Source organism: Rhodoferax sp. GW822-FHT02A01 (assembly GCF_038784515.1).
Classification (GTDB): Bacteria; Pseudomonadota; Gammaproteobacteria; order Burkholderiales; family Burkholderiaceae_C; genus Allorhodoferax.
The window spans coordinates 2,390,266-2,447,936 of record NZ_CP152376.1 but is presented as its reverse complement, the minus strand read 5'-3'; the positions used below and the strand labels follow the sequence as shown (position 1 = coordinate 2,447,936).

The 57,671-nt window shown below is 62.0% G+C and carries 52 protein-coding genes (2 of these 52 only partly in view); 19 read left to right on the top strand and 33 right to left on the bottom strand.

What is annotated here, in order from left to right; all coding sequences use genetic code 11:
- The 3 genes from AAGF34_RS11475 to AAGF34_RS11465 form a co-directional block, all read left to right on the top strand.
- A protein-coding gene (locus AAGF34_RS11475; RefSeq protein WP_342620731.1) for a ribonucleoside-diphosphate reductase subunit alpha crosses the window boundary here: on the top strand, positions 1-2,111 show its 3' portion. It extends 820 nt beyond the left edge of the window; only the last 2,111 of its 2,931 coding nucleotides appear in the window; its start codon lies off the left edge, out of view; the stop codon is at positions 2,109-2,111.
- A gap of 119 nt (positions 2,112-2,230) precedes the next feature.
- A complete protein-coding gene (locus AAGF34_RS11470) occupies positions 2,231-3,430 on the top strand; it encodes a ribonucleotide-diphosphate reductase subunit beta (protein ID WP_342620730.1) in 1,200 nt (399 codons plus the stop codon).
- A gap of 170 nt (positions 3,431-3,600) precedes the next feature.
- Positions 3,601-4,029 carry a histone H1-like DNA-binding protein gene (locus AAGF34_RS11465; RefSeq protein ID WP_342620729.1) on the top strand — a complete coding sequence of 143 codons (429 nt, stop codon included), beginning with the start codon at positions 3,601-3,603 and terminating at the stop codon, positions 4,027-4,029.
- Between the two features lie 51 nt (positions 4,030-4,080).
- On the opposite strand, the gene AAGF34_RS11460 is transcribed toward AAGF34_RS11465, so the two are convergent.
- The 6 genes from AAGF34_RS11460 to AAGF34_RS11435 all read right to left on the bottom strand — a co-directional run bounded on the left by AAGF34_RS11460 (position 4,081) and on the right by AAGF34_RS11435 (position 9,224).
- Positions 4,081-5,154, bottom strand: coding sequence for a zinc-ribbon and DUF3426 domain-containing protein (locus AAGF34_RS11460; protein WP_342620728.1), 1,074 nt, complete (start codon positions 5,152-5,154; stop codon positions 4,081-4,083).
- A 32-nt stretch (positions 5,155-5,186) separates the two neighbouring features.
- The gene (gene prmA / locus AAGF34_RS11455) at positions 5,187-6,065 is read right to left on the bottom strand and encodes a 50S ribosomal protein L11 methyltransferase (RefSeq protein ID WP_342620727.1); all 879 of its coding nucleotides are present in this window, start codon (positions 6,063-6,065) and stop codon (positions 5,187-5,189) included.
- An 11-nt stretch (positions 6,066-6,076) separates the two neighbouring features.
- Positions 6,077-7,426, bottom strand: coding sequence for an acetyl-CoA carboxylase biotin carboxylase subunit (gene accC, locus AAGF34_RS11450; RefSeq protein ID WP_342620726.1), 1,350 nt, complete (start codon positions 7,424-7,426; stop codon positions 6,077-6,079).
- A gap of 11 nt (positions 7,427-7,437) precedes the next feature.
- A complete protein-coding gene (accB, locus tag AAGF34_RS11445; RefSeq protein WP_342620725.1) occupies positions 7,438-7,896 on the bottom strand; it encodes an acetyl-CoA carboxylase biotin carboxyl carrier protein in 459 nt (152 codons plus the stop codon).
- Between the two features lie 159 nt (positions 7,897-8,055).
- On the bottom strand, positions 8,056-8,562 hold the full coding sequence (locus AAGF34_RS11440) for a TlpA disulfide reductase family protein (RefSeq protein ID WP_342621083.1): 507 nt from the start codon (positions 8,560-8,562) through the stop codon (positions 8,056-8,058).
- A 68-nt stretch (positions 8,563-8,630) separates the two neighbouring features.
- Positions 8,631-9,224, bottom strand: a complete 594-nt coding sequence (locus AAGF34_RS11435) for a hypothetical protein (RefSeq protein ID WP_342620724.1) — start codon at positions 9,222-9,224, stop codon at positions 8,631-8,633.
- 24 nt (positions 9,225-9,248) lie between these two features.
- Between AAGF34_RS11435 and mpl the strand changes: the two genes are divergently transcribed.
- Complete coding sequence (gene mpl, locus AAGF34_RS11430) at positions 9,249-10,643, top strand: UDP-N-acetylmuramate:L-alanyl-gamma-D-glutamyl-meso-diaminopimelate ligase (protein WP_342620723.1); 1,395 nt, start codon at positions 9,249-9,251, stop codon at positions 10,641-10,643.
- A gap of 7 nt (positions 10,644-10,650) precedes the next feature.
- On the opposite strand, the gene AAGF34_RS11425 is transcribed toward mpl, so the two are convergent.
- The 6 genes from AAGF34_RS11425 to rodA all read right to left on the bottom strand — a co-directional run bounded on the left by AAGF34_RS11425 (position 10,651) and on the right by rodA (position 16,140).
- The gene (locus AAGF34_RS11425) at positions 10,651-10,959 is read right to left on the bottom strand and encodes a hypothetical protein (protein ID WP_342620722.1); all 309 of its coding nucleotides are present in this window, start codon (positions 10,957-10,959) and stop codon (positions 10,651-10,653) included.
- 96 nt (positions 10,960-11,055) lie between these two features.
- Entirely contained in the window at positions 11,056-12,153 is a 1,098-nt protein-coding gene (locus AAGF34_RS11420) for a 3-deoxy-7-phosphoheptulonate synthase (protein WP_342620721.1), read from the bottom strand.
- A gap of 200 nt (positions 12,154-12,353) precedes the next feature.
- Positions 12,354-12,677 (bottom strand): AzlD domain-containing protein, encoded by a 324-nt coding sequence (locus tag AAGF34_RS11415; RefSeq protein WP_342620720.1) that lies wholly within the window; start codon positions 12,675-12,677, stop codon positions 12,354-12,356.
- A complete protein-coding gene (locus tag AAGF34_RS11410) occupies positions 12,674-13,390 on the bottom strand; it encodes an AzlC family ABC transporter permease (protein WP_342620719.1) in 717 nt (238 codons plus the stop codon). The genes AAGF34_RS11415 and AAGF34_RS11410 overlap by 4 nt, the downstream gene beginning before the upstream one ends.
- Before the next feature lie 13 nt (positions 13,391-13,403).
- Positions 13,404-14,864 carry a metalloprotease TldD gene (gene tldD, locus AAGF34_RS11405; RefSeq protein ID WP_342620718.1) on the bottom strand — a complete coding sequence of 487 codons (1,461 nt, stop codon included), beginning with the start codon at positions 14,862-14,864 and terminating at the stop codon, positions 13,404-13,406.
- Between the two features lie 121 nt (positions 14,865-14,985).
- A complete protein-coding gene (gene rodA / locus AAGF34_RS11400; protein WP_342620717.1) occupies positions 14,986-16,140 on the bottom strand; it encodes a rod shape-determining protein RodA in 1,155 nt (384 codons plus the stop codon).
- Between the two features lie 42 nt (positions 16,141-16,182).
- On the opposite strand from rodA, the gene AAGF34_RS11395 reads away from it, so the two are divergent.
- From AAGF34_RS11395 to AAGF34_RS11325, 15 genes are all read left to right on the top strand, one after another.
- Positions 16,183-16,767 carry a YqiA/YcfP family alpha/beta fold hydrolase gene (locus tag AAGF34_RS11395; RefSeq protein WP_342620716.1) on the top strand — a complete coding sequence of 195 codons (585 nt, stop codon included), beginning with the start codon at positions 16,183-16,185 and terminating at the stop codon, positions 16,765-16,767.
- Positions 16,768-16,792: 25 nt separating this feature from the next.
- On the top strand, positions 16,793-18,841 hold the full coding sequence (locus tag AAGF34_RS11390) for a ribonuclease catalytic domain-containing protein (RefSeq protein WP_342620715.1): 2,049 nt from the start codon (positions 16,793-16,795) through the stop codon (positions 18,839-18,841).
- Positions 18,841-19,701: a TonB family protein gene (locus AAGF34_RS11385; protein WP_342620714.1), complete on the top strand. Its 861-nt coding sequence runs from the start codon at positions 18,841-18,843 to the stop codon at positions 19,699-19,701. The genes AAGF34_RS11390 and AAGF34_RS11385 overlap by 1 nt, the downstream gene beginning before the upstream one ends.
- Positions 19,698-20,414, top strand: a complete 717-nt coding sequence (gene mtgA, locus AAGF34_RS11380; protein ID WP_342620713.1) for a monofunctional biosynthetic peptidoglycan transglycosylase — start codon at positions 19,698-19,700, stop codon at positions 20,412-20,414. The genes AAGF34_RS11385 and mtgA overlap by 4 nt, the downstream gene beginning before the upstream one ends.
- Positions 20,415-20,461: 47 nt before the next feature.
- Positions 20,462-21,073, top strand: coding sequence for a lysophospholipid acyltransferase family protein (locus tag AAGF34_RS11375; protein WP_342620712.1), 612 nt, complete (start codon positions 20,462-20,464; stop codon positions 21,071-21,073).
- 10 nt (positions 21,074-21,083) lie between these two features.
- On the top strand, positions 21,084-22,073 hold the full coding sequence (locus AAGF34_RS11370; protein WP_342620711.1) for a phosphatidate cytidylyltransferase: 990 nt from the start codon (positions 21,084-21,086) through the stop codon (positions 22,071-22,073).
- Between the two features lie 6 nt (positions 22,074-22,079).
- Positions 22,080-22,652 (top strand): crossover junction endodeoxyribonuclease RuvC, encoded by a 573-nt coding sequence (ruvC, locus tag AAGF34_RS11365; RefSeq protein WP_342620710.1) that lies wholly within the window; start codon positions 22,080-22,082, stop codon positions 22,650-22,652.
- A 115-nt stretch (positions 22,653-22,767) separates the two neighbouring features.
- A complete protein-coding gene (gene glgB, locus AAGF34_RS11360; RefSeq protein WP_342620709.1) occupies positions 22,768-24,960 on the top strand; it encodes a 1,4-alpha-glucan branching protein GlgB in 2,193 nt (730 codons plus the stop codon).
- A 14-nt stretch (positions 24,961-24,974) separates the two neighbouring features.
- A complete protein-coding gene (gene glgX, locus AAGF34_RS11355) occupies positions 24,975-27,071 on the top strand; it encodes a glycogen debranching protein GlgX (RefSeq protein WP_342620708.1) in 2,097 nt (698 codons plus the stop codon).
- A 13-nt stretch (positions 27,072-27,084) separates the two neighbouring features.
- Entirely contained in the window at positions 27,085-28,716 is a 1,632-nt protein-coding gene (locus AAGF34_RS11350) for an alpha-D-glucose phosphate-specific phosphoglucomutase (RefSeq protein ID WP_342620707.1), read from the top strand.
- A 91-nt stretch (positions 28,717-28,807) separates the two neighbouring features.
- Positions 28,808-30,061: a glucose-1-phosphate adenylyltransferase gene (gene glgC, locus AAGF34_RS11345; protein ID WP_342621082.1), complete on the top strand. Its 1,254-nt coding sequence runs from the start codon at positions 28,808-28,810 to the stop codon at positions 30,059-30,061.
- Between the two features lie 23 nt (positions 30,062-30,084).
- Positions 30,085-31,557 carry a glycogen synthase GlgA gene (gene glgA, locus AAGF34_RS11340; protein WP_342620706.1) on the top strand — a complete coding sequence of 491 codons (1,473 nt, stop codon included), beginning with the start codon at positions 30,085-30,087 and terminating at the stop codon, positions 31,555-31,557.
- 5 nt (positions 31,558-31,562) lie between these two features.
- The gene (locus AAGF34_RS11335; protein ID WP_342620705.1) at positions 31,563-34,031 is read left to right on the top strand and encodes a glycogen/starch/alpha-glucan phosphorylase; all 2,469 of its coding nucleotides are present in this window, start codon (positions 31,563-31,565) and stop codon (positions 34,029-34,031) included.
- Between the two features lie 35 nt (positions 34,032-34,066).
- Positions 34,067-35,530 (top strand): glucose-6-phosphate dehydrogenase, encoded by a 1,464-nt coding sequence (zwf, locus tag AAGF34_RS11330; protein WP_342620704.1) that lies wholly within the window; start codon positions 34,067-34,069, stop codon positions 35,528-35,530.
- 55 nt (positions 35,531-35,585) lie between these two features.
- A complete protein-coding gene (locus AAGF34_RS11325) occupies positions 35,586-37,016 on the top strand; it encodes an aldehyde dehydrogenase family protein (RefSeq protein ID WP_342620703.1) in 1,431 nt (476 codons plus the stop codon).
- A 28-nt stretch (positions 37,017-37,044) separates the two neighbouring features.
- Here AAGF34_RS11325 and AAGF34_RS11320 read toward each other — a convergent pair whose 3' ends face one another.
- From AAGF34_RS11320 to hslU, 21 genes are all read right to left on the bottom strand, one after another.
- Complete coding sequence (locus tag AAGF34_RS11320) at positions 37,045-37,470, bottom strand: nuclear transport factor 2 family protein (protein ID WP_342620702.1); 426 nt, start codon at positions 37,468-37,470, stop codon at positions 37,045-37,047.
- Between the two features lie 24 nt (positions 37,471-37,494).
- Complete coding sequence (locus AAGF34_RS11315; protein WP_342620701.1) at positions 37,495-37,920, bottom strand: DUF1801 domain-containing protein; 426 nt, start codon at positions 37,918-37,920, stop codon at positions 37,495-37,497.
- 21 nt (positions 37,921-37,941) lie between these two features.
- On the bottom strand, positions 37,942-38,499 hold the full coding sequence (locus tag AAGF34_RS11310; RefSeq protein ID WP_342620700.1) for an NADPH-dependent FMN reductase: 558 nt from the start codon (positions 38,497-38,499) through the stop codon (positions 37,942-37,944).
- Between the two features lie 24 nt (positions 38,500-38,523).
- A complete protein-coding gene (locus AAGF34_RS11305) occupies positions 38,524-38,700 on the bottom strand; it encodes a hypothetical protein (protein WP_342620699.1) in 177 nt (58 codons plus the stop codon).
- 17 nt (positions 38,701-38,717) lie between these two features.
- Positions 38,718-39,641, bottom strand: a complete 924-nt coding sequence (gene lpxC, locus AAGF34_RS11300; RefSeq protein WP_342620698.1) for a UDP-3-O-acyl-N-acetylglucosamine deacetylase — start codon at positions 39,639-39,641, stop codon at positions 38,718-38,720.
- 146 nt (positions 39,642-39,787) lie between these two features.
- Positions 39,788-41,032, bottom strand: a complete 1,245-nt coding sequence (ftsZ, locus tag AAGF34_RS11295) for a cell division protein FtsZ (protein ID WP_342620697.1) — start codon at positions 41,030-41,032, stop codon at positions 39,788-39,790.
- A 151-nt stretch (positions 41,033-41,183) separates the two neighbouring features.
- Positions 41,184-42,413 (bottom strand): cell division protein FtsA, encoded by a 1,230-nt coding sequence (ftsA, locus tag AAGF34_RS11290; protein ID WP_342620696.1) that lies wholly within the window; start codon positions 42,411-42,413, stop codon positions 41,184-41,186.
- Between the two features lie 24 nt (positions 42,414-42,437).
- Positions 42,438-43,217 carry a cell division protein FtsQ/DivIB gene (locus tag AAGF34_RS11285; RefSeq protein ID WP_342620695.1) on the bottom strand — a complete coding sequence of 260 codons (780 nt, stop codon included), beginning with the start codon at positions 43,215-43,217 and terminating at the stop codon, positions 42,438-42,440.
- Positions 43,214-44,167 (bottom strand): D-alanine--D-alanine ligase, encoded by a 954-nt coding sequence (locus AAGF34_RS11280; RefSeq protein WP_342620694.1) that lies wholly within the window; start codon positions 44,165-44,167, stop codon positions 43,214-43,216. Before AAGF34_RS11280 ends, AAGF34_RS11285 begins: the two co-directional genes overlap by 4 nt.
- Positions 44,164-45,579 (bottom strand): UDP-N-acetylmuramate--L-alanine ligase, encoded by a 1,416-nt coding sequence (murC, locus tag AAGF34_RS11275; RefSeq protein ID WP_342620693.1) that lies wholly within the window; start codon positions 45,577-45,579, stop codon positions 44,164-44,166. Before murC ends, AAGF34_RS11280 begins: the two co-directional genes overlap by 4 nt.
- Entirely contained in the window at positions 45,576-46,643 is a 1,068-nt protein-coding gene (gene murG, locus AAGF34_RS11270; protein ID WP_342620692.1) for an undecaprenyldiphospho-muramoylpentapeptide beta-N-acetylglucosaminyltransferase, read from the bottom strand. Before murG ends, murC begins: the two co-directional genes overlap by 4 nt.
- Positions 46,640-47,884, bottom strand: coding sequence for a putative lipid II flippase FtsW (gene ftsW / locus AAGF34_RS11265; RefSeq protein ID WP_342621081.1), 1,245 nt, complete (start codon positions 47,882-47,884; stop codon positions 46,640-46,642). Before ftsW ends, murG begins: the two co-directional genes overlap by 4 nt.
- Before the next feature lie 5 nt (positions 47,885-47,889).
- Positions 47,890-49,404: a UDP-N-acetylmuramoyl-L-alanine--D-glutamate ligase gene (gene murD, locus AAGF34_RS11260; RefSeq protein WP_342620691.1), complete on the bottom strand. Its 1,515-nt coding sequence runs from the start codon at positions 49,402-49,404 to the stop codon at positions 47,890-47,892.
- A gap of 5 nt (positions 49,405-49,409) precedes the next feature.
- Complete coding sequence (gene mraY / locus AAGF34_RS11255; RefSeq protein WP_342620690.1) at positions 49,410-50,588, bottom strand: phospho-N-acetylmuramoyl-pentapeptide-transferase; 1,179 nt, start codon at positions 50,586-50,588, stop codon at positions 49,410-49,412.
- Between the two features lie 28 nt (positions 50,589-50,616).
- Positions 50,617-52,023, bottom strand: coding sequence for a UDP-N-acetylmuramoyl-tripeptide--D-alanyl-D-alanine ligase (gene murF / locus AAGF34_RS11250; RefSeq protein ID WP_342620689.1), 1,407 nt, complete (start codon positions 52,021-52,023; stop codon positions 50,617-50,619).
- Positions 52,020-53,543 (bottom strand): UDP-N-acetylmuramoyl-L-alanyl-D-glutamate--2,6-diaminopimelate ligase, encoded by a 1,524-nt coding sequence (locus tag AAGF34_RS11245; RefSeq protein ID WP_342620688.1) that lies wholly within the window; start codon positions 53,541-53,543, stop codon positions 52,020-52,022. Before AAGF34_RS11245 ends, murF begins: the two co-directional genes overlap by 4 nt.
- On the bottom strand, positions 53,543-55,288 hold the full coding sequence (locus AAGF34_RS11240) for a penicillin-binding protein 2 (protein ID WP_342620687.1): 1,746 nt from the start codon (positions 55,286-55,288) through the stop codon (positions 53,543-53,545). The genes AAGF34_RS11245 and AAGF34_RS11240 overlap by 1 nt, the downstream gene beginning before the upstream one ends.
- The gene (ftsL, locus tag AAGF34_RS11235; RefSeq protein ID WP_342620686.1) at positions 55,285-55,632 is read right to left on the bottom strand and encodes a cell division protein FtsL; all 348 of its coding nucleotides are present in this window, start codon (positions 55,630-55,632) and stop codon (positions 55,285-55,287) included. Before ftsL ends, AAGF34_RS11240 begins: the two co-directional genes overlap by 4 nt.
- Positions 55,629-56,570, bottom strand: coding sequence for a 16S rRNA (cytosine(1402)-N(4))-methyltransferase RsmH (gene rsmH, locus AAGF34_RS11230; RefSeq protein WP_342620685.1), 942 nt, complete (start codon positions 56,568-56,570; stop codon positions 55,629-55,631). Before rsmH ends, ftsL begins: the two co-directional genes overlap by 4 nt.
- An 8-nt stretch (positions 56,571-56,578) precedes the next feature.
- Positions 56,579-57,007, bottom strand: coding sequence for a division/cell wall cluster transcriptional repressor MraZ (gene mraZ, locus AAGF34_RS11225; RefSeq protein ID WP_342620684.1), 429 nt, complete (start codon positions 57,005-57,007; stop codon positions 56,579-56,581).
- 250 nt (positions 57,008-57,257) lie between these two features.
- Positions 57,258-57,671, bottom strand: partial view of an ATP-dependent protease ATPase subunit HslU gene (gene hslU / locus AAGF34_RS11220; RefSeq protein WP_342620683.1) — the end only. The gene runs 912 nt beyond the window's last position; 414 of the gene's 1,326 nt are visible here — the last part of the coding sequence; the start codon falls outside the window, past its right edge — the gene reads right to left on this strand; it ends in the stop codon at positions 57,258-57,260.

The following is a 57,671-nucleotide window of genomic DNA, read 5'->3' as shown; positions in this document are numbered from 1 at the left end:
TCGATTTGAAGCGACTTGGCGCCGCACTCAAGGCCGACCGCGACCTGAATTTCGACTACCTGGGTCTGCAGACTCTGTACGACCGCTACTTCCTGCACGTGGGCAAGAAGCGCATCGAACTGCCGCAGGCTTTCTTCATGCGTGTGGCCATGGGCCTGTCGCTCAACGAGATCGACCGTGAGGCACGCGCCATCGAGTTCTACGAAGTGCTCTCCAGCTTCGACTTCATGTCCTCCACACCCACACTGTTCAACAGCGGCACGTTGCGCTCACAGCTCTCCAGCTGCTACCTGACCACGGTGCCGGACGATCTGGATGGCATCTACGAATCCATCAAGGAAAACGCACTGCTGTCCAAGTTTGCCGGCGGCCTGGGCAACGACTGGACGCGCGTGCGCGCCCTGGGCTCCCACATCAAGGGCACCAATGGTGAATCGCAAGGCGTGGTGCCGTTCCTCAAGGTGGTCAATGACACCGCCGTGGCCGTGAACCAGGGCGGCAAGCGCAAGGGCGCGGTCTGCACCTATCTGGAGACATGGCACCTGGACATTGAAGAATTCCTGGAGCTGCGCAAGAACACCGGTGACGACCGCCGCCGCACCCACGACATGAACACCGCCAACTGGGTGCCTGACCTGTTCATGCGCCGCGTCATGGAAAAGGGCACGTGGACATTGTTCTCGCCCTCCAACGTGCCGGACCTGCATGACCTGTTCGGCGCCGAATTCGAGAAGGCTTATGTAGCCTACGAAGAAAAGGCTGCGCGTGGCGAAATCAAGCCCAGCCGCACGGTGCAAGCCGCTGACCTGTGGCGCAAGATGCTGACCATGCTGTTCGAAACCGGCCATCCCTGGATCACGTTCAAGGATGCCTGCAACGTGCGCTCGCCTCAGCAGCACGCTGGCGTGGTGCACTCGTCCAACCTGTGCACGGAAATCACCCTCAACACGTCTGACACTGAAACCGCGGTCTGCAACCTGGGATCGGTCAATCTGCTGCACCACCTGAAGGATGGCGAGAACGGCAAGGATCTGGACCACGACAAGCTCAAGCGCACCATCACCACGGCTATGCGCATGCTGGACAACGTGATTGACATCAACTACTACGCCGTCAAGAAGGCACGCGACTCCAACCTGCGTCACCGTCCGGTGGGTCTGGGCGTCATGGCCTTCCAGGACAGCCTGTACGCGCTGCGCATTCCTTATGCTTCGGATGCCGCGGTTGCTTTTGCCGATCGCTCCATGGAAGCGATCTGCTACTACGCGTACTGGGCGTCCACCGAGCTGGCGCGCGAACGCGGCAAGTACTCCAGCTACAAGGGTTCCTTGTGGGACAAGGGCGTGCTGCCACCCGACACGCTGGACATGCTGGCCAGTGCCCGTGGCGGCTATGTGGAAGTGGACCGCTCCGCCACCCTGGATTGGGATGCCCTGCGCAAGAAGATTGCTGCCGACGGTATGCGCAATTCCAACTGCGTCGCCATTGCCCCCACCGCCACCATTTCCAACATCATCGGCGTGGATGCGTCGATCGAGCCCTGCTTCGGCAACCTGTCCGTCAAGTCCAACCTGTCGGGCGAGTTCACCGTGATCAACAGCTATCTGGTGCGCGACCTCAAGCGTCTGGGCCTTTGGGATGACGTGATGGTGATGGATCTGAAGCACTTTGACGGATCACTCGCGCCCATCGACCGCGTGCCGCAGGAAATCAAGCAGCTGTACGCCACTGCCTTCGAAGTGGAAACCCAGTGGCTGGTGGAAGCTGCCGCACGCCGCCAGAAGTGGATCGACCAGGCCCAGTCTCTGAACATCTACATGGCGGGTGCCTCCGGCAAGAAGCTCGACGAAACCTACAAGCTTGCCTGGCTGCGTGGACTCAAGACCACCTACTACCTGCGCACCATGTCTGCCACACATGCTGAGAAATCGACTGTGTCCGCTGGGCGTCTGAACGCTGTGTCGTCTGGCAGCGAAAACGGCGGTCAGAAGATGAGTGCATTGGAAGCCGCTGCCGCAGCAGCCAAGGCGCAAATGGCCTTGCCGGAAAATGCCGCGACTGACATCCGCTTCTGCGGTGTGGACGATCCCACTTGCGAGTCGTGCCAGTGATTGGCGATGCGCATTGCATGCATTTGCGATGCTATTGAACAACACTCTTAGGCGGTGAAATGAATGATAACTTTTCATTTCATTTCACTGCTCCCATAATCCGCTGATTGGAATACCCTATGTTGTCCTGGGACGAAGAAGTCAAGCCCTCACCGCAAACTAATTTCTCACGTACGGCGCACTCTGCTGCACCGCTGACGCAAGAAGACGCCGCTCTCGGATTGCGCACCCTGCATGATGGTGCCGCGGTTCCAGCCCCTGCTGCAACGTCTCCCATCAAACCTCTGCTGACCGAAGCCGCACGTCGTGTGCGTGCTGCAGACAAACGCATCATCAACGGTCAGACCGACGTCAACCAGTTGGTCCCCTTCAAATACAAGTGGGCGTGGGAAAAGTACCTCGCCACCTGCGCCAACCACTGGATGCCGCAGGAAGTCAACATGACGCGCGACATTGCGCTCTGGAAAGACCCCAACGGTCTGACCGAAGACGAGCGTCGCATCGTCAAACGCAACCTCGGGTTCTTTGTGACCGCCGATTCGTTGGCTGCCAACAACATCGTGCTGGGCACCTACCGCCACATCACTGCACCGGAGTGCCGCCAGTTCCTGCTGCGCCAAGCCTTTGAAGAAGCCATTCACACCCACGCCTACCAATACATCGTGGAATCGCTGGGTCTGGACGAAGGCGAAATCTTCAACGCCTACAACGAAGTCCAGTCCATTCGCGACAAGGACGAGTTCCTGATCCCCTTCATCGAAGCGATCATGGACCCCGCCTTTCACACCGGCACACCAGAAACGGACCAGACGCTGCTCAAGAGCCTGATCGTGTTTGCATGCCTGATGGAAGGCCTGTTCTTCTACGTAGGCTTCACGCAGATTCTTGCCTTGGGCCGTCAGAACAAGATGACCGGTGCCGCAGAGCAGTACCAGTACATCCTGCGTGACGAGTCCATGCACTGCAACTTCGGCATTGACCTGATCAATCAGCTCAAGGCCGAGAATCCGCATCTGTGGACGCCTTCGTTCAAGGCGGAAATCAAGGCGCTGTTTGAAAAGGCAGTGGAACTGGAGTACCGCTATGCCGAGGACACCATGCCACGCGGCGTGTTGGGCATGAATGCATCCATGTTCAAGGGCTATCTGCGCTACATTGCCAACCGTCGCGCCACCCAGATTGGATTGGAGGCACTCTTCCCCAACGAAGAGAACCCCTTCCCTTGGATGAGTGAGATGATTGACTTGAAAAAAGAGCGCAACTTCTTCGAAACCCGTGTGATTGAGTATCAGTCGGGTGGCGCGCTTTCCTGGGATTGATGTCTCACAATGTTTTCTAGAATTTCACACCTGAACAATCGCGCCGTAGAGCGTGGTGTGCGGGTGTGTTACCACGTTCATGCCGCTGGGCAACTTCCCAACGGTATGAATCGCTTCTTGTACTCCAACTCACAAGAAGTGCTCTTTGTTACTTGATCAAGGAGAAAGTTATGGCAACTGCAAAAAAACCGGCCGCAAAGAAGGCCGCACCCGCGAAGAAGGCTCCTGCTAAAAAGGTAGCCGCTAAGAAGGCAGCTCCTGCTAAGAAGGTAGCCGCTAAGAAGGCAGCTCCTGCTAAGAAGGTAGCCGCTAAGAAGGCAGCTCCTGCTAAGAAGGTAGCCGCCAAGAAGGCAGCTCCTGCTAAGAAGGTAGCCGCCAAGAAGGCAGCTCCTGCTAAGAAGGCGGCTCCCGCCAAGAAAGCTGCTGCGGCCAAGAAGCCCGCTGCAAAGAAGCCAGCAGCCAAGAAGGCAGCCAAGAAGCCGGCTGCGAAGAAAGCCGCGAAAGCACCCGCTGCCGCTGCCGCTCCTGCGGCCCCTGCTGCTCAGACCACTCTGAACCCGCAGGCCGCTTGGCCCTTCCCTACGGCCAGCAAACCCTAATCAAGAAATTGGTTAGTAGCAAGCCCGGCACCGCGAGGTGTTGGGCTTTTTTCATGGGTAAAAGGCAAGCAGCTTGTAACCCGCAATATTTTCAATGGCCGACCCGGCGCGCACAGCAACGGGAATGCTGCTGGAGAGTTCAGCCCCAGCCTCCATCACGGGAGTCTTGCCCGCAAACTCCTCTGCAAGAATGACCCGTCTCAACAAAGGCTTGTCCTGCATGTCGGTCAGTGTCAGCTCCAGCGCGGGACTGGCAAGCGCAAGGGTTGCGGCGTTCTTCAGCGTCACATTCAACAGGTAGATTCCGGGCTTGATGCTTGTAAACGCTGAACTGTCGATAGCTATCGACTCGATCTGTCTGGGCGCGGACACAGCGCACCTGAGTACATCGCAAGCAGCCACCAGTACCGGTCGCATGCTCGGAATGATGGTGGCCACGCGATCACGCTCTGCCATCAGCAATTGGAGCCCAAGCATGGCCACCAACAGGCAGCACACCGCAACTATCATGCGCTTGCCAAAGATGCGTCCCAGCCGGGAAGTGCGCTCTTCGCGCGGCATGAAAGACAGCGGAACTTCTTCGGCTGATGCTGGCGCATCTTCCTCGGACACATCAACCGACGATTCGGGAGCATGCTGCCAGTTGTCCTCCATCGGTGGCGCGTACTGGGAGGCTAGGGAGTCTTCCATCACAGGCAAGTCAAAATGGCTTGGCTCCAGATAGGGCTCCACCTCGGCAGGAGGCTCCTCGTTCAAGACGTCTTCTGGCGTTGAAGATGGCTCATCACCGACGTGATGCAACTCCTCGCTCAGATTGGCAATTGGCTCTTCGGCACTGAGGTGTACCTGCGGCTCCGCAATTGCCCCCCAGTCGTAACCCACATTGATGCTTGACGCGGGATCCAAGGGATCCGATATGTCACCTGGTGAGTAAGTCGCTTCGGGCGGCAATCTGACTTCAGGTGCTGACACCACGACAGGTGCGTCCTGCGATTGCATATGTGCATTCGCATCGAAGACTTCATCACACTGACCGCAACGCACCCAGCCTTCGGATATCCGAAGCTGGTCCGGCACGACGCGAAACATCGTGGCGCATGCCGGGCATTGGGTAATCAGACTCATGTGCGGCTCATTGTAGAGCGCAAAGTCAGGCGCTAAAAAGCAGCCGTCATCAGGATCCAGCCATCTTCCGCATCAGCGACCGACAACTTGCAATACGGCGCGTAGGCGGCAATCAGCTCATCGGCCTGCCGCTCCAGAATACCCGCCAGTACCAGACTGCCGCCGCTTGCCACATGGGAGCACAACAAGGGTGCCAGCACCTTAAGTGGTGTGGCGAGAATATTGGCCAGCACCAGCCCGAAGGTACCCACCGCCTTGTCCGGCAGGCCGGCATCCAGCACGACCCGGTTGGCTTCGGCATTCAGTTGTGTGGATTGCACGGCCGCTTCATCGATATCCACAGCGATCACTTCCGAAGCGCCGTACTTGGCCGCCCCGATAGCCAGAATGCCTGAGCCGCAACCATAGTCCAGCACACGGGGCGCCACCGGATGACAGGCGATCCAGCGCAGGCACATGCGGGTTGTCGGGTGCGTACCCGTGCCAAAGGCCAGCCCCGGGTCCAGGCGAATGACTTGTCTGGCTTGCGCAGGTGGCTCATGCCATGTGGGGACAATCCAAAAATCGGACGTAATCTCCACTGGCGCGAACTGCGATTGGGTAAGACGCACCCAATCCTGGTCAGCCACCGCGTTGAGCCCCAGAACCTGACACTTACTGAAGAAATCCTGCAACTGCAGCAAAGTAGCAGCCTCTTGGGCAGACTCTTCCTTGTCAAATAGTGCGATCACGCGGGAGCGCTGCCAGCCATCCTTGGGAGGCGGCATGCCCGGCTCACCAAAGAGCGCCTGCTCTGCATCGGTCTGGGCATCTGCATCTTCCACGCTCACGCTCAACGCGTCGAGCGCATCCAGGGCATCACTCAGACTTTCCACCCGGTCCTCCGGGCACATCAGGCGCAGTTCAAACATGCCTGGTACTTTCAGCGCTTGTGCTGCTCGAGCCAGTGTTCGAGGTAGTGGATGTTGGTTCCACCGGCCATGAACTTGGCATCCACCAGCAACTCACGATGCAGGGGAATGTTGGTGTTGATACCTTCCACTACCGTCTCGGCCAACGCCGTGCGCATGCGGGCCATGGCCTGCTCGCGCGTGTCACCGTGGGCAATGATCTTGCCGACCATGGAGTCGTAGTTGGGCGGCACAAAGTAGTTGGTGTACACATGCGAATCCACACGGATACCAGGACCACCAGGCGCGTGCCACATCGTCACGCGTCCCGGAGACGGAATGAACTTGTAGGGATCTTCGGCATTGACCCGGCACTCGATGGCGTGCCCGCGCATCACGATGTCCTTCTGGGTGAAAGGCAACTTCTCACCGGCGGCCACCATGATCTGGGTCTTGACGATGTCCACACCGGTCACCATCTCGGTCACCGGATGCTCCACCTGCACGCGGGTGTTCATCTCGATGAAATAGAACTCTCCGTCTTCATACAGGAATTCGAACGTACCGGCTCCGCGGTAGCCAATCTTCTTGCAGGCGGCCACGCAACGCTCGCCAATGCGTTCAATCAGCTTGCGATTGATTCCCGGTGCGGGAGACTCTTCCAGCACCTTCTGGTGACGCCGTTGCATGGAACAGTCGCGCTCACCCAGATACACTGCGTTCTTGTACTTGTCGGCGATGATCTGGATTTCCACATGGCGCGGATTCTGGAGGAACTTCTCCATATAGACCGCGGGATTGCCGAACGCCGCGCCGGCCTCAGCCTTGGTCATCTGCACCGCATTGATCAACGCCGCCTCGGTATGGACGACACGCATGCCACGTCCGCCGCCGCCGCCAGCAGCCTTGATGATGACCGGGTAGCCAACGGCCTTGGCCACACGACGAATGGTTGCCGGGTCATCCGGCAGTTCACCCTCTGAACCGGGCACGCAAGGCACACCGGCACGGATCATGGCCTGCTTGGCAGATACCTTGTCACCCATGATCCGGATGGATTCCGGTGTGGGGCCGATGAATTGGAAGCCACTCTTTTCCACACGCTCGGCAAAATCGGCGTTTTCACTCAAGAACCCGTAGCCTGGGTGGATCGCCTCGGCGTCCGTCACTTCCGCAGCGGAGATGATGGCCGGCATGTTGAGGTAGCTCTGTGCCGAAGCCGCAGGCCCAATACACACGGCCTCTTCCGCCAGCTTGACGTATTTGGCTTCCCGATCCGCCTCGGAATAGACCATCACAGCCTTGACCCCCAGCTCGCGGCAGGCCCGCTGAATTCGCAAGGCTATCTCGCCACGATTGGCGATCAGTATTTTTTTGAACATGGGCTTGGCGCTTATTCGATGATGAACAGTGGCTGGCCGTATTCGACCGCTTGCCCGTTCTCGCACAGAATCTTGGTAACGGTCCCCGATTTGTCGGCCTCAATTTCATTGAGGATCTTCATGGCTTCAATAATGCAGATGGTTTCGCCTTCCTTGATGCTGTCACCAACCTCCACAAAAGGTTTGGCGCCAGGCGAGGAAGCACGGTAGAAGGTCCCGACCATGGGAGATTTGACGGCATGACCGGCAGCAACCTCTTCAACCACGGGCGCTACGGGAGCAGCCACAGGTGCGGCAACTGGCGCTGGAGCGGATTGAACCTGATGGTAGACCGGTTGGCCGTAACCCTGAGCCAGAGCCCCGCCTCCCTTCACGATGCGCACCTTGCCTTCGGCCTCGGTAATTTCCAGCTCCGAAACATTGGAATCAGACACGAGGTCGATCAGAGTTTTGAGTTTGCGTAAGTCCATGGAGTCTCCAACAACGTTCAGTAACAGGGGCCGTAATTTACAGCAAAATTACCGCAATTTTCGGCAATTTTATTTATTTGTCGTCAATTCAAGGTTAAATACTTGTATGACACGCCGCGGACAAGCATGCAATGTCCGGGCAAAAGACGCGGAGCGGGGCTATTTTAACTGAGCCCAGAGGTTCAGATCATCCGGCCGCAGACGGCCCAGTTTGCGTTGCACCACAACGCCCTGTGCATCCAAGGCCACGGAGAACGGCAAGGATCCTGAGGGGTTTCCCAACTGGCGTGCCAGCCCAGCACCGGTGGCCGCGACCAACCCCACAGGAAAATCCAGTGGAAGTTTTTGCAGAAATCCTTGCACGGCATCGGGTCTGTCGACCGCAAGGCCGACGACTTGCCAGCCATTGGACCGGTTTTTCCGGTAGAAGTCATTGATCAGTGGCAACTCTTCAATACAGGGTGGACACCAGGTTGCCCAGAAGTTGACCAACAACGGCTTGCCACGGAACTCCTGCAAGCGCAGAACGCCTCCTTGTGGCCTGTCCCATTGCAGCTCCCAAAAGTCGGGTACCACCTGCACAACATCCCCGGAACTGTCGCTTGCCTGATTTTTCCACCACGCCAAGCCGCCGCCGCCCAATGCCGCCAGCACGCCGGCAGCCACCAGCAAGCCACGTCGAGATGGGTGCGACGCGGGTTCGTCAGCTGTACCGGGGGTTGAATTTGCTTCCGTCATAGCCGTCCATCATGCAACAAATTGCGCAAGGCCGCTGCATCCCCACGGGGCTTGCGGCCGCGGGCATCCGGTTTCAAGGCACCACGCATGTCGTCCAAATCGTAGACAAGCAGGTGCACCCCCACGTGCGCCTCCAGGGCAGGACATGCCACTTGCACACTGAGCGCATCCACCATCTCACCGTGAAAGCCGGGAACCGAGTGGACTTCAAAGCGCACGCCCATATCAATGAGCGATATCTCTGCCGACTTGGAGTCGTCACAGAAAAGCTGGATGTAAATATCCGACAGGCGTGTGGCCGTCCCGCGCCACACGGCGCCCCCCAGATGGGGTCTGTACGTATGCATCTTCTCCAACCAAGTTAGCGCCAACTCACGCAATGAGCGCAATTCTGCCGGCTGTGTATCGGCGCAGAAGATGGCTATGTACTCTTCTACCGCCAGTTCGATGGCATCGTTGTCCGGCAGCGCCGTGCGTCCTGGCAGACCCATTTGCTTGACTGCGCGGCGCTTGGCAGCGCCATATTCCAAGCCCTCTTCCACCACCATGCGGGCGGCGGTCGATGCAATTTCTTCTTTGACGGAGTCCATATCGGCATTGTGCACAATAGCCCTATGCACATTCATATTCTGGGTATCTGTGGCACTTTCATGGGCGGTCTGGCCGCTCTGGCACGCGAAGCGGGGCATCGCGTTACTGGTTGCGATGCGGGTGTGTATCCACCCATGAGCGACCAATTGCGGGCTTTGGGCATCGACCTGGTGGAAGGTTTTGGCGCCGACCAGATGGCACTCAAACCCGACATGTTTGTAGTCGGCAATGTGGTCAGCCGCGCGCGCCTTGACAATGGCGAGCCCAAATTTCCCTTGATGGAAGCCATTCTGGATGCAGGCGCGCCCTACACCAGTGGCCCGCAATGGCTGGCCGAACACGTGCTGCAAGGCCGACATGTGCTGGCCATTGCCGGCACCCACGGGAAGACCACCACCACGGCCATGCTGAGCTGGGTCTTGCAGAGCGCAGGCCTGGAGCCGGGCTTTCTGGTGGGCGGCGTCCCCATGAACTTCGGCGTCTCCGCCCAACTGGGCAAAGGCAAGTGCTTTGTGATCGAAGCCGATGAGTACGACACAGCCTTCTTTGACAAGCGCAGCAAGTTCGTCCACTACCGTCCGCGCACCGCGATCCTGAACAATCTGGAGTTCGACCACGCCGACATTTTTGACAACCTGGCAGCCATTGAACGCCAGTTCCACCACCTGCTGCGTACTGTGCCCTCCAGCGGGCGGGTGGTAGTCAACGGTCTGGAAGAAAGTCTGGCGCGCGTATTGCACCAGGGCTGCTGGAGCGAAGTGCGCAGCTTTGGCGCCGCAGTGAGTGACTTCACGGCGCAAGGCGAACCCCATGACTTCGACGTGCTGCTCCGCGACAAACCGGTGGCCCACGTGCGCTGGAATCTGGGCGGCGTTCACAACCAGCTCAATGCGCTGGCCGCGATCGCGGCCGCCGAACACGTAGGCGTGAGTCCGCAACAGGCAGCGGTGGCCTTGGGGACCTTCGAGAACGTCAAACGCCGCATGGAAGTGCGGGCACAGGTCACACTGAACGGCAGCAGTAACTCAGCACCCGTCACCATTTACGACGACTTTGCCCACCACCCAACCGCCATCCGCACAACGGTGAACGGCTTGCGCCGCAAGGTCGGCAAAGCACGCATCCTGGCCGTATTTGAGCCTCGCAGCAATACCATGAAGCTGGGCGCCATGAAGGCCCAGCTACCCTGGAGTCTGGAAGAAGCGGACCTGGCCTTTTGCCACAGTGGCGGCCTGGGTTGGGACGCAACTGAAGCGCTCAGCTCCATGGGCCAGCGCGCCTTTGTGGCCGACACGGTGGACGGAATTGTGGCGCTGGTTGTAGCCCATGCCCAACCCGGCGACCACATTCTGTGCATGAGCAATGGCGGCTTCGGCGGCATCCATGCGAAGCTGGAACTGGCCCTGCGCCAGCGCTAGAACCAACTCAATACGTCACAGTCAGACTGTCTGCGTCTACCTGCAGGCTTTTCTTGCCCAACACCGCCGTAGCCGCAGCGGCAAACTGGGCACCCCATTGGGCATCGGCAAAGCGCACGACACCTGCCTCGCGGGCAACCACGACCACCTTGTCGGCCAGCAACACCTTACCGGAAGCGCGCAAGGGCTCGCACTCCAAGGCCACGAACTGATCGTCCAGCCACTTGCGCGCCAGGTCATTGGCCATGGGCTCCTTGCCATCCATGGCGAACGAAAAGCTCTGTCCGCCCACGGTCACGTTCACTTCGTTGCGCATTGGTGCTCCTGTGTCTTGTTGATGGCAGAAGATTAACGCAAATGAATTGTCGCCACGCTGACAAAAGGCAAGCGTGGCGACTCCATGGCAAACTGACTAGCGACGACGTGCCTTCACGGCAGCAGACAAGACCTCCAGAGACTCCAGAGAATCATCCCAGCCCAGGCAGGCGTCGGTAATGCTCTTGCCGTACTCCAACTTGGCCGAGTCGTCCTTGCCCGGTGTGAATTTCTGCGCACCAGCGTGCAAGTGGCTTTCCACCATCACGCCAAAGACGCTGTGCGAGCCCGCGGCAATTTGCGATGCAATGTCGCGCGCCACGACCAGTTGCCGCTCATGCTGCTTGCTGCTGTTGGCGTGGCTGCAGTCCACCATCAAAGTCGCAGGCAGCTTGGCCTTCTCCAAGTCGGCGCAGGCGGCCGCCACGCTTTCTGCGTCATAGTTTGGTGACTTGCCGCCGCGCAGGATGACGTGGCAATCCTTGTTGCCCTTGGTCTGCACAATCGCCACCTGTCCGTTCTTGTGCACCGACAGGAAGTGGTGCCCGCCTGCTGCAGCCTGGATGGCATCGGTAGCGATCTTGATATTGCCATCCGTTCCATTCTTGAAACCGATGGGCGCAGACAGACCCGAGGCCAGTTCGCGGTGCACCTGGCTTTCGGTGGTACGTGCGCCAATGGCGCCCCAGGAAATCAAGTCGCCCAGGTACTGCGGCGAGATCACATCCAGGAACTCGCTGCCAGCCGGCAAACCCATGCGATTGATTTCGATGAGCAACTGGCGCGCAATGCGCAGGCCCTCATCAATGCGGAAGCTCTCATCCAGGTAGGGGTCATTGATCAGCCCCTTCCAGCCCACCGTGGTGCGTGGCTTTTCGAAGTACACGCGCATGACGATTTCCAGCGTGTCGGCATATTTCAGGCGCTGCTCTTTCAGACGTCGGGCGTATTCCAGTGCCGCCGATGGATCGTGGATGGAACACGGCCCGATGATCACTAGCAGGCGGTCATCCTTGCCGGCCATGATGTTGTGGATGGTGTGGCGCGTGTCGGAAATCAGCTTTTCAACAGGTGTGCCCTGGATCGGGAAGAAGCGGACCAGATGCTCGGGAGGTGGCAACACGGTAATGTCCTTGATGCGTTCGTCGTCGGTAATGCCAGTGCGGTCGGCGCTGGTATGGGCTTTGGTAGTCATGGCGATTTCCTGGTTAAAACAAAAATGCACATAAAAAAACCGCCGGGGGTGCCGGCGGTTTTTGGAAGATTCGGGACCTTTTCTACAGGTACGCTCAGATCTCTCTACCGCCGCAGGCGCTTGAGAACCAAAAGTAGCTAAAGAAGAAAGTTGCTGAATGCATGGTTGGCAATGTAGCACAAGTTTTTGACAGCGCCCATTCAGGCTACAAAGTAGCGCCAAAGTCCGTAGGCAACAAAGCCGCTGAGAATGGCACCCAGGGTATGCCGGCTGATCAACGCAACCAGCGTGGCGACGATGGTGCCCGGCAGATAGGCGTTGTGCAGTGACACATCCACCACGCCCTGGGGTGCCAACGCCATGGGCGTGATCAGTGCCGTCAGAACCGCCGCAGGCACATACCGCAAGGCACGCTCCAACCATGAAGGGAACGCCAGCCCATGGCCAAACACCAGAAAGCTCAGACGTATGCCGTAGGTCACCACCACCATGCCCAGCAAAGTCCATAGCCAATCGGTGTTCATGCCGCGGGCCTCTTGTCTTCTGCAGGCGCAACGCGTGCAGCCCATACTTCCATGGCGACGCCTGCGGCAACGCCCGCAACAGCTGCCAGCATCAGGCCCAGCTTGTAAGGCAGTCCGCGCGCCAGCATGGCCACTACGCCCGCCACCAGAGCGGCCATCAGAATGGGCCGCTCCCGCAATTGCAGCGCCACAATGGCGGCAAAGGTCGCCACCATGGCAAAGTCCAGCCCCAGGCTTGCCAGCCCCGGCACGCTCTGTCCCAGCAGCACCCCCACCGTGGTCCACACCAGCCAGTTGACGTACATGGACAGCGAAGAGCCCAACCAGTAGTAGGCGCCATCTTTCACGTCGACGTGATGGCGCAACTGGTTTTCCACCACGGCAAAAGTTTCATCGGTAAGCCAGAAGGACAGCGCCCAGCGCCAGCGCGCAGGAAGTGTGCGCGCATAGGGCAGCAATGTGGCGCTGTAGAGCGCATGGCGCAAGTTGACGACAAACGTGGTCAGCCAGATCACCGGCAACGCCGTACCGCTGCCAATCAGGCTCACGGCCACAAACTGGGACGAACCGCCAAACACCAGTGCCGACATGCCCAGGGTCATCCACACCGGAAGGCCGGAGCCGATCGCCAATGCACCGAATATCACCCCGAAAGGCGCCGCACCCACCAGCATCGGAAAGGTGTCACGCGCACCGGCTACGAATGGACGCAAAGGCAGCAACCTGTCAGGCCGTGCCGCCCACGGTCAGACCGTCGATGCGCAGCGTGGGCTGACCCACGCCTACCGGCACACTTTGGCCTTCCTTGCCGCAGGTACCCACTCCGCTGTCGAGCTTCATGTCCGAGCCAATCATGGTGACGCGCGTCAGCGCATCCGGCCCGTTGCCCACGATGGTGGCGCCCTTGACGGGGTAGAGGATCTTGCCGTTCTCCACCCAATAGGCCTCACTGGCAGAGAACACAAATTTGCCGGACGTGATGTCCACCTGACCACCACCGAAATTGGTGGCATACAGGCCCTTCTTGATGCTGGCCACGATTTCCTCGGGGGCCTTGTCGCCGCCCAGCATGTAGGTGTTGGTCATGCGCGGCATGGGCACGTGCGCATAGCTCTCGCGGCGGCCATTGCCTGTGGGTTTGACACCCATCAGGCGGGCATTCATGGAATCCTGGATATAGCCCTTAAGAATGCCGTCTTCGATCAGCACATTGCGCTGGCTGGCATTGCCCTCGTCATCCACATTGAGCGAACCGCGGCGGTCGGCAATAGTTCCGTCGTCCAGCACGGTCACGCCCTTGGCCGCCACGCGCTGGCCGATACGGCCACTGAATGCGCTGGAACCCTTGCGATTGAAGTCGCCTTCCAACCCGTGGCCAATGGCTTCATGCAACAGGATGCCGGGCCAGCCGGAACCCAGCACCACCGTCATTTCGCCTGCGGGGGCGGGGCGCGCATCGAGATTGGTCAGTGCCGCATGCACGGCCTGGTTGACGTATTCCTCGATCTGCGCGTCGGTGAAATAGGCCAGCCCGAAACGGCCGCCACCACCACTGGAGCCAACTTCGCGTCGGCCTTTTTGCTCTGCAATGACCGTCACCGACAACCGCACCAAAGGACGCACATCCGCCGCCAACGTGCCATCGGCGCGGGCCACCAGCACCACGTCGTACTCGGCCGCCAGACCGGCCATGACCTGCGCCACGCGCGGATCCTTGGCACGCGCCAGGCGCTCCACCTTGCCCAGCAGCTCGACCTTGGTGGTGCTGTCCAGCGTGGAGATCGGGTCCACTGCCGTATAGAGACTGCGCGCACCGGCGATCTTGTTCGCCGAGGCCTTCACACGCGCTGACTTGGCTGCACTGGAGATGGTGCGCACAGTGCGTGCGGCATCCAGCAACGACGCCTCGGAAATATCATCGGAATAGGCAAAGGCCGTCTTCTCGCCACTCACCGCGCGCACGCCCACGCCCTGGTCGATGCTGAAGGAGCCGGTCTTGACGATGCCTTCCTCCAGGCTCCAGCCTTCGGAGCGGGTGTATTGGAAATACAGGTCCGCTTCGTCGACCTTGTGCGCCTTGATTTCGTTGAGCGCGCGGGTCAGATGGGATTCATCCAGGCCAAACGGCGTGAGCAACAGGGACTTGGCCGTGGCCAGGCGTTCGATGGTGGGTTCGCGAGAGATCATTGGGCCATTTTAGGCGCCACGGTTGGAGTGTGGCGGTTTATGGTTCAAGACCTTATTGTTGGGGAGCCCTGTTGGGAGTTGGTGAGGCATTTCCCTCGGGAGCTTTGGCATCCCCAAAAAATCAGGACTGCACCAACCGCTTCGAATTGGCAATCGACATCAGAATGCCCAACGCCAGCCCCAGCGTCACCATCGCAGTACCGCCGTAGCTGATGAACGGCAAAGGCACGCCCACCACCGGCAGGATGCCGCTGACCATGCCCATGTTCACAAAGGCGTAGGTAAAGAAGATCATGGTCACGCTGCCCGCGAGCAGGCGGGCGAACAGTGTGGGGGCTTCCAGCGCAATGGCTAGGCCGCGCAACACCAGGAAGATGAAGGATGCGATCAGGCACAGATTGCCCAGCAGGCCGAACTCTTCCGAGAAGGCGGCGAAGATGAAGTCGGTGGTGCGCTCGGGGATGAATTCCAGATGGGTTTGCGTGCCCTGCATGAAGCCCATGCCGAAAACGCCGCCCGAGCCGATGGCAATCATGCCCTGGATGATGTGGAATCCCTTGCCCAACGGGTCCCGCGTGGGGTCCAGCAGGGTGCAGATACGTTGCTGCTGGTAGTCGTGCAGCACCGGCCAACGCATGCCATCGGCGCACAGTGTGGGCTCGAAGATCACCAGCAGAGCCACGCCTATCAGGCCCAACACAATGGGCGGGACGATCAGCTTCCAGCTCATGCCGGCAAAGAAGATCACCGACATCCCCGCCGTCAGGATCAGCAACGCAGTACCCAGATCGGGCTGCTTGATGATCAGCGCCACCGGCACAGCCAGCAGAACTGTAGCCACTGCAAAGTCCAGCGGGCGCAACTGGCCCTCGCGCTTCTGGAACCACCAGGACAGCATCAGCGGCATGGCGATCTTGAGAATTTCGCTAGGCTGGATGGTCACGCCCACGTTGATCCACCGCTTGGCCCCTTTCTTGGTGATGCCGAAGATAGCGACTGCAATGAGCAGCGCGACCCCCACCGTGTACAGTGGCACGGCCAGCGCCATCAACCGCTGGGGCGGAATCTGGGCCACGACAAACATGAGGCCGGCCGCAATCAGCATATTGCGTGCATGGTCCTCGAAGCGGGTGCCATGGTCCCAGCCGGAGGAATACATGGTGAGCAAACCGGCGCAGGCCAGCAGAAAGACCGCAAACGCCAGCGGGCCGTCAAAGCCTGCAAACCAGGGCGCAATGCGCTGGCGCAGGGACGGCTGAGAAAATGTGGATGACATGAGCCCAATTATCCCGCCAAGCGAACAAACCACCGCCATCACATGACCACCACCCACCTGCTATACCTGCACGGCTTTCGCTCCTCCCCACAATCGGCCAAGGCGCAGCAGACATTTGCTGCAGTACAAAGGCTCCACCCCGAGATCGTCTGGTGGTGCCCCCAGCTTCCCCCATCGCCGCACGAAGCCATGGAAATGGTCATGCAAGGCATCGCAGACTGGCCGCTGGAGAGCATGGCCGTCGTGGGATCATCCCTGGGCGGCTTCTATGCCACCTGGATTGCCGAGCGCACCGGCTGCCGAGCGGTGCTGCTCAATCCGGCGGTAGACCCGGCGCGGGACCTGGCCGCCTACATCGGCGAGCAGACGCACTGGCACGATCCACAGGAAAGCTTCTACTTCCAACCTGAGTACGTGCAGGAGTTGCGCGATCTGGTCTGCGGGCCGCTGGGCCGACCGCGCAACTACTTCTGCATCATTGCCAAGGGCGACGAGGTGCTGGACTGGCGCGAAATGCATGCGCGCTATGCAGCGTGCAAAGTGCTTCTGCTCGAAGGCGGCAACCACGCCATCTCCGACTATGAGAGCCACCTGCCCACGGTCATGGCCCATATCACCGGGGACTGAAGACAAATACAGGGACAATCCCCCCATGTTTTTATTGTTTGAAGAAGCCGGAAAGTTCATGGCCGGTCGGGTGCTGTCGGAGGCTGAGTCCTCTGCGCAGGTGGAGTTGGATAGTGGCAAACGGGTCAAGGTCAAGGCCGCCAACATGTTGATCCGGTTTGAAAAGCCCGCGCCGGCGGCCTTTGTGCAGGCCGCACAAAAACAGGCCGAAGGCATTGAGCTGGAAATGGCCTGGGAATTCGCGCCAGAAGAGGAATTTGGCTTCGCCGATCTGGCGCGCGACTACTTCTCGGCCAACGCCAGCATCGAGCAGCAGGCTGGAATGCTGTTCAAGCTGTTTGAGGCGCCGCACTACTTCCGCCGCGCCGGCAAGGGCCGCTTCAAGCGTGCGCCGGCCGACATCATTGCCCAGGCTCTGGCCGCCATCGAAAAGAAGCGGCAGATTGCCGAGCAGATCACCGCCTGGGCCGGCGAGCTGGGCCAGGGCGCTTGCCCGGAGCCCATCAGGGAGCAGCTCTACAAGATCCTGTTCAAGCCCGACAAGAACGCCGCCGAGTACAAGGCCGTGGTCGAGGCCTCGCGCGCCACGCATACCGCACCGCTGGAACTGCTGCAAAAGGCCGGCGCCATCCACTCGCCCTACCTCTTCCACTGGAAGCGCTTCCTGCTGGAGAACTTCCCCAAGGGCCATGGTTTTCCCGCCGTCACCGCGCCGGCCATTGCCGACGAGCTGCCGCTGGCCCCGGTACAGGCCTACTCAATCGACGACTCCCAAACTACCGAAATCGACGATGCCCTCTCCCTGCAAGGGCTGGGCAGCGGCACGGTCACCGTGGGCATCCACATCGCAGCGCCCGGCCTGGCTGTGCTGCCGGGCAGCCCGGTGGACCAATTGGGGCGTGCGCGCCTGTCCACGGTCTACATGCCGGGCTACAAGATCACCATGCTGCCCGACGATGTGGTGCAGATCTACACCTTGCAGGAGGGCCGTGCCTGCCCCGCCGTCTCGCTGTATGTGACGCTGGACGAAGCCACGCTGGACATCAAGAGCAGCGAAACCCGGCTGGAGCGCGTACCCATTGCCCGCAACCTGCGCCACGACCAGCTCGATGCCATCGTGACCGAGCCCTGGTTGCTGGACCCGGCGTTCAACCATGACAGTGAGCCGCAGTCGATGACGGAACTGCGTACGGAACTGGCCTTCCTCTACCGCATGGCCAAGGATCTCAAGGCCAAGCGCGAAATGGTGCGCGGCAAACCCGAAACCTTCAACCGCCCGGACTACAACTTCCGACTGGTGGGCAATGACGGCGCCGAACCCACCGGGGAAGAGACGGTGCAGATCAGTGTGCGCCAGCGTGGCGCGCCGCTGGACCTGATCGTGGCCGAGGCCATGATCCTGGCCAACAGCACCTGGGGCAGCTGGATGGCCGAGCTGGGCGTGCCCGCCATCTACCGCAGCCAGGCCTCGCTGGCGCCCGGCGTCAAGGTGCGCATGGGCACCAAGGCTTTGCCGCACGCGGGCATAGGCGTCAAGAGCTACGCCTGGAGCACATCGCCGCTGCGTCGCTATACCGACCTGGTCAACCAGTGGCAGATCATTGCCTGCGCGCGCCACGGCAAGACGGCTGCGCTGGCAGCACCGTTCAAGCCCAAGGATGCCGACCTGTTCTCCATCATCAGCAGTTTTGACGCGGCCTACAGCGCCTACAACGGCTACCAGGGCGCAATGGAGCGCTTCTGGACACTGCGCTATGTGCAGCTACACGGTCTGACCGAGCTGACCGCATCGCTGTTCAAGGAGAACATGGTGCGGGCCGACGAGCTTCCGCTGGTGCTGCCGGTGCTGGGTGCGCAAGGCTTGCCGCGCGGCGCCAAACTGCGCATCAAGCTGGGAGAAATCGACCTGATCACCCTGGACGTGCATGGCACCGTGCTGGAGCGGCTGGACACCGTGGTTGCCGATGAAACGGCGCAAGCCACCGAGGAAGACGACGAAGAAGTGGCCGGCCCGATCGCCATTGCGGTAGATGTGAGCGACAGCGCGGAAGGTTCTAACGATAATCCTGCCTAGTGATTCTTTCCAAATACAGCACTTTGCAGTTGGCCCTGGGTGCATCGCTTGCGGTGCACGGGGTGCTGCTTTCGGTGCGATTTGTGGACCCGGAGTCGTTCCGACGGGTGTTTGAGGACACGCCGCTGGAAGTCATTCTGGTCAACGCCCGTACCAACGAGAAGAGTGACAAGGCCAAGGCCATCGCCCAAGCCAGCCTGGCCGGTGGCGGCGATGCCGAAAAAGGCCGCGCCACCAGCCCGCTGCCGCCAGCCCCTCTGACCGACACCGGCGAGACCCTGGAAATGGTCAATGCCAGCAAGCTGCAAAGCCTGCAGGAGCAGCAAAGCGTGCTGCTGTCCACGGTGCAGGAACAGATTGCCCGACTGCCCCAACCCGAACCCAAGGAACTGAGCAACAAGACCGAAGCGCAGCAGCGCGAGGAAAAGCGCAAGCAGCTGCTCAACCTGCTGGCCGAGATCGAACGGCGCATCAACAGTGAAAACTCGCGACCCAAGAAGCGCTATATCAGCCCTTCCACCCGCGAGGAAGTCTATGCCGTGTACTACGACACGCTGCGCCGCACGATCGAAGACCGCGGCACCGAAAACTTCCCGGCCTTCAACGGGAAGAAGCTCTATGGCGAACTGACCATGATTGTGACTGTCAACTTTGATGGCCGCGTACTCGGCACCGAAGTGGTGGAGAGCTCGGGCAGCAGCCTGCTGGACCGCCGCGCGGCTGCCATTGCGCGTGCTGCCGGGCCTTTTGGCCCCTTCACACCGGCCATGCGCAAGCAGGCCGACCAGATTCTGGTGGTATCGCGCTTCAAGTTCACCCGCGACGAAACCCTGCAAGCACGGGTCAGCTCGGCACCATGAGGGCGGCGGGACGTTGGCTGGGTCTGGTGGCCCTCTGTTTGCTGTGTCTGCAAATTTTCTTCATAGGCCGTATCGCCGTGATGGTGGTGGTGGACCCGCAATCCACCGCGTTCCAGCGCTCCGAAGCCTGGCGCATTGCCGGGACCAAGGGTGCCTTGCCCTGGGCCCAGACCTGGGTTCCGTACGCGCAACTGTCGGACAACCTCAAACGTGCAGTGATCGCATCCGAAGACGATGGCTTTACCAGCCACGATGGTGTGGACTGGGATGCGCTGGAAAAAGCCTGGGCCAAGAACAGCAAGGCCGAGCAGCGCGCCGAGCTCAAGGGCAGCAGCAAACCTCCCAAGGTGGTGGGCGGCTCCACCATCTCGCAGCAGTTGGCCAAGAACCTGTTCCTCTCGGGTGAGCGCACCCTGTTTCGCAAAGCCCAGGAATTCGTGCTCACCATGGCGCTGGAGACCCTGCTGGGCAAACAACGCATTCTGGAGATCTACCTCAACAGCGTGGAATGGGGCGAAGGCGTCTTTGGTGCCGAGGCCGCTGCCCAGCATTACTTCCGCAAGCCCGCTTCCAAACTCACAGCCTACGAGGCCGCCCGCCTGGTGGTGATGCTGCCGCGTCCCAAGTACTTCGAAAAGATGTCCAACTCCGCCTATCTGTCGGGCCGCGCCAGCGTCATCACGGGGCGCATGGCGGATGCCCGTCTGCCCTGACTTGCCGGTGCATTGGTACCTGCGCCTGCATCTGTATCATGGCCGCCATGCTGGCTAAGTTGATGGGCTATTTTTTGCTGGGCCTGGTTCGGTTGCTGACCGGCTCCCAGGCGCGCTGGTATGGATGTCCGCCCAAGGCCGAACAGCGCATCTACTTTGCCAACCACCAGAGCCATGCCGACCTGGTGATGATCTGGGCGGCGTTGCCCGAGGAACTGCGCCATGTGACCCGCGCCATTGCGGCGCGCGACTACTGGACCAAGACTCCCTTCAGGCATTGGCTGACCTCTGCCGTGTTCAATGTCATCTATGTGTCACGCGAGCGCACGGCGGACGAAGACCCGCTGGAGCCGCTGATCGAAGCGTTGGGCCGCGGCGACTCCATCATCCTGTTTCCAGAAGGAACGCGCGGCCACCAGGGATTGCCACAGGCCTTCAAGGCGGGCCTGTACAACCTGGCTGCCAAGTTTCCGCAAGCGGTACTGGTGCCCGCCTGGATCAACAACGTGCAGCACGTGCTCCCCAAGGGCGAAGTGGTGCCGGTGCCGGTGCTGTGCTCGGTCACCTTCGGTGCCCCCTTGCATCTGGAGCCTGGCGAGGATAGGCGAGCCTTCCTGGACCGCGCCCGCAATGCCGTGATCGCCCTGCGCGACGTCTGAATTCCAAGCCATGTATTTCTACCTGAAGAACCTGTCCCCCACCCAGCAGATAGGCGCCCTGTTTGTGCTGGTATTCGGCCTGCTGCTGGCAGCGAGCATCACCGCGTTTTCGTTCACCATCCGCGAGTTTGCCGACGAGACCGAGGCCGAAAACCGGCGCGCGCAGCTGCGCAGCATCAACGGCATCATCCGCACCAGTTGGTTCATGGTGGTGGTGTTCTGGCTGGGCTGGATGATGGGCAATCGCGTGGCGCTCACGCTGTTTGCCCTGGTGTCCTTCTTTGCCCTGCGCGAGTTCCTGACGCTCTCGCCCACACGGCGCGGCGACCACCGCAGCCTAGTGCTGGCGTTTTTTGTCGTGCTCCCCGTCCAGTATTGGCTGGTGGCAGCGGAACACTTCGACATGTTTGCGGTCTTCATTCCGGTGTTCGTCTTTTTGGCGCTGCCGGTAGTCAGCGCGCTTGCCAATGATCCGCAGCATTTCCTGGAGCGCAATGCCAAGCTGCAGTGGGGCATCATGGTCTGCATCTATGGCATGAGCCATGTACCGGCGCTGCTGATGCTGCACTTTCCGGGCTACGACCACCGCAATGCCTTCATGGTGTTCTTTCTGGTCATGGTGGTGCAGGTCTGCATGGTGACCCAGCATCTGATGGGACGCTGGCTGCAACGCAAGCCTGTGGCGCCCGCCATCAGCACCAGCTTCAACTGGCCCAGCTGGTGGATCGGCATCAGCGTGGCCAGCGTGTTTGGTGCAGCGTTGGCAGGTATCACACCGTGGGTGCCGGGCACGGCCTTTGCGTTCTCTTTCATTGCCTGTCTGGCCGGCTCGCTGGGACACTTTGTGATGAAGGCGCTCAAGCGCGACCGCGGCATTCCGAGCTGGGGCAAGGAAGGCCGCGCCGTCACCGGCGCCGGTGGCTTGCTGGACCGGGTGGACGCCCTGTGCTTTGCGGCACCGGTATTCTTTCATTCGGCCCGCTGGTACTTTGATCTGTAGGAACCCATGCGAATACTTGGCATAGACCCGGGCCTGCGCACCACCGGATTCGGCGTGGTGGATGAACACGCGGGGCAATTGCGCTATGTGGCCAGCGGCACCATCAGCACCCAGCACCTGGATACCAGGGCGTTGCCGGAGCGCCTGAAGATCCTGTTCGATGGCATTGGCGAAGTGGTGCAGCGCTACCAGCCGGACTGCTCGGTGGTGGAAATCGTATTCGTGAACGTCAACCCGCAATCCACCCTGCTGCTGGGCCAGGCACGCGGTGCACTGCTGACCGCCTTGGTTTCACAGAACCTGCCAGTGGCGGAATACACCGCCTTGCAGATGAAGCAGGCGGTGGCCGGACATGGCCGTGCCCAGAAGAGTCAGATTCAGGAAATGGTCAAGCGCCTGCTGGGCCTGAGTGGCCTGCCCGGCACCGACGCGGCCGATGCGTTGGGACTGGCCATTACCCATGCCCATGCCGGCAAGGCCATGGCCCGCCTGGCCGCCGCCGATGGCATAGGCGCGGGCAACGCTCTGGCGGGCACAACCAAGAACAAAGCCTCTTACCGGGCGGGGCGTAGCCGATGAAAAGTTACGTACCTGTTCCGAACGAACGTAGCGCAAGCGTGTTTTAGGGTATAGCCTAGGGCTTGTTCTCCAAATCGGTAACCATACTGCAATGCCACAAACGGATAAGAAGAACATGCTCACCGCAAACGACATCTCAGCCCTGATGCGCGCCGACCATGGCGACGCCTTCAGCGTCCTTGGCATGCACGAGCACGACGGCGCCGTCTGGGTCAATGCCATCATGCCCGGCGCCGACAGCGTGGTCGTGCTGGACCGCCAAAGCGGTACGCCCCGCGCCACGCTGCAGCGGATCACGGGCACCGAGGTTTTCAGCGGCGCCATCCCCCAGGCCAAGGAGCGCTTTGAATACCAGTTCCAGGTGGACTGGAAACCAGCTCCCGACCGCACCACGGCTTTGACGCAGGTGCTGGAAGACGCCTACCGCTTCCCCTTTGTGCTGCAGGAAATGGATGTCTGGCTGCTGGGCGAAGGCTCGCACCAGCGCCCTTTTGAAGCCCTGGGCGCGCACTTGACGCAGATGCTGGGCGTGGATGGCGTGCGCTTTGCCGTCTGGGCGCCCAATGCCAAACGGGTCTCCGTGGTAGGCCGCTTCAACCAGTGGGACGGCAGACGCCACCCCATGCGGCTGCGCCGGGAGTGTGGCGTGTGGGAGATCTTCATCCCAGGTCTGGCGCAGGGCGACCTCTACAAGTTCGAAATCCTGGGTGCCGACGGCGGCATCGCACTCAAGGCCGACCCCTACGCCTTTCTGTCACAGATGCGTCCCGACAATGCCAGCGTGGTCTACCCGCTGCTGCCGCGCCGCCCCATGCGCGAAGACCGCGCCCAGGCCAACCAGTTTGAAAAGCCCATGAGCATCTACGAGGTGCATCTGGGCTCCTGGCGCAAGGCCGACGGCTGGCGCTGGCTGAACTACCGCGAGCTCGCCCAGACCCTGGTTCCCTACGCCAAGGAGATGGGCTTCACCCACTTGGAATTGCTGCCAGTGAGCGAACACCCGTTTGACGGTTCCTGGGGCTACCAGCCATTGGGCCTGTTTGCGCCCACGGCGCGGTTTGGCACGCCCGAAGAGTTCCGCGACTTTGTCGATGCGGCGCACGATGCCGGCCTGGGCGTCATCCTGGATTGGGTGCCTGCGCACTTCCCCAGCGACGCCCACGGCTTGGCCAATTTTGACGGCACCCACCTGTACGAATACGCCGACCCGCGTGAGGGCTTCCACCAGGACTGGAACACGCTGATCTACAACTTCGGCCGCACCGAGGTACGCAACTACCTGGTGGGCAATGCGCTCTACTGGCTGGAGCGCTTTGGCATCGACGGCCTGCGCGTGGATGCGGTGGCCTCCATGCTGTACCGCGACTACAGCCGCGCCGAGGGCCAGTGGATTCCCAACAAGCACGGCGGGCGCGAGAACCTGGAAGCCATGGAATTCCTGCGCCGCATGAACTTCATTGTCGGCACCGAGCGGCCTGGCGCCATCACCCTGGCCGAAGAGTCCACCGCCTTCCCCGGCGTGAGCCGCCCACCCAGCCCGGACCTGCAAAGCGGCGGCCTGGGCTTTCACTACAAGTGGAACATGGGCTGGATGCACGACGCCCTGCAATACGCCGCCTACGACCCGGTCTACCGCAAGCACCATCAGAACAAGCTCACCTTCGGGCTGATGTACGCCTTCACCGAGAACTTCGTGCTACCGCTCTCGCACGACGAGGTGGTGCATGGCAAGAAATCCCTGCTGGGTAAGATGCCAGGCGACCCGTGGCAGCAGTTCGCCAACCTGCGCGCACTCTATGGCTTCATGTGGGGCTACCCGGGCAAGAAGCTGCTCTTCATGGGATGCGAACTGGCCCAACCCACCGAATGGTCGGACACTGGCAGTCTGCCCTGGCATCTGGAAACCGAGCCCACGCACAACGGTGTGCAACGCCTGGTGCGTGACCTCAACCGCGTCTACCAGGCCTATCCCGCCCTGCACCAGCAGGACGTCAAACCGGGTGGCTTTGAATGGATTTCGCATGACGATGCGGCGCAGAGCATTGTGTCATTCACCCGCTGGGGTGAGGACGGCAGTTGCGCGGTGGTGGTGTGCAACTTCACGCCAGTGCCGCGCTACGACTACCGCCTGGGTGTACCGCGCGGCGGCGAATGGACCGAGCGCATCAATTCCGACCAGACCGTGTACGGCGGCAGCGGCATCACCAACAATGCGCTGTACAGTGAGCAGGTCAGCGCACACAACCTGCCCCAATCCATTGTCATGACGCTTCCACCGTTGGCCACCCTGATCCTCACTCCCACCTGAAAGCTGCGGCGGACATGACGCTACAACATGGACACTTCCGCACGTTGGGCGCCACACTGCAATCAAACGGTGTGAACTTTGCGCTGGCCGCGCCCAACGCCACCGCCGTCGATCTCTGCCTGTTTGATGCTGCGGGTCTGGTGGAGACGGCCCGCCTGCCCATGCCCGCGCAAACCGATGGCATCTGGCACGGCTTCCTGCCGGACGCCCGGGCCGGACTGGTCTATGGCTGGCGTGTGCACGGCCCCTGGCAACCGCAGGTGGGTCACCGCTTCAATCCGGCCAAGGTGTTGCTGGACCCGTATGCCCGCGAAGTCGTTGGCAGCTACCAGGGGCAGGACATCCATCTGGGGCATGACGCCCAGCACCCGGGCCAACCCGATCCAAGGGACAACGCCCGTGACGCCCTCAAGGCCCGCGTGGTGGAAGACCTGCCGTCGCCAAGACCCGGCGCGCAAGTCGACCCGGCACGGCGGGTGATCTATGAGTTGCACATCAAGGGCTTTACCGCGCTGCATCCGGAGGTCCCAGAGCCGCTGCGAGGCACCTACGCGGGTCTGGCCCATCCGGCCGCCATCCGTCACCTGAAGACACTGGGCATCACCACCGTCTGCCTGATGCCCATCGCGCAGCGCGCCGACGAAGTCCGTCTGCTGCGCATGGGGCTGTCCAACTACTGGGGCTACAGCCCGATCGCCTGGAGCGCACCTGAAACACGGTACTGGAGCGGCACCGAAGGCAGCAGCCCGCGCACCGAGTTCTGCACCTTGGTGGATGCACTACACCAGGCGGGGCTGGAAGTGATTCTGGATGTGGTCTACAACCACACAGGCGAAACCGATGAGTTCGGCCCCACCCTGAGCCTGCGCGGCATCGACAACGCCTGCTATTACCACCTGCGCCCGGACAATCCCGCGCAGTACATGAACTGGACCGGCTGCGGCAACTGCGTCAACCTCAACCAGCCACTGGTGCTGCGCACCGTGATGGACAGCCTGCGCCTGTGGGTGCAGGAGTTTGGCGTGGATGGCTTCCGCTTTGACCTGGCGCCGGTGTTGGCACGCAGTGAGCGCGAAACCGATTACCGCTTTGCCCGCCATGCCCCGTTCCTGATGGCGGTAGCGCAGGACCCGGTGCTGTGCGATCGGCTGATGGTGGCCGAACCCTGGGACATAGGCCCGGGCGGCTACCAGCTGGGCGCCTATCCGGCGGGCTGGCTGGAGTGGAACGACCGCTTCCGCGACACCCAGCGTGCCTTCTGGCTGTGCGAGCAGGAGCACCTGGGTGCCCTGGCACTGCGGCTGGCTGGCTCCAGCGATGCATTCCATCCACAGCGGCGCAGCGCCCACAGCAGCGTCAACTTCGTGACGGCGCACGACGGCTTCACCCTGACCGACCTGGTGAGCTACAACGAGCGTCACAACGAAGCCAATGGCGAACACAACCGGGATGGCCATGGCCACAACCTGAGCAACAACTTCGGCATGGAAGGGCCCACGGACGACCCCGCCATCCGCGAACTGCGCCTGCGCCACAAACGAACCTTGCTTGCGGCCACGGTGTTGTCACTGGGTACGCCCATGCTGCTGGCCGGCGACGATATAGGCCATAGCCAGCAGGGCAACAACAATGCCTACTGCCAGGACAACCCGACCACCTGGCTGCACTGGGACCAGGCCGACACTGCGCTGTTCGGCTTTGTGGCACACCTATTGCAAGCGCGCAAGCAGAGACATCTGCTGCAAAGCCGCGCGTGGTGGCAGGCCGACGAGACCCGCCACGCCGTGATTGCACGCTGGACCACGCCCCTTGCCATGCCGCTCAACCACGATCAATGGAATGACCGCCACCACCGCGCGCTGGCCCTGCATCTGTATGCGGGCCAGGGCCACTCGCGCACAGGCGCGTCGCATGCCGACTGCCTGCTGCTGATCAATGCATCGAGCGAAGCCGTGGAGTTCCATTTGCCTGAAGGACAGTGGCTGCGCCACATCGACACCGGCAACGGCGAACACATGGACCGTCCACTGAGTCCGCGCGAAACAGTGCCGGCGGGCAGCCTCTGGCTGGCCAGCACGCAGCCCCTGTTTACACCCTCGTTTCAAACCTGATGAGCAATCCAACATGGCCCTTCTGACTTTGCCTACCACCCCGTTCAGCGACCAGAAACCCGGCACATCGGGCCTTCGCAAAAAGGTCTCGGTATTCCTGCAGAAGAACTATCTGGAGAACTTTGTCCAGTCCCTGTTTGACGTGCTGCCCGAAGCCAAGGGCCAGACGCTGGTGCTGGGTGGGGATGGGCGCTTTCACAACCGCGTGGCGGTGCAGACCATTCTGCGCATGGCTGCAGCCAAAGGTTACGCGCGGGTGCTGGTCGGACAAGGCGGAATCCTCTCCACACCGGCAGTGAGCGCGGTGATTCGCGCCACGGGCGCCAGCGGCGGCATCGTGCTGTCGGCCAGCCACAACCCTGGCGGGCCGGATGGCGACTTCGGCATCAAGTACAACATCGGCAACGGCGGCCCGGCACCCGAGAAGGTGACCGATGCGGTGTTTGCCCGTTCCCGCGAAGTGCAGAGCATCCACATCAGCGACAGCCCGGACATTGCCCTGGACGCCCTGGGCACCGTCTTCATGGATGGCATGGAAATCACGGTCATCGACCCGGTGGCCCAGTACGCCGAACTGATGCGTTCCCTGTTTGACTTTGATGCCATCCGCAAACTCTTTGCCGGAGGCTTTCGCCTGCGCTATGACGCCATGAACGCGGTCGGTGGCCCGTATGCCCGCGCCATTCTGGAAGGCGAATTGGGTGCACCAGCAGGCACCGTGGTCAACGGGGTGCCGCTCGAAGATTTTGGCGGCCTGCATCCCGACCCCAACCCGGTCAATGCCGAAGACCTGATCGCCCATATGTCTGCGGAGGATGCGCCCGACATGGGGGCAGCCTCCGACGGCGATGCGGACCGCAACATGGTGGTGGGCCGCCGCTTTGTGGTGTCCCCCAGCGACAGCCTGGCGGTGCTGGCCGCGCATGCCACCCTGGTGCCAGGTTATCGATCGGGTCTGGCCGGTGTGGCGCGCTCCATGCCCACATCTACCGCGGTAGACCGCGTGGCCAAGGCCTTGGGCATTGCCAGCTACGAAACGCCCACCGGCTGGAAGTTCTTTGGCAACCTGCTGGACGCGGGCAAGGCCACGCTGTGCGGCGAAGAAAGCTACGGCACCGGCTCCAGCCATGTGCGCGAGAAGGACGGCTTGTGGGCCGTGCTGTTTTGGCTCAATCTGGTTGCGGTAACCGGCAAATCGGTGGAGGCACTGGTGCGCGAGCTGTGGACCCAATACGGCCGCTGCGTGTATTCGCGCCACGATTACGAAGCCATTCCCACAGCCCAGGCCGACACGCTCATGCGCGGCCTGCGCGACGCCCTGCCCGGTCTGCCCGGCACCACCGTTGCGGGTTGCGACATTGCCTTTGCCGATGACTTCTCCTACACCGACCCGGTGGACGGCAGCGTGAGCAGCAAGCAGGGAGTGCGCGTGGTCCTCAAGGACGGATCGCGCGTGGTGTTCCGCCTATCCGGCACCGGCACCGAAGGTGCCACCCTGCGCGTCTATCTGGAGCGCCACGAACCGGACGCCAGCCGCCACGACATCGAGGCGCAAACCGCACTGCGCCCCTTGGTGGAGTTGGCCGATGCCGTCGCCCATATCCGCAGCCTGACCGGCATGGGCCGACCCAGCGTCATGACCTGATCCTACACAACAGCAGACCAACCCCAAACGACAAGGAGACACCATGAGCTTGCCAACCACAATTTCACAAGCTGCTCAACACGAACGGCAGATGCAACCCCATATGCTGGTACGCCGCACCATTGCGCTGGTGCTGGCCGGGGGACGCGGATCGCGCCTGAAGCAACTCACCGACCGGCGCGCCAAGCCGGCGGTGTACTTCGGCGGTAAATTCCGCATCGTCGACTTTGCGCTGTCCAACTGCGTGAACTCCGGCATACGCCGCATCGGGGTGATCACCCAGTACAAATCGCATTCGCTGTTGCGCCATCTGCAGCGCGGCTGGAGTTTCCTGCGCGCCGAACTCAACGAGATGGTGGACCTGCTGCCGGCACAGCAACGCGTCAACGAGGAGCACTGGTACCGAGGCACGGCCGATGCCATCTACCAGAACATCGACATCATCCAGAGCAGCAAGCCCGAATATGTGGTGGTGCTGGCCGGCGACCACGTCTACAAGATGGACTATTCGCTGATGCTCAAGGACCATGTGGACAGCGGCGCCGGTTGCACTGTGGGCTGCATCGAAGTGCCGCGCAAGGAGGCATGTGCCTTCGGCGTCATGGCCGTGGATGCCGACCGCAAAATCGTGGAGTTCGTGGAAAAGCCGGCAGACCCTCCACCCATGCCCGGCAACGATGCGGTGTCGCTGGCCAGCATGGGCATCTACATCTTCAATGCACAGTACCTCTATGACCTGCTGGATGCCGACATCGCCAACCCCGAATCCAGCCACGACTTCGGCAAGGACGTGATCCCGAAGGTGGTGCAAGAGGGGCGCGCCATCGCCCATCCGTTCTCCTACTCCTGCGTATCCTCCACGCCCGACGCGGAGCCGTATTGGCGCGACGTGGGCACCATCGACGCCTTCTGGGAAGCCAACCTCGATCTGGCATCGGTCACACCGCAGCTCGACATCTACGACACCAGCTGGCCGATATGGACCAGCCAGCGCCAGTTGCCACCAGCCAAGTTCGTGCAGGACGCTGAAGGCAAGCACGGCCAGGCCATCAACACCATGGTCTCGGGCGGCTGCATCGTGTCGGGCTCAGCGGTCAGCAACTCAGTGCTGTTTTCCAGCGTGCGCATCCACTCGTATTGCGTGATCGACCAGGCTGTCATCCTGCCCGATGTCACGATCGGGCGCGGCTGCCGCCTCAGCCGCGTGGTGATTGACCGCCGCTGCGAACTACCCGAGGGGCTGGTGGTCGGAGAAGATCCGGTGGCCGACGCAGAGCGCTTTGAACGCACCGAAAATGGCGTGGTGCTGATCACCCGCGAAATGCTGGACCGATTGCCACGCTGAACATCCAAAGGAAAAACACCCCCATGCGCGTACTCCAGGTCAGTGCCGAAATATTCCCATTATTGAAAACCGGCGGTCTGGCCGATATTGCAGGCGCATTGCCCGCAGCCTTGCTCAAGCAGGGCTGCGATGTGCGCGTGCTGCTGCCCGGATTTCCTGCCATCCTGGCCGGGCTGAAAGACCCTGTCAGTGTGGGCAGTTTCGGCACGCCCTGGGGCGAGCAGGTCGAGGTGCAGTTTGGTGCCTTGCCCGCCGTCAGCCAGGGCGAGCACACGGTGTGGGCCTATGTGCTGGTGGCACCCGGCCTGTACAACCGCCCCGGCAACCCGTATGAAGATGCCAACAAGCAGCCCTATGCCGACAACCACCGGCGCTTTGCCACACTGGGCTGGGGCGCCGCGCATCTGGCCCATGGGCTGGACAAGCTCTGGCGCGCCCAATTGGTGCATTGCCACGACTGGCACGCTGCCCTGGCTCCGGCCTGTCTGGCCGTCTGGAATGCCGGCAGAAGCCCGCGCATCCCCAGTGTCTACACCATCCACAACCTGGCCTACCAGGGCGTGTTCTGGCCGGAGAACTTCCCCGACCTGGGGCTGCCCGGCCATGTGTTCAGCGTGCAGGGGCTGGAGTATTTCGGGCAGATCTCGTTCATGAAGGCCGGCCTGTCCTATGCCAGCCACATCACCACAGTGAGCCCCACTTACGCGCGCGAAATCCAGACGCCCGAGCAGGGCTGTGGCCTGGACGGCCTGCTGCGTGCGCGATCGGGCCACCTCACCGGCATCCTCAACGCAGTAGACGACCATGTCTGGAACCCGGCCACCGATGTGCACCTGGCCCACCCCTACGATGTGCGCAACATGGTGGGCAAGGCCCGCAGCAAGGCCGCCCTGCAGGAAGAAGTGGGACTCACCGTGGCGCCGGATGTGCCGCTGTTTTCCGTGGTCAGCCGCCTGACCGAGCAAAAAGGCCTTCCGCTGGTGCTCGCCGGCATGGATGAAATCACCTCCCGCGGCGGCCAGTTACTGGTGCTGGGCAATGGCGACACCCAGCTGGAGCAGGCATTTGCGGCCAAGGCCCAGGCCAATCCGCAACAGGTGGCCTTCAAGACCGGCTATGACGAGTCGCTGGCACACCGCATCTTTGCCGGCAGCGATATCACCCAGGTGCCCTCGCGTTTCGAGCCTTGCGGCCTGACCCAGATGTATGGACTGAAGTACGGCAGCATCCCTTTGGTGCGGCGCGTGGGCGGACTGGCCGACACGGTGATTGATACCGATCTGGAGACCCTGGACGACCAGACCGCCACCGGTATCGTATTCAACCAGTTCGACGTGAATGACTACCGGCACGCGGTGCGGCGCGCCTTTGCCCTCTACCGCAGACGCGCCGACTGGAATCGCGTCCGACAAACTGGCATGCGAATTGCCTTCGACTGGAGCGGCGCTGCGCAACAGTACACCGCCCTCTACCAAAGTCTTATTGGAGCCCATTGAACGCCATGACTTCACCCGCAAGAATCACCCCCGCGATCGATTTTCCGTTTGATGCTCCCGGGCGTGACCTGGACTCCCTCAAGCACGCGATTGCCAACAAGCTGATGTTCACCGTGGGCAAGGATCCCAAGACGGCACGCACCGAGGACTGGCTGCATGCCGCGGCCTATGCGGTGCGCGACCAGTTGGTGGAACGCTGGATGAAGACCACCCGCGCGCAGTACGCGCAGGATGCCAAGCGCGTGTACTACATGTCCATGGAGTTCCTGATTGGCCGCACCTTCAGCAACGCCATGCTGGCCTTGGGGCTGCGCGACCGCATCCGCCAGGCGCTGCTGGATTTCGGCGTGGACATGGACGCCGTCACCGAGCTGGAGCCCGATGCCGCCCTGGGCAATGGCGGCCTGGGCCGGCTAGCCGCGTGCTTTCTGGACTCCATGGCCACACTGGCCATTCCCGGCTACGGCTACGGCATCCGTTACGACTACGGCATGTTCCGCCAGACCATCGTGGATGGACGCCAGGTCGAGGTGCCCGACTACTGGCTCACCCATGGCAACCCCTGGGAGTTTCCGCGTCCGGAAGTGACCTACCGGGTGCGCTTTGGCGGGCGTATCGTCAAGGACGGCGATGCCTACCAGTGGGTGGACTCGCACGATGTGCAGGCCATGGCCTACGACACCATCATCCCCGGCTACGACACCACCGCCACCAACACCCTGCGCCTGTGGTCGGCCAAGGCCACCGAAGAAATCGACTTGGGAGCATTCAACCGCGGCAACTACTTTGCCGCAGTGGAGACCAAGAACCACTCCGAGAACGTGTCGCGCGTGCTCTACCCGGACGACTCCACCGACTCGGGCCGTGAACTGCGCCTGCACCAGGAATATTTCTTCTGCAGTGCCAGCGTGCAGGATCTGCTGCGCCGCTTCATGAGCCGGCATGATGGCTTTGAGGAACTGCCGCAGAAGGTCAGCATCCACCTCAACGACACCCATCCTGTGCTGGCCATCCCCGAACTCATGCGCCTGCTACTGGACGAACAACATCTGCCTTGGGCCGATGCCTGGCGTCTGTGCAAGGGCGTGTTCTCGTACACCAACCACACGTTGATGCACGAGGCGCTCGAGACATGGCCGGTGCAGATGCTCGAGCGCATCCTGCCGCGCCATCTGCAGATCATCTACGACATCAACGCCCAGTTCCTCTCCGGCTTGGCACAGGCGGGCGTGGGCCCGGACATGCTGCGCAAGGTTTCGCTGGTGGATGAGCAGGGCGAGCGCCGCGTACGCATGGCCTATTTGGCCGTGGTGGCCAGTCACTCGGTCAACGGCGTATCGGCACTGCATTCGCGGCTGATGACGGAGTCCATCTTTGCGGACTTTGCCCGGTTGTGGCCGCAGCGCTTCAACAACAAGACCAACGGCATCACGCCACGCCGCTGGCTGGCCCAGGCGAATCCGGCCTTTTCCGCCTTGCTGGACAAGACCATAGGTACCGGTTGGCGCCGTGACCTGACCCAGTTGGCAGGCCTGATGCCGCTCTTGGACAACGAAAAGCTCATCACCGGATTCCAGCAGGCCAAGCTGGTCAACAAGCGCCGCTTGGCGGCCTGGGTGCAAAGCCACATGGGCCTGGAGATTCCCACCGACGCCCTGTTTGACGTGCAGGTCAAGCGCATCCATGAATACAAGCGCCAGCTGCTCAATGTGCTGCACGTCATCACCCGCTACCAGCGCATTCTGGCCAATCCGGATTCGGTGACGGTGCCGCGCGTGATCGTGTTTGCGGGCAAGGCTGCGTCTGCGTACCAGATGGCCAAGCTGATCATCCGCCTGATCAACGACGTGGCCAGCGTCATCAACAACGACCCGCGCGTGGGCAACAAGCTCAAGGTGGTGTTTGCCCCCAACTACAGCGTGAGCCTCGCTGAGATGCTGATCCCCGCGGCCGACCTGTCCGAGCAGATTTCCACCGCGGGCACTGAAGCCTCGGGCACCGGCAACATGAAGCTCTCGCTCAACGGCGCGCTGACGATTGGCACGCTGGATGGCGCCAATGTAGAGATCAAGGAAAACGTGGGCGCGGACAACATCTTCATATTCGGCATGACCACGGCTGAAGTGGCTGCCACCCGCGCTGCGGGTTACCAGCCGGCCAAGCTGGTGGAGCAGAACCCCGAGTTGGCCGCCGTGCTGGAAGCCATCCGCAGCGGCACTTTCAGCCCGCAGGAGCCAGGCCGCTACCACGCGATCCACGACGCCCTAACCATGTGGGGCGACCACTACCTGCTGCTGGCCGATTACGCCAGCTACATCGCGGCGCAGGAGCGTGTGGACGCGGCCTACCTGGACCCCAAAGGCTGGGCCGTCAAGGCCCTACGCAACGTGGCGGGCATGGGGCCTTTCTCCTCGGACCGCACCATTGCGGAATACGCCGACAAAATCTGGAACAGCCCGGGCCTGAAGATCTAGGACAAGAGCCGCAGTTTTTCCTCAGGAGACACGACATGGCGAAGATTCCTCCCGGCGTAGGCCCGCGGTTCCCGCAGGTGGTGGTGCTGTTTGGTGCCACGGGCGATCTGGCGCGGCGCAAGCTGCTGCCAGGCCTGTACCACTTGTCGAGCGCGGGCTTTATTCCCGGTTGCCGCATCATCGGCGTGTCGCTGGACGACATCGGTGCAGAAGAATTCCGCACTGCGGCACGAGCCTCGATTGACGCGTTCTTCAACCGCCCGGTGACGCCGGGCGACTGGGATACCTTCGCCAGCAGCCTGGACTACGTTCCGCTGGCCGCAGGGCCACAGGCGCTCAAGGCAGCAGTGGATGCGGCACGGGCCACCATGCATGGTGAGACCCGCCTGTTGCACTACCTGAGTGTGCCGCCCAGTGCGGCCTTGTCCGCTGTGCGCATGCTGGGCGAAGCGCAGTTGGTGGAACGGGCCCGCATCGTGATGGAAAAGCCCTTCGGTGTGGACCTCGCCAGCGCGGTCAAACTCAACAGCCAACTGCACGAGGTGTTTGCCGAAGAGCAAATCTTCCGCATCGACCATTTCCTGGGCAAGGAGCCGGCGCAAAACATCCTGGCTTTCCGCTTTGCCAACGGTCTGTTCGAACCGATCTGGAACCGCAACTTCATCGACCATGTACAGATCGACGTGCCCGAGACCCTGGGCCTGGGCAACCGCTCGGCCTTCTATGAGCAGACCGGGGCCTACCGCGACATGGTGGTCACCCACCTGATGCAGATCCTGGCCTTTATGGCCATGGAGCCGCCCACCGCGCTGGAGCCCGCGCCCATCAGCGAAGAGAAGAACAAGGTGTTTCGCAGCATGCTGCCCATACACCCCAACGACGTGGTGCGCGGCCAGTACAACGGCTACCGCGACGAGCCCGGTGTGGACCCGCAGTCCGAGACCGAAACCTTCATCGCCCTGAAGTGCTACATCGACAACTGGCGCTGGGCGGGCGTGCCCTTCTTCCTGCGCACCGGCAAACGCATGGCCGAGGGTCAGCGCATCATCTCCATCGCCTTTCGCGAGCCGCCCAAGAGCATGTTCCCGGTGGGTTCCGGTGTGGGCGCGCAGGGCCCGGACCACCTGACCTTTGACTTGGCCGACGCCTCCAAGATGTCGCTGTCGTTCTATGGCAAGCGGCCCGGCCCTGGCATGCGACTGGACAAGCTCAGCTTGCAGTTCGCCATGCACGACACCGGCCTCATGGGCGAGGTGCTAGAAGCCTACGAGCGGCTGATCCTGGACGCCATGCGCGGCGACCGCACGCTGTTCACCACCGCCGAAGGCATTGAGCGGCTGTGGGAGGTATCCACCCAGCTGCTGGAATCGCCCCCGCCCGTGCGCCTGTACGAGCCGGGTTCCTGGGGCCCGAAGTCGATTCACCAACTGATCGCCCCGCACGCCTGGCGCTTGCCCTTTGAGCGTGCCTGGAGAAATCCCAACAAGACCGGCGGGTAGTGGGCAAAGTGCTCTAATCCCCTTGCTCGTCTACACCCCCTCAGGAAGTTTTTTCATGTCGCATCATCTGCAGTTCTACATCAATGGCGCTTGGGTTGATCCGGTCAAACCGGCCACGCTGGACGTCATCAACCCCGCCACGGAAGAGGCCTATACCCGCATCTCCATGGGCAGCGCTGCCGATGTGGACCGCGCCGTGGCCGCCGCCCGCGCTGCGTTCCCCGCCTTCTCGGCCACTACGCCGGCCGAACGCTTGGCACTGCTGCGACGCATTCTGGCCGTTTACAACGAACGCTCCGAAGATATTGCGCGTGCCGTGTCCGACGAGATGGGCGCCCCCATGTCCTGGGCGCGCGATGCACAGACCTGGGCCGGTCGCGTGCACCTGGAAGCCACCATCACGGCGCTGGAAAATTTCTCGTTTGAGTCATCCCGCGGCGGCACCCGCATCGTGCAGGAAGCCATTGGCGTGGCCGCACTCATCACGCCCTGGAACTGGCCGCTCAACCAGATCGTCTGCAAGGTGGCACCGGCCATTGCCGCGGGCTGCACCGTGGTGCTCAAGCCCAGCGAGATTGCGCCCATCAGCGGCATCGTGTTCTCCGAGATCATGCACGCCGCCGGCACGCCCGCAGGTGTGTACAACATGGTCAATGGCGACGGCCCGTCCGTGGGCCAAGTGATGTCCGGCCACAAGGACGTGGACATGGTGTCCTTCACCGGCTCCACCCGCGCCGGCATCCTGGTGGCCAAGACAGCGGCAGACACGGTCAAACGTGTGGCGCAGGAGCTGGGCGGCAAGTCGCCCAACATCATCCTGGAAGATGCCGACCTGGAGTCGGCCGTGCGCAAGGGTGTGGAGGGTTGCATGAGCAACACCGGCCAGTCCTGCGATGCCCCCACCCGCATGCTGGTACCGCGTGCCCGCCACGCCGAGGCGCTGGCCATTGCCAAGCTGGCTGCCGAGAGCCAGAAGGTGGGCGACCCGCAAGCACCTGACACGGTGCTGGGCCCCGTAGTCAGCGAGCTGCAGTTCAACAAGATACAAGGGCTGATCAAGGTCGGCATCGACGAAGGCGCCACGCTGGTCAGCGGCGGCCTGGGCCGCCCCGAGGGCCTGAGCCGCGGCTACTTCGTGCGCCCCACGGTGTTCGGCGGTGTCACCCCCGAGATGACCGTGGCACGCGAAGAAATCTTCGGCCCTGTCTTGGTCATCATGCCCTACGACAGCGAAGAGCAGGCCATTGCGATCGCAAATGACACGGTCTACGGGCTGGCAGCCTACGTGCAGTCCGGCAACCTGGAGCACGCACGCAAGGTCGCACGCCAACTGCGTGCCGGCCAGGTCAATATCAACTACCCGGAGTGGGACACCTTTGCCCCCTTTGGCGGCTACAAACAGTCGGGCAACGGACGCGAATACGCCGACTGGGGCATCCACGACTTCCTGGAAATCAAGGGCATCGTCGGCTACGGCGCGCAGTAAGCGCGCTGCCCCGCCGGCCTGAAGGGTTTCAGGCTGGCTGCGGCAGGCTGTGCCACCAGATGCGCGCCTCTGCGCACGCACCGCCTCCCAAAGTCGCCTGCAGCACGCCGTCGAGCACCATGCGCGGTAAAGCATCGCCGGGCTTGCGCGCTACCAGACTGGTGCCGGTGGACTTGGCCCAGATCTGGAACAGTTCCTCCGACGCCACTTGGTAAGTGACGTGCCAGTGTGCAATGCCGGTGGTGGCCGTGGCTGCCAGGATTTCAAACGTGACTTTCACGTCTTCCTGTAGCTGCACCCGCTTCCAGTATTCCTCCAGTTGCGCTGTGCCCTGCTGTACCTGAAAAGGCGTGTTGTGGTATTTGCCGTCGGGCACAAATAATGCGGCAAACATGGTGGGATTGCGTTGCTCCCACGCGGCCTTGTAGCCGAGCATGAATTGTTCGATGTTCAATGGTGCCTCACTGTGGTGGATGGACTAGGTGGACTTATTCAGCTTCACGGCGGCCTGAATGAGCGTGCGCAGGGTTGGTTCATCCACGGTGCTGCCCTCTGGAAAATCGATGGCACGCCGTACGTTGCCATCCAGGCTGGAATTGAAGAGGCGGGCCGGGTCGGCAAGCGCGGCCCCCTTGGCAAAAGTCAGCTTCACCACCTTCTTGTAGGTCTCGCCGGTGCAGATGATTCCGCCACAGGACCAGACCGGGGTGTTCCACTTCCATTCCTCGGTAATGCCGGCGTCCGCATCCCGGATCAAGGACCTAAGACGCGAGAGCAATGCACCCCTCCAGTCGTTGAGTTCCGTGATGCGTGCGTCAATCAGCTCCGAGGGCGACTTGCCGGCGTCGTTGGCAGGTGTCTTCTTGGGGAAGGGTTTGCTAGCCGGGGATTTACTGGATGCCATGGAATGCCCTCCGGAAATGCACTAGCGCAATGGAAACGACGCAAGGTGGTTGGCCTGCTGCAATACCACCGTATCGTACAAACTTGCCAGGCAATCGCGCAGGGCTCCCGCCACCGAAGCGGAACTCACCATCCCGTCTTCATCAAGACTCGAGCCCAACAACGGCACCGTAATGGATGCTGATTCCACCAAGGTGGCATTCATGGTGCGCAGCACCTCGCGCAGCGCGTCGTCTGCGTGGTGGGCGCGCGGCGAAGCGTTCAGCACGGCAACCGCCTTGAAAGCAAAAGGCTCATAGCTGACCAGCCAGTCCAACGCGTTCTTGATGACGCCCGTCAGCCCATGTGCGTATTCCGGGCTTGCAATCAGCAGGGCGTCCGCAGCGGCCACCTGTGCACGGAATGATTGCACGGCGGGCGGCGGATCACTCTCGAGGTCCGGATTGAACAGAGGCAATTCGCCAAGCCCGTTGCAGAGATGGATCGCAATGTCGTTGGGCGCCAGTCGACGGGTGGCGCGTAGCAAGGCCGAGTTGATGGATGCCCTGCGCAGACTGCCGGAGATGGCGAGGATGTTCATGCCAGGCATTTTCAGCCCAGACGCTCAGGCCAGGCGCTCCAGAATCAGCACTGCAAAGAAGCCCAGTCCGGCCAGCACTGCCCACTTCAGAGCCAGCAGACCAAAGCGTTTGAAGCGCTCCTGACCGGTTCCGGCATAGAGGGCAAAGCTGACGATGATGCCCAGTGCGAACATCATGGCCAGCCAACGGAAGATCAGCATGGTGGTTGCCTTCTGGCCTACCAGGCGCGCGCGGGTTGAGCAAAGCCCACCGGCGCCCGGCGTTCGTCTTCAAAGGTCACGATTTCCCAGCACTCGGGGTGTGCCAGCAGTTCGCGCAACAGCTTGTTGTTGAGGGCGTGGCCCGAGCGGAAGGCGGAGTAGCTCGCCAGCAGGGGTTTACCGATCAGGTACAGGTCGCCCATGGCGTCCAGGATCTTGTGTTTGACGAATTCGTCGTCGTAGCGCAGGCCATCGGCATTGAGCACCTTGTAGTCGTCCATGACGATGGCGTTGTCCAGACCACCGCCCAGGGCCAGGCCGTTGGAGCGCATCATCTCCACATCCTTGGTGAAGCCAAAGGTGCGCGCCCGCGCAATATCGCGCGAGTAGGAACCCACGCTGAGGTCGAACTCCACGCGCTGGCCGGTGGAGTCCACCGCCGGGTGGTTGAAGTCGATCTCAAAGCTGAGCTTGTAGCCGTGGTACGGCTCCAGGTGCGCCCATTTTTCGGCAGGGCCCGTGCCCTCACGCACTTCCACCGGCTGAGTCAGGCGGATGAAGCGGCGCGGCGCGTTCTGCATCTCGATGCCGGCACTTTGTAGCAGGAACACGAACGAGGCCGCCGAGCCGTCCAGGATCGGGATTTCCTCTGCCGTAATGTCCACATACAGGTTGTCCACCCCCAGACCGGCACAGGCGGACATCAGGTGTTCCACCGTCAGCACCCGGGCATTGCCCTTGGACAAGGTGGAAGCCAGCCGCGTATCCGTCACCGCCTCGGCCGACACCGGAATGTCCACCACCTGCGGCAAATCCACGCGCCGAAAGACGATGCCCGTATCCGGAGCCGCAGGGCGCAAGGTGATTTCCACACGCTGCCCACTGTGCAGACCCACACCCACAGCGTGGGTCAGGGATTTGAGAGTTCTTTGTTTGAGCACAGCAGCGATTTTACCGGTTAGGCATTTGGATGGATGGGATGGAAAGCGTAGCGAGCGACCCGAGGTGAGCCCGCAGAGCGGAACCGTACATATGTACGGTGAGCACCACAGGGTTCAGATCGGGGCGCGCAGTAGCTTTACACCCATCAATCCGCTTGCTTGCGCAGGAAGGCTGGGATCTCGTAGTCGTCCATGCCGCCGCTGGACAGCGCATCCACGCGCGCTGCGGCCTGCGTGCGGTTGGTACGCCAGACGCTGGGAGTGGCCATGCTGCCGTAATCGGGCTGGCTGATGCCGGCCGCGCCTGCGGGCGCAGAGTTCTGGATGCCCACCGGGTTGTTGAGCGTGGGAATCTGGAACGGCACGTTGTCGGTACCGGTACGCAGCACCGGGGTCTGCACCACTTGCATGGGCGGACGGGCGCGCTGGCCGTTGCGGGACAGACCGGTTGCCACCACGGTGACACGGATTTCCTCGCCCAGCCTGTCGTCATTGGCGGTGCCGTAGATGACGTGTGCATCGGGAGAGGCAAAGGCGCGTATGGTGTTCATGGCCAGCTTGGATTCAGACAGCTTGAGCGAACCCTTGGCAGCGGTGATCAGCACCAGCACGCCCTTGGCGCCGGACAGGTCGATGCCTTCGAGCAGCGGGCAGGCCACGGCCTGTTCGGCGGCGATGCGGGCGCGGTCCGGGCCCTTGGCCATGGCAGTACCCATCATGGCCTTGCCAGGTTCACCCATGACGGTACGCACGTCTTCGAAGTCGACGTTCACATGGCCGGGCACATTGATGATTTCGGCAATGCCGCCCACGGCGTTCTTCAGCACGTCATTGGCCTGAGCAAAGGCTTCTTCCTGGCTCACGTCATCGCCCAGGACTTCCAGCAGCTTTTCGTTCAGCACCACGATCAGCGAATCCACATTGGCTTCAAGCTCGGTCAGGCCGACATCGGCGTTGGCCATGCGGCGGCCGCCTTCAAAGTCGAAGGGCTTGGTCACCACACCCACGGTGAGGATGCCCATGTCCTTGGCCACGCGGGCAATGATGGGCGCCGCGCCGGTGCCGGTGCCGCCGCCCATGCCGGCGGTGATGAAGAGCATGTGCGCGCCCTGGATGGCGTCGCGGATGTCGGCTTCGGCCATCTCGGCGGCTTCACGGCCCTTGTCGGGCTTGCTGCCGGCGCCCAGGCCGGTGGCACCGAGCTGGATGGTCTTGTGCGCGGAGCTGCGCGAAAGGGCTTGTGCGTCGGTGTTGGCGCAGATGAATTCCACGTTGTCCACGCTGGACTGGATCATGTGCTCGACCGCGTTTCCGCCGCCACCGCCTACACCGATCACCTTGATCTGAGTGCCCTGGTTAAAACCTTCTTCTTCAATCATTTCGATGGCCATCTTGTTACTCCTGAATTTCAAAAATTGCTGATTCGTGTCGTTTGGTTATGTTTTCGCAGTTGCCGGGGTCTGTAACCCTATGAAGGGGGACCTAATCCCCGCCATCGCCAATGGGGACTTCCGCGTGCAAGCCAGAGTTTGTTTTGCATGATCAGAAGTTCCCTATGAACCAGTCTTTGATGCCGCCCAGCGCGGTCTTCATGGACCCCGCTTTTTGCGCCACCTTGTAGCCGCGCATGCGGGCCAGTCGGGCCTCTTCCAGCAGGCCCATCACGGTGGCGGCGCGGGGTTGGGCCACCATGTCGGCCAGAGCGCTGTTGTATTTGGGGATGCCGCGGCGCACGGGTTTGAGGAAGATGTCCTCGGCCAGCTCCACCATGCCGGGCATGATGCAACTGCCACCTGTGAGCACGATGCCGCTGGAGAGCACTTCCTCGTAACCGGACTCGCGCATCACCTGGTTGACCAGGGAGAAGATTTCTTCGATGCGCGGTTCGATCACACCGGCCAGCGCCTGGCGGCTGAGCATGCGCGGTCCGCGGTCGCCCAGGCCGGGCACTTCCACCTGTACTTCGGGGTCCACCAGCAGCTGCTTGGCGTGCCCCGACTCGACCTTGATGTCTTCAGCGTCCTTGGTCGGTGTGCGCAGGGCCATGGCGATGTCGCTGGTGATCAGGTCGCCGGCAATCGGGATCACTGCGGTGTGCCGGATCGCGCCGTTGGTGAAGATGGCCACGTCCGTGGTGCCGGCACCGATGTCCACCATGGCCACGCCCAGATCGCGCTCGTCCTTGGTCAGCACCGACAGGCTGCTGGCCAGCGGATTGAGCATCAGCTGATCCACTTCCAGACCGCAGCGACGCACGCACTTGATGATGTTCTCGGCCGCGGTCTGAGCGCCGGTAACGATGTGCACCTTGGCTTCCAGCCGGATGCCACTCATTCCAATGGGCTCGCGCACATCCTGGCCGTCGATGATGAATTCCTGCGGCTCCACCAACAGCAGGCGCTGGTCGGTCGAGATGTTGATGGCCTTGGCCGTCTCCACCACGCGGGCCACATCGGCCTGCGTCACTTCGCGGTCCTTCACCGCCACCATGCCGCTGGAGTTGATGCCGCGGATGTGGCTGCCGGTGATACCGGTGTAGACGCGGGTGATCTTGCAGTCGGCCATCAGCTCCGCCTCTTTCAGCGCTGCCTGGATGCTCTGCACGGTGGCGTCGATGTTCACCACCACGCCGCGCTTAAGGCCGTTGCTGGGCGCCACGCCCAGGCCCGCAAGCTTGAGCTCGCCACCCGGCATGACCTCGGCCACCACCACCATCACCTTGGCGGTGCCGATGTCCAGACCTACAACCAAATCCTTGTACTCTTTTGCCATAAATTCACCTGCTGTATTGGTCCATTATTTTTTCGCCACCTCGGTGGTACTGACACCGCGCAAACGGATGGCGTATCCGTTCTCATGCCGCAAGTCGGCCGACTCGATGGCATTGGGTTGGCGTCCGTAACGCGAAACCACCTGGGTAAGGGTCTTGAGGTACCGGTTCACGCGGGCGACCACCTCTTCGGTGTTGCCCCGTCCCAGCTCGATCTCCGTGCCGGCCTCCAGCCGCACGCTCCAGCTGCCACGTCCAGAGAGTTCCAGTTCCTCAATCGTCATGTCCTGCGCTGCAAACAACGGCGCCAGCGCCCGGTACATGGTCAGTACCTCCGGGCCCTGGCCTTCGGGGCCAGTCAAGGTGGGCAGTCCGTCTTGATCGACTTCGCCCACGTTGGCTTCAAACACCTCGCCAAAACTGTTGACCAGCCGAGTCTCGCCTTCGCCTCCCCACAAAGCCACCGGCTGGTGTTCCTGCAGCGTCACCCGCAGCCGGTTGGGGAAATCGCGGTGCACCACGGCGCGACGCACCCAGGGTGCGGCTTCAAATGCGGCGCGCACCTTGGCCAGGTCCACGGTAAAGAAAGTGCCTGCAATGCGCGGTGCCACATTGGCACGCAGCGTCACGCTGTTGTTGTGGCGGGTGTCGCCAGCCACGGTAATGGCCTGGATGTCGAAGGCATGCATGCGCGAGAAACTGCGCACGGCGGCCACAGCGCACAGGCCGACAAACACCAGCAACAAGGCGACCATCGCCAAGTTCATGAGTTTGACGTCCACGGGCGTAGCCACCGCAGTGTTCATTTCAAAGCCCTCGCATCCAGCGTGGCGCTTTGCAACAGGCGCACGCACAGTTCTTCGTAGCTGATGCCAGCAGCCTTGGCCGACATGGGCACCAGCGAATGGCCGGTCATGCCGGGCGAGGTATTGATCTCCAGCAAATAGGGTTTGCGGGACTTGCCGTCGATCATCACGTCGGCGCGTGCCCAGCCGCGGCACCCCAGGACCTGATAGGCACGACGGACGATGGCAGCAATGGCCTCTTCTTCCCCGTCGGGCAGACCGGCGGGCACCAGGTATTGGGTGACGTCCGTGAAATACTTGTTCTGGTAGTCGTAATTGCCATCGGGTGCGACGATGCGGATAAGCGGCAGTGCATGCGGCGCATCGGTAGGTCCCAACACCGGGCAGGTCACTTCGTCACCGGCAATGAACTGCTCGCACAGCACTTCCACATCGTGCTGCGCAGCCAACGCATAGGCCGCGTCGCACTGCTCCACATCCATCACCTTGGTAAATCCAATGGAAGAGCCTTCCCGCGCGGGCTTGACGATCATGGGGGCCCCCAGCTCGGCAAAGGCCGCACGCGTCTCGGCACCACTGTGCACCTGAACCCAGGCCGGCGTGGGCAGACCTTCAAAGCGCCAGATGCGCTTGGTCATGACCTTGTCCATGGAGATGGCTGATGCCATCACGCCGGACCCGGTATAAGGGATGCCCAGCAACTCCAGCGCACCCTGCACCGTGCCGTCTTCCCCGAAGCGGCCATGCAGGGCGATGAAGCAGCGGTCGAACCCCTCGCGCTTGAGCTCATCCAGGCTGCGCTCGGACGGATCAAACGCGTGCGCATCCACGCCCCGGCTTTGCAGGGCCTTGAGCACGCCGCCGCCGGACATCAGGGAGACTTCGCGCTCGGCAGAAGCGCCACCCATCAGGACGGCCACTTTGCCGAGGGAAGAAACGTCGTGACTCATACGGCCACTCCTTTTTGGGTGAGCAGTTCAGCGATCTTTCCCGGCACAGCACCTATGGAGCCCGCGCCCATGCACATCAACACGTCGCCGTCGCGGGCGTTGTCGATGGCGGCCTGCGGCATGGCCAGGATGTCGTCCACAAAGATCGGCTCGACCTTGCCGGCGATGCGCAGTGCGCGGGTCAGGGCGCGGCCGTCGGCTGCCACGATGGGCGCTTCACCTGCGGCATAAACCTCGCTCAGCAGCACGCCGTCGGCCAGGGCAATCACTTTCACGAAATCTTCAAAGCAATCGCGGGTGCGGGTGTAGCGATGCGGCTGGAAGGCCAGCACCAGACGGCGCCCCGGGAAAGCGCCGCGCGCAGCCGCCAGGGTCGCGGCCATCTCGACGGGGTGGTGGCCGTAGTCGTCGATCACGGTGACCGTGCCGCCCTGGGGCAGCGGCAAATCGCCATAGCGTTGAAAGCGCCGGCCCACGCCGCGGAATTCGGACAGCGCCTTTTGCACCGCCGCGTCCTCGATGTTGAGCTCCACCGCCACCGCAATCGCAGAGAGTGCGTTGAGCACGTTGTGCATGCCGGGCAGATTGAGCACCACATCCATGTCGGGCAGGACCACGCCGTTGCGGCGTTGCACCGTGAAATGCATTTGTGCGCCCACGGCCCGCACGTTGATGGCGCGCACCTCGGCACCTTCGTTGAAGCCATAGCTGGTGACCGGGCAAGTCACGTCATGGACGATATCGCGCACTGCCGGATCGTCGGTGCACAGAATGGCAGTGCCATAGAACGGCATGCGGTGCAGGAAGTCGACAAAGGCCTTCTTGAGGCGGCCGAAATCATGGCCGTAGGTTTCCATGTGGTCGGCATCGATATTGGTCACCACCGCCATCACCGGCAGCAGGTTCAGGAACGATGCGTCCGACTCGTCGGCCTCCACCACGATGTAGTCGCCATGGCCCAGGCGGGCATTGGCACCGGCGCTGTTGAGGCGCCCACCGATTACAAACGTGGGGTCCAACCCGGCCGCAGCCAACACACTGGCCACCAGGCTGGTGGTGGTGGTCTTGCCGTGCGTGCCGGCAATGGCGATGCCTTGCTTGAGGCGCATGAGTTCAGCCAGCATCAGCGCACGCGGCACGATGGGGATGTGCATCTCGCGAGCACGAACCACCTCGGGGTTGTCCTGCTTGACCGCGGTCGAGGTCACCACCGCGTCGGCACCGGTGACGTTGTCGGCACTGTGGCCCACATGGACCTTGATGCCCAGCGAAGCCAGACGTCGCGTGGTCGCGTTGTCGGCTAGATCGGAGCCGGAGATCGAGTACCCCAGGTTGCTCAGGATCTCGGCGATGCCGGACATGCCGGAGCCGCCCACCCCCACAAAATGGATATGTTTGATGGCGTGCTTCATGCGGTGAGCTCCTCGCATGCGGCCACCACGGCGTCGGTGGCACGCAGTTGCTGCAACTGTTTTGCGGCCTGCGCGCGTTGCAGCAGCGCGGTGCGGTCGGTGGTGGTGATGAATTCGGCCAGACGTTCAGGTGTCATTTCGCTTTGGGGCATAAGCCAGCCCGCGCCCTGGTCCACCAGGAAGCGGGCATTGAAGGTTTGGTGGTCGTCCACAGCGGACGGAAAAGGGACAAAGACCGCAGCGGCACCTACGGCAGCCAGCTCGGTCACGGTGCTGGCGCCTGCGCGGCACAGCACCAGATCGGCCGCGGCAAACGCCGCAGCGGTATCGGTAATGAAGGGTGTGAGTTCGGCCGTCACCTGCGCGGCTGCATAGTTGGCGCGCAGCTCGTCGATCTGCTTTTCACCGCTCTGGTGGATCACTACTGGGCGCTGTGCCTGTGGAATCAGGGCCAGTGCCTTGGGGACCACGCTGTTGAGCGCACGCGCACCCAGACTGCCGCCCACCACCAGCAGACGCAATGGTCCGCTGCGTCCGGCAAAGCGGGTCTGCGGGTCCGGCTGGTTCAGGAACTCGGAACGCAAGGGATTGCCCACGCACTCGCCCTTGGCAAACACTTTGGGGAAGGCAGTGAACACACGGTCTGCCACGCGCGACAGCACCTTGTTGGCCATGCCGGCGACCGAATTCTGCTCATGCAGCACCAGCGGCTTGCCCGCCAGCACGCCCATCATGCCGCCCGGGAAGGTGATGTAGCCACCCAGGCCCACCAGCACATCGGGTTTGACGCGACGCACCACCTGCAAGCTCTGCCAGAAGGCACGCAGCAGGCGCAGTGGCAGCAGCAGCAAGGTCATGCGACCCTTGCCGCGCACGCCGCCAAAGGCAATGGTTTCCAGTGCAAAGCCACGCGCGGGAACCAGACGGCTTTCCATGCTACCGGGGGCGCCCAGCCAGTGCACGCGCCAGCCCTTGTTGCGCAGTGCCTCGGCCACGGCCAGCCCAGGGAAGATATGGCCGCCCGTGCCGCCAGCCATGATGAGTGCGCAAGGCTGTTGGCTCATACCCGGCCTCCGTGCATGAGTTGCCTGTTTTCATAGTCAATGCGTAGCACCACGGCGATAGCAATGAGGTTGATCAGGATGGCCGAACCGCCATAGCTCATGAGTGGCAAGGTCAGGCCCTTGGTGGGCAGAGCGCCCAGGTTCACGCCCATGTTGATGAAGGACTGGAAGCCCATCCACAGGCCCAGGCCCTGCGCCACCAGACCGGCAAACACGCGGTCCAGCGCGATGGCCTGGCGGCCGATGTGCATGAGGCGGCGGGTCAGCCACAGGAACAGGCAGATCACCGTGACCACGCCCACCAGACCGAACTCTTCACCGATGACGGCCAGCAGGAAGTCGGTGTGCGCCTCGGGCAACCAGTGCAGCTTTTCCACACTGCCGCCCAGGCCCACGCCAAAAATTTCGCCGCGCCCTATGGCGATCAGCGAATGCGAAAGCTGGTAACCCTTGCCCATGGAGTAACGGTCGTCCCAGGGGTTGAGGTAGGCAAAAATGCGTTCGCGCCGCCATTCGGACAGGGCAATCATCAGACCGAAGGCCACCACCAGGATGGCGGCAATCAGGAAGAACATGCGGGCGTTCACGCCACCCAGAAACAGAATGCCCATGGCAATCACGGCAATCACCATGAAGGCTCCCATGTCGGGCTCGGCCAGCAGCAAGAGACCAATCACCGCCACCGCAATGCCCATCGGCATCACCGCGCGGAAGAAGCGCTCCTTCACTTCCATCTTGCGCACCATGTAGTCGGCTGCGTACAGCACCACGGCAAACTTGGCCAGCTCCGAGGGCTGGAAGTTGAGAATGCCCAGCGCAATCCAGCGCCGTGCGCCGTTGACGCCTTTACCGATGAACGGAATCAGCACCAGCATCAGCAGCACCAACGAGGCGATGAACAGGTAGGGGGCAACCTTTTCCCAGGTCTGCACCGGCACCTGGAACGCCAGCAGTGCCGCGACAAATGCCACACCAATCGATGCAATGTGACGGATCAGAAAATGGGTGTGCGCATAGTTGGCAAAGCGCGGGTTGTCGGGCATGGCAATGGATGCCGAATACACCATCACCAGGCCCCACAGCAACAGGCTGACCGTGACCCAGACCAGCGGCTGATCAAAGCCGCGCACCTGTACCGAACGGGTGGGCGTGGAGAAGGACCCGCGACCGCCCAGACGTACCGGCAATGCCGCGGCCCCGTCCGCCCCACGGGTGAACCAGCCCTTGATGGTGCTTGCCATGGCGCTCATTGACTTTGCTCCAGCTCGGTGCCGTTTTCCAGCGCCAAGTTGCGCACCGCGTCCACAAAGCACTGAGCACGGTGGGCGTAGTCCTTGAACATGTCAAAGCTGGCGCAGGCAGGTGACAGCAGCACCGCGTCGCCTGCATGGGCCGCGCGGTTGGACTGGGCTACCGCGTCTTCCATGCTGCTGGCATCCAGCAGGGGAATGCCGGTATCGGCCAACGCCTGACGGATCAGCGGCGCATCGCGGCCAATCAGCACCACGCTGCGCACATGGCGCGCCACCGGTGCGGCCAGCGGCGAGAAGTCCTGGCCCTTGCCTTCGCCGCCCAGAATCAACACCAGCTTGCGTTCCTCGCCCAGGCCGCGCAGTGCGGCCACTGTGGCGCCCACATTGGTGCCCTTGCTGTCGTCGAAGAATTCCACACCATTGAGAATGCCCACGCTCTCGACCCGGTGCGGTTCACCACGGTATTCACGCAGGCCAAAAAGAATCGGGCCCAGCGCGCAGCCGGCAGCCGAGCACAGTGCCAGGGCGGCCAGAGCGTTGCCCGCGTTGTGGCGCCCACGGATGCGCAGTGCATCGGCCGGCATCAGGCGCTGGATGTGCAGCTCCTCCGCGTCCTTGAATTTCTTGCGCGTCTCATCGGCCTCCAGGGCGCGCACCAGCCAGGTCATGCCATTGACTTCCTCGATGCCGAAGTCGCCGGGGCGCTGTGGCATATCGGTGCCAAAGCTTACATAGGGCCGCTCCACCGGACGCTGCAACTTCACGCGCACCGGCTCGGGACGCATGGCCATCACGGTGGCGTCTTCGCGGTTCAACACCATGAGGCCGGTGTTACCAAAGATATGCGACTTGGCCTTGGCATAGGCCTGCATGTCGCCATGCCAGTCCAGATGGTCCTGGGTCACGTTGAGCACGGTTGCTGCCGTGGGCTCCAGGCCGCTGGGAAGATCGAGCTGGAAGCTGGAGAGTTCCAGCACCCAGAACTCGGGCAAGGCCTGCTCATCCAGCGCTTTGGCGAGTGTGTCGAGCAAGGTGGGGCCGATGTTGCCGGCCACAGCGGCCGTCTTGCCGGCCCAGCGCACCAGGTGCCCGGTGAGCGAAGTGACTGTGGTCTTGCCGTTGGTGCCGGTGATGGCCAGGACCTTGGGTGCGTATTGCTGGCTCTCTGCCAGGTCCTTGAGGGCCTGCGCAAACAAGGTGAGCTCACCACCCACCCACAGACCCAGACCCTGGGCCGTGGCCATCAGTGCATCGGTATCGGCGGGACTCAGGCCCGGGCTCTTGAAGACGGCACGCACCGGGCTGCCTTCGATCAGGGAAGGAACGAACTGCGAATGCACAAACTGCACCGCAGGGTGCTCCTGCTGCAGCGTCTGGAGCTGGGGCGGCTCGGCACGGGTGTCCACGACGGTGACCTGCGCGCCGTGACGCACGCACCAACGCGCCATGGCCAGGCCCGAGGCGCCCAGCCCCAAGACCATGACTTGTTGATCGCGTAAGTTGTTCATGTTCGTTAACGCAGCTTCAAGGTGGACAGGCCGATCAGGCACAGCAGGATGGTGATGATCCAGAAGCGCACCACCACCTGGGTCTCTTTCCAGCCCTCTTTTTCAAAATGGTGGTGCAGCGGCGCCATCTTCAGCAGCCGCTTGCCCGCACCGAATTTCTTCTTGGTGTATTTGAAGTAGGTCACCTGCAGCATGACCGACAGCGCCTCCACCACGAAGATGCCGCCCATGATGGCCAGCACGATTTCCTGGCGCACGATGACCGCCACCGTGCCCAATGCGGCGCCCAGCGCCAACGCGCCCACGTCGCCCATGAACACCTGCGCGGGATGGGTGTTGAACCATAAAAAGGCCAGCCCTGCACCGGCCAGTGCCGAGCAGAAAATCATCAGCTCGCCGGAGCCGGGGATGTAGGGGAAGAACAGGTACTTGGAATACACCGAGCTACCGGTCACATAGGCAAACACACCCAGCGCAGAGCCCACCAGCACCACCGGCATGATGGCCAGGCCGTCGAGCCCGTCAGTCAGATTCACCGCATTGCTGGCGCCCACGATGACCAGGTAAGTCAACACCACAAAGCCCAGCGCGCCCAGCGGATAGCTCACTTCCTTGAAGAACGGCAGCATCAGGCCGGCCTTGGGTGGCAGGCTCACATCGAAGCCGGAACTGATCCACTGGAAGAACAGCTGCATCACGCGCAGGTTGGAGTTCTCAGAAATGCAGAACATCAAATACAAAGCGGCCAGCAGGCCGATCAGCGATTGCCAGAAATACTTCTCGCGTGAGCGCATGCCCTCAGGATCCTTGTGCACCACCTTGCGCCAGTCGTCGACCCAGCCGATGGCGCCAAAGCCCAGCGTGACCAGCAACACGATCCAGACGAAACGGTTGTGCCAGTCAAACCACAGCAGGGTGGATACGGCTATCGACAGCAGGATCAGCACGCCCCCCATGGTGGGCGTGCCGCTCTTGCTCAGGTGGCTTTCCATGCCGTAACCGCGTATGGGCTGGCCGATCTTGAGTTCGGTCAGGCGCCGGATCACCATGGGACCGGCCCATAGACCGATCAGCAAGGCCGTGAGCGCGGCCATCACCGCACGGAAGGTGATGTACTGGAACACCCGGAAGAATCCGAACTCCGGCGACAGGCTCTGCAACCATTGGGCCAATGTCAGCAGCATGAAAATACCTCGTTGTTGTTCTGTTGTGTCATGGTTGACCTTTGCCTGCTGCTTGGGTTAGCGCCTCGACCACACGCTCCATGCGCATGAAGCGCGAGCCTTTGACCAGCACGCTGTTGACCTGCGGCAGCTGTTGCAGCACGGCGGCATTGAGCGCATCGATGCTGTCAAAGTGCTGCGCGCCCGCAAAGGCGTCCACGGCATGCCGGGCCAGCGTACCCATGGCAAAGAAATGTTCGATGCCCGATGCCTTGGCTTCGGCACCTGTTTCGGTGTGGAACGCAGGGCCCTGCTCGCCCACTTCGCCCATGTCGCCCAGCACCAGCAGGCGCGGCGCGGGCAGCTCGGCGAGCACGGCAATGGCGGCGCGTACCGAATCGGGGTTGGCGTTGTAGGTGTCGTCCACCAGGGTACGGGTGCGGTCTGCACTGTGCAGAGCCACGGCACGCGAGCGGCCTTTGACCGGGGTGAAGCGCTCCAGTCCCTGCACTACAGCGTCCACGGACACACCGGCTGCGAGCGCACATGCGGAAGCGGCCAACGCGTTCTTGACGTTGTGGCGGCCGGCAATGTGCAGTCTGAATGCAAAGTTCTGCTCCAGAGCGCGAGCCTGAACGGCCCAGGCTCCATCGGCCCAATGAGCGGACAGACAACCCACGTCGTTGGTCTGCTGACCAGGCTGCAGGGAGAAGCGCACAGTGCGGCGCGTTGCGGCCAAGTCGGCCCACAGCGGAGTGAACGCATCGTCCGAAGGGAACACCGCGGTGCCATCCGTGGGCAGCAGGGTGATCACCGAGCCGTTCTCTTCTGCCACGGCCTGCACCGTCTGCATGAATTCCAGGTGCTCACGCTGCGCGTTGTTGACCAGCGCCACCGTGGGTTGGGCAACATGCGCCAGTGCGGCAATTTCACCGGGGTGGTTCATGCCCAGCTCCACCACGGCAATGCGGTGGTGGGGACGCAGGCGCAGCACGGTAAGCGGCACGCCGATGTCGTTGTTCAGATTGCCGCGGGTGGCCAGTGCGTCATCCCCCGCCGCTGCCGCAAGAATGCTGGCAATCATCTGCGTGACCGTGGTCTTGCCGTTGCTGCCGGTCACCGCAATCAGCGGCAAGGAGAACTGCGCACGCCAGCCACGGGCCAGCTCGGCCAGTGCCACACGGGTGTCGGCCACTTCGATGCGGGGCACGCCTTCGGGGTAGCGATCCGCGCCCAGGCCAGCATGACAAATCAGCGCCGAAGCCCCCGCCTTGCAGGCATCGTGCAGCATGGTGTTGGCATCAAACTTCTCGCCCTGAAGCGCGAGGAACAGGTCGCCACGTTCGATGGTGCGGGTGTCGGTATGCAGGCGCAGCACATCGATGCTGCCGTCACCCACCAGGGTGGCGCCTTGCAGCCATGGCACTGCCGTTTGCAATTGCATCATCGTGCTCATAGTCCACCCTCCACTGCGTGCCATTGCTGCAGGGCGCGTGCTGCGTGAGCCACGTCCGAGAACGCGGTCTTGACGCCGGCAATTTCCTGTGTGGACTCGTGGCCCTTGCCGGCAATCAGCACCACGTCCTGCGCCGCCGCCTTGGCCACGGTCTGGGCAATGGCCAGAGCCCGGTCCGACTGCACCACGACTGCGTTGCAGGGCGGCAGGCCCAGCAGGATTTGCGCAATGATGGCCTCGGGTTTTTCGCTGCGCGGGTTGTCGCTGGTGACCACCACCTGGTCCGCCAGCTTGGCCGCAATCGCACCCATGAGCGGACGCTTGGAGGTATCGCGGTCACCTCCGCAACCGAACACGCACCAGAGCTTGCCGCCGCGCGCCTGCACCATGGGGCGCAGGGCCTGCAGCGCATGGTCCAGTGCATCGGGTGTGTGGGCATAGTCCACTGCCACCAGCGGCTGGTTCGCAGCCCCCAGACACTCCATGCGGCCGGGTACGGCGTGCAATTGGCTGCAGGCCTGCACCGCGTCCGCCAGTGCGATGCCGAGCGCGCGCATGGCTCCCAGCACGCCCAGCAGATTGGACACGTTGTAGCTGCCAATCAGATGGGTGCGCACGGGGATGGACTCGTTGCCCTCCACCACGTCAAAACAGATGCCACTAGCCTGGTAGGCGATGTTGCGGGCTTGCAGGCGGGCGCTACGCACGGTGGAAACCGTCCATACATCCAGCGCACTGTCCACCAATGACGCAGCCAGCTCCGCTCCGCGCACGTCATCGACATTGAGGACCACGGCTTGCAGGCCCGGCCAGGCAAACAGGCGGCGCTTGGCCTGCCAGTACGCGTCCATGCTGCCGTGGTAGTCCAGATGGTCCTGCGTGAAGTTGGTGAACAGCGCCACGCGGATCTGGGTGCCATCCATGCGGCCTTCTTCGATGCCAATGCTCGAAGCCTCCATGGCGCAGGCCTTCAACCCATCGTCAACAAAACGGCGCAGTGCGTTTTGCAGTTGCACCGGGTCAGGCGTGGTCAAGCCGGTGGACACCACCGCGTCGTGCGCATGTCCGGTCGCGGAACCGGCTGCAGGCGGACGCCCGACACCCAAGGTGCCGACCATGCCGCAGGGCATGGCCTTGTCACCCTCCACTGCAGACAGGGCTTGGGCCAGCCACCATGCGGAGGAGGTCTTGCCGTTAGTGCCCGTGACGGCCAATACAGCCAGCTCCTGTGAGGGATGGCCAAAATATTCGGCAGCGATGGGGCCGGTGGCGGCCTTCAGACCCTGGAAGCATTCCACGCCTTCCTGGGGCAGGGCGAACTGCTCTGCGCCTTGCGCTTCCACCAGGCAGGCATTTGCACCCGACTGCAGGGCGGACTCCACAAAGGAGCGACCATCCACGGCCGCGCCGGGCCAGGCAATGAAGCCGTCGCCTGGTTGCACCTTGCGGCTGTCCGTGCGCAGCATGCCGGTGACATGCTGTCGCAGCCAGCGTACGGCCTGGGTAGAAGTCGTCAGCATCAGAAGCTCTCCTCCACCGCACTGGCCACGATGTTGGGGCGCACCGCCATATCAGGCTGCACATTGAGCAGACGCAAGGTCTGCTGCACCGTCTCGCTGAATACGGGGGCTGCCACGTCACCGCCAAAGTACTTGCCCGCGCTGGGCTCATCCAGCATCACGCCGACGATGATGCGCGGCTTGTCGATGGGCGCCATGCCCACGAACCAGCCACGGTATTTGCGGTTGCCGTCACTGCCGTAGCCCTTGCCCTGCTGCTTGTAGGCCGTGCCGGACTTGCCGCCCACGGAATAGCCCTGTGTCTGGGCTTTGGGGCCGGTGCCGCCAGACCCTGCGGCCATTTGCAGCATCTTGCGGATTTCGGCAGCGGTTTCCGGCTTGAACACACTGACACCCACCGCCGGCTCGGAGTTCTTCAGCAAGGTCGCCGGAATGATCTGGCCGTCATGCGAAAACACGGTGTAGGAACGCACCATCTGGAACAACGAGGCAGACAGGCCGTAGCCGTAGGATTGCGTGGCCTGCTCGATGGGACGCCATTTGGAATAGGGACGCAACCGGCCCGATACCACTCCGGGGAATTCGATCTGCGGCTTCTGGCCGAAACCAGCCTGCGAGAAGGTTTCCCACATCTCGCTGGCAGGCATCTGCATGGCGATCTTGGCAGTGCCCACGTTGCTGGACACCTGAATCACCTGCTGCACCGTCAACGCGCCATGGGGGTGGGCATCGTGGATGGTGACTCCGGTGATGCTCCAGCTACCTGGCGAAGTGTCAATCACCGTAGAGGGTTTGACGCGACCGGTGTTGAGCGCCAGGCCCACGGTAAAGGGCTTCATGACCGAGCCCGGCTCGAAAGTGTCGGTCAGGGCGCGGTTGCGCAGCTGCGCACCGGTAAGGTTCTGGCGCTTGTCAGGCACGTAGCTGGGGTAGTTGGCCAACGCCAGCACTTCGCCGGTGATGGCGTCCAGCACCACCACGCTGCCAGCCTGGGCGCGGTTGGTCAGCACCGCATCCTTGAGCTTTTCATAGGCAAAGAACTGCACCTTGCTGTCGATGCTGAGCTGGATGTCCTGGCCGTCCACCGGCGGCACGATTTCACCCACGTCTTCCACGGCGCGACCCAGGCGGTCTTTGATCACGCGGCGCATGCCGGGCTTGCCCAGCAATCGCTTGTTGTAGAGCAGCTCCACACCTTCCTGGCCGTTGTCTTCCACATTGGTAAAGCCCACGACGTGGGCTGCGGCTTCACCTTCGGGGTACTGGCGCTTGTATTCCTTGCGCTGGTAGATGCCCTTGATGTTGAGCGCGGCGATTTCCTTGGCGATGTCGGCATCCACCTGGCGCTTGATCCAGACAAAGGACTTGTCTTCGTCCAGCTTCTTGGCCAGGTCGGCATAGGGCATTTCCAGCAGCTTGGCCAGGGTTTGCAGCTTGGCCTTTTCACCGTCGGTGTCCACGTCATCGGGAATGGCCCAGATGCTGGGCGCCGGGACGCTGGAAGCCAGAATCAGGCCGTTGCGGTCCAGAATGCGTCCGCGATAGGCCGGCAGCTCCAGCGTGCGCGCAAAGCGCACCTCGCCCTGGCGCTGGAAGAAATCGTTGGCATAGACCTGGATATAGGCGGCACGCGCCACCAGCCCGCAGAAGGCCAGGGCAATGGCGGCCACCACAAACTTGCTGCGCCACACCGGCGTGCGGCTGGCCAACAAGGGGCTGGAGGTGTAACGCACGCTGCGGCTCATTGCCTGGCTCCTGCAGAGGCCGTTGCCAGCGGAGCAGAGGTGACGGCGCCTTGGGCCGTGTTCTTGGGTGCTGACGCAGCGTCACCATAGCTCACGTACGTGGTGATAGCCGGTTGCACCAGGCGCATCTGCAATTTTTCGCGCGCCAGCTTCTCCACCCGTGCCGAGGTGGCTTCCGCGCGCTTCTCGACCTTGAGCTGCTCCAGTTCGCTGGACAGGCGGCGCTCTTCGTTCTGCGCCTTGTCCAGCTCGGTGAACAGGCGACGCGACTCGTACTGGACGTTGACCAGATAGATGGCGCTGGCCACTACGGCGAGCAGCAGCATCAAGTTGATCCTTGTCATGACAGCGCTCCCACCCTCTGCGCCACGCGCATGATGGCGCTGCGGGAGCGCGGATTGCCTTTGACTTCTTCATCGCCGGGTTTGATGCGGCCCAGCGATTTGAGTTGCATGACCTTGGGTGCAGCAAAAGGCGCGCGCCGGTCGTACTCCTCGCGTGAGTGTTTGGCGATGAATTGCTTAACGATGCGGTCTTCCAGCGAATGGAAGCTGATCACTGCCAAACGTCCTCCGGGCTGCAACACGTTCAGACTCGCCTCTAGCGCTTGTTGCAGCTCTTCAAGCTCGGCGTTGATGAAAATCCGAAAAGCCTGAAATGTGCGCGTTGCAGGGTCCTTGCCCGGCTCGCGGGTTTTGACCGTGTCAGCCACGAGTTGGGCCAGTTCGGTGGTGGTTGAAAAAGGCCCCCGTTCCTGTCGGCGAGCAACAATCGCCTTTGCAATTGCCCCAGCAAACCGTTCTTCACCATATTCACGTATCACCTCCGTGATTTGATTGACTTCTGCTGTTGCCAGCCACTGCGCCACACTCTCGCCACGCGTGGTATCCATACGCATGTCCAGCGGCCCTTCAAAACGAAAACTGAACCCCCGCTCGGGGTTGTCGATCTGCGGCGAACTCACACCCAGGTCCATCAACAGGCCACTGACGCTGCCCGCGGGCAACTCGCCCAGATTCGCAAAACCCTGATGCCGAATGGAAAAACGCGGGTCCACGATGGAGGCGGCCTCGGCCACCGCCTGCGGGTCCTTGTCGAAGGCGATCAGACGCCCCGCTGGTGACAGGCGCGAAAGAATCAGGCGCGAATGGCCGCCGCGCCCGAAGGTGGCGTCCACGTAGGTGCCATCTGCTGCGTCCGGGTAAGGTTGACCACCGTCGTTGAACAATGCATCTACCGCCTCGTTCAACAATACGGTGGCATGGTTCCATGTTGTTTCCACCGTGGGCCTTAAAACGAAAAGTCCTTGAAGACATCGGGCATATCGCCCTGCATGGCCTTGGCTTCCTCGGCGTCGTACAGGGCCTTGTCCCACAGCTCGAAGTGGTTGCCCATACCCAGCAGCATGGTGTCGCGGGTGATGCCGGCCGCTTCGCGCAGTTCAGGTGACACCAACACCCTGCCAGTGCCGTCCATTTCCACATCCATGGCGTTACCCAGAAAGATGCGTTTCCACCATTGTGCAGACATGGGCAGTGCGGCGATGCGCTCACGGAATTTCTCCCACTCCGGGCGGGGGAACACCATGAGACACCCGTGCGGGTGCTTGGTAATGGTCAGCTGTCCGTTGGCGGTCGCACTCAGAACGTCACGATGCCGGGTCGGCACGGAGAGCCTACCTTTTGCATCCAGACTGAGAGACGAAGCCCCTTGAAACACGACAGCACACCCTTTTTTGAAAACCTGCGGGGAAGTGGCTGTTTAAGGGCATTTATTACCACTTAATTCCACTTTTTTGCACTGTACCAGCAAACAGCCATCTTGCAACCTGGCGATTGCGAAAAATTTCCAATGAAATCAAGGACTTAGCGCCGGTTTTGCAGGCTGATGCAAGCAAAAATCCGTTCTAAATGAAGCACTTAGCAGAGGTACTGAAAGTGAAGCTTGAAGCCGACTACCTATTTGTAATTTACAAAATATAGCGGGACAGGTCTTCGTTCTGGCTCAGCTCGGCCAAACGAGCATCCACATAGGCAGCATCGATGGTCACGGTTTGGCCCGCCATGGAGGCCGCGTCAAAGCTGACGTCATCCAGCAGCCGCTCCATCACCGTGGACAGCCGACGTGCGCCAATGTTCTCGGTACGCTCATTGACCTCGAAGGCAATCTTGGCCAGCCGCGTGATCCCTTCGGGCGTGAAATCGAGCTTCACATCCTCAGTGGCCAGCAAGGCTTGGTATTGGCGCGTGAGCGAGGCATGGGTCTGGGTGAGGATGGCTTCAAAGTCTTCCACCGAGAGCGACTGCAATTCCACGCGGATGGGGAAGCGCCCCTGCAGCTCCGGAATCAGGTCGCTGGGTTTGCTCAGGTGAAAAGCACCCGA

What these genes read in the sequence shown, in the direction of transcription:
- AAGF34_RS11470 (WP_342620730.1), top strand. Translation starts at nt 2,231, where the DNA reads ATGTTGTCCTGGGACGAAGAAGTCAAGCCCTCACCGCAAACTAATTTC.
- AAGF34_RS11465 (WP_342620729.1), top strand. Translation starts at nt 3,601, where the DNA reads ATGGCAACTGCAAAAAAACCGGCCGCAAAGAAGGCCGCACCCGCGAAG.
- AAGF34_RS11460 (WP_342620728.1), bottom strand. Translation starts at nt 5,154, where the DNA reads ATGAGTCTGATTACCCAATGCCCGGCATGCGCCACGATGTTTCGCGTC.
- prmA (WP_342620727.1), bottom strand. Translation starts at nt 6,065, where the DNA reads ATGTTTGAACTGCGCCTGATGTGCCCGGAGGACCGGGTGGAAAGTCTG.
- accC (WP_342620726.1), bottom strand. Translation starts at nt 7,426, where the DNA reads ATGTTCAAAAAAATACTGATCGCCAATCGTGGCGAGATAGCCTTGCGA.
- accB (WP_342620725.1), bottom strand. Translation starts at nt 7,896, where the DNA reads ATGGACTTACGCAAACTCAAAACTCTGATCGACCTCGTGTCTGATTCC.
- AAGF34_RS11435 (WP_342620724.1), bottom strand. Translation starts at nt 9,224, where the DNA reads ATGGACTCCGTCAAAGAAGAAATTGCATCGACCGCCGCCCGCATGGTG.
- mpl (WP_342620723.1), top strand. Translation starts at nt 9,249, where the DNA reads ATGCACATTCATATTCTGGGTATCTGTGGCACTTTCATGGGCGGTCTG.
- AAGF34_RS11425 (WP_342620722.1), bottom strand. Translation starts at nt 10,959, where the DNA reads ATGCGCAACGAAGTGAACGTGACCGTGGGCGGACAGAGCTTTTCGTTC.
- AAGF34_RS11420 (WP_342620721.1), bottom strand. Translation starts at nt 12,153, where the DNA reads ATGACTACCAAAGCCCATACCAGCGCCGACCGCACTGGCATTACCGAC.
- AAGF34_RS11415 (WP_342620720.1), bottom strand. Translation starts at nt 12,677, where the DNA reads ATGAACACCGATTGGCTATGGACTTTGCTGGGCATGGTGGTGGTGACC.
- tldD (WP_342620718.1), bottom strand. Translation starts at nt 14,864, where the DNA reads ATGATCTCTCGCGAACCCACCATCGAACGCCTGGCCACGGCCAAGTCC.
- rodA (WP_342620717.1), bottom strand. Translation starts at nt 16,140, where the DNA reads ATGTCATCCACATTTTCTCAGCCGTCCCTGCGCCAGCGCATTGCGCCC.
- AAGF34_RS11395 (WP_342620716.1), top strand. Translation starts at nt 16,183, where the DNA reads ATGACCACCACCCACCTGCTATACCTGCACGGCTTTCGCTCCTCCCCA.
- AAGF34_RS11390 (WP_342620715.1), top strand. Translation starts at nt 16,793, where the DNA reads ATGTTTTTATTGTTTGAAGAAGCCGGAAAGTTCATGGCCGGTCGGGTG.
- mtgA (WP_342620713.1), top strand. Translation starts at nt 19,698, where the DNA reads ATGAGGGCGGCGGGACGTTGGCTGGGTCTGGTGGCCCTCTGTTTGCTG.
- AAGF34_RS11375 (WP_342620712.1), top strand. Translation starts at nt 20,462, where the DNA reads ATGCTGGCTAAGTTGATGGGCTATTTTTTGCTGGGCCTGGTTCGGTTG.
- AAGF34_RS11370 (WP_342620711.1), top strand. Translation starts at nt 21,084, where the DNA reads ATGTATTTCTACCTGAAGAACCTGTCCCCCACCCAGCAGATAGGCGCC.
- ruvC (WP_342620710.1), top strand. Translation starts at nt 22,080, where the DNA reads ATGCGAATACTTGGCATAGACCCGGGCCTGCGCACCACCGGATTCGGC.
- glgB (WP_342620709.1), top strand. Translation starts at nt 22,768, where the DNA reads ATGCTCACCGCAAACGACATCTCAGCCCTGATGCGCGCCGACCATGGC.
- glgX (WP_342620708.1), top strand. Translation starts at nt 24,975, where the DNA reads ATGACGCTACAACATGGACACTTCCGCACGTTGGGCGCCACACTGCAA.
- AAGF34_RS11350 (WP_342620707.1), top strand. Translation starts at nt 27,085, where the DNA reads ATGGCCCTTCTGACTTTGCCTACCACCCCGTTCAGCGACCAGAAACCC.
- glgC (WP_342621082.1), top strand. Translation starts at nt 28,808, where the DNA reads ATGCAACCCCATATGCTGGTACGCCGCACCATTGCGCTGGTGCTGGCC.
- glgA (WP_342620706.1), top strand. Translation starts at nt 30,085, where the DNA reads ATGCGCGTACTCCAGGTCAGTGCCGAAATATTCCCATTATTGAAAACC.
- AAGF34_RS11335 (WP_342620705.1), top strand. Translation starts at nt 31,563, where the DNA reads ATGACTTCACCCGCAAGAATCACCCCCGCGATCGATTTTCCGTTTGAT.
- zwf (WP_342620704.1), top strand. Translation starts at nt 34,067, where the DNA reads ATGGCGAAGATTCCTCCCGGCGTAGGCCCGCGGTTCCCGCAGGTGGTG.
- AAGF34_RS11325 (WP_342620703.1), top strand. Translation starts at nt 35,586, where the DNA reads ATGTCGCATCATCTGCAGTTCTACATCAATGGCGCTTGGGTTGATCCG.
- AAGF34_RS11315 (WP_342620701.1), bottom strand. Translation starts at nt 37,920, where the DNA reads ATGGCATCCAGTAAATCCCCGGCTAGCAAACCCTTCCCCAAGAAGACA.
- AAGF34_RS11310 (WP_342620700.1), bottom strand. Translation starts at nt 38,499, where the DNA reads ATGAACATCCTCGCCATCTCCGGCAGTCTGCGCAGGGCATCCATCAAC.
- AAGF34_RS11305 (WP_342620699.1), bottom strand. Translation starts at nt 38,700, where the DNA reads ATGCTGATCTTCCGTTGGCTGGCCATGATGTTCGCACTGGGCATCATC.
- ftsZ (WP_342620697.1), bottom strand. Translation starts at nt 41,032, where the DNA reads ATGGCCATCGAAATGATTGAAGAAGAAGGTTTTAACCAGGGCACTCAG.
- ftsA (WP_342620696.1), bottom strand. Translation starts at nt 42,413, where the DNA reads ATGGCAAAAGAGTACAAGGATTTGGTTGTAGGTCTGGACATCGGCACC.
- AAGF34_RS11285 (WP_342620695.1), bottom strand. Translation starts at nt 43,217, where the DNA reads ATGAACACTGCGGTGGCTACGCCCGTGGACGTCAAACTCATGAACTTG.
- AAGF34_RS11280 (WP_342620694.1), bottom strand. Translation starts at nt 44,167, where the DNA reads ATGAGTCACGACGTTTCTTCCCTCGGCAAAGTGGCCGTCCTGATGGGT.
- murC (WP_342620693.1), bottom strand. Translation starts at nt 45,579, where the DNA reads ATGAAGCACGCCATCAAACATATCCATTTTGTGGGGGTGGGCGGCTCC.
- murG (WP_342620692.1), bottom strand. Translation starts at nt 46,643, where the DNA reads ATGAGCCAACAGCCTTGCGCACTCATCATGGCTGGCGGCACGGGCGGC.
- ftsW (WP_342621081.1), bottom strand. Translation starts at nt 47,884, where the DNA reads ATGGCAAGCACCATCAAGGGCTGGTTCACCCGTGGGGCGGACGGGGCC.
- murD (WP_342620691.1), bottom strand. Translation starts at nt 49,404, where the DNA reads ATGAACAACTTACGCGATCAACAAGTCATGGTCTTGGGGCTGGGCGCC.
- mraY (WP_342620690.1), bottom strand. Translation starts at nt 50,588, where the DNA reads ATGCTGCTGACATTGGCCCAATGGTTGCAGAGCCTGTCGCCGGAGTTC.
- murF (WP_342620689.1), bottom strand. Translation starts at nt 52,023, where the DNA reads ATGAGCACGATGATGCAATTGCAAACGGCAGTGCCATGGCTGCAAGGC.
- AAGF34_RS11245 (WP_342620688.1), bottom strand. Translation starts at nt 53,543, where the DNA reads ATGCTGACGACTTCTACCCAGGCCGTACGCTGGCTGCGACAGCATGTC.
- AAGF34_RS11240 (WP_342620687.1), bottom strand. Translation starts at nt 55,288, where the DNA reads ATGAGCCGCAGCGTGCGTTACACCTCCAGCCCCTTGTTGGCCAGCCGC.
- ftsL (WP_342620686.1), bottom strand. Translation starts at nt 55,632, where the DNA reads ATGACAAGGATCAACTTGATGCTGCTGCTCGCCGTAGTGGCCAGCGCC.